General features: G+C 66.0%; 58 protein-coding genes, 2 tRNA genes and 1 pseudogene (2 of these 61 cut by a window edge). 30 read left to right on the top strand and 31 right to left on the bottom strand.

The genetic code is table 11. The annotated features are described in order from the left end of the window. The 3 genes from BSG17_RS03740 to BSG17_RS03750 all read left to right on the top strand — a co-directional run. Positions 1-1,409, top strand: the 3' portion of a protein-coding gene (locus BSG17_RS03740) for a Na(+)/H(+) antiporter subunit D (protein ID WP_089821176.1). The gene continues 355 nt to the left of window position 1, outside the view; the window shows 1,409 of its 1,764 coding nt (coding positions 356-1,764); its start codon lies beyond the left edge, outside the window; its stop codon occupies positions 1,407-1,409. A 111-nt stretch (positions 1,410-1,520) separates the two neighbouring features. After that, positions 1,521-2,090, top strand: a complete 570-nt coding sequence (hpt, locus tag BSG17_RS03745) for a hypoxanthine/guanine phosphoribosyltransferase (protein ID WP_089821178.1) — start codon at positions 1,521-1,523, stop codon at positions 2,088-2,090. 179 nt (positions 2,091-2,269) lie between these two features. Beyond that, positions 2,270-2,953 carry a type 1 glutamine amidotransferase domain-containing protein gene (locus BSG17_RS03750; RefSeq protein WP_089821180.1) on the top strand — a complete coding sequence of 228 codons (684 nt, stop codon included), beginning with the start codon at positions 2,270-2,272 and terminating at the stop codon, positions 2,951-2,953. A gap of 37 nt (positions 2,954-2,990) precedes the next feature. Here the strand turns inward: BSG17_RS03750 and folP are convergent, their stop codons facing one another. Then, positions 2,991-5,441 (bottom strand): dihydropteroate synthase, encoded by a 2,451-nt coding sequence (folP, locus tag BSG17_RS03755; protein WP_089821182.1) that lies wholly within the window; start codon positions 5,439-5,441, stop codon positions 2,991-2,993. A 52-nt stretch (positions 5,442-5,493) separates the two neighbouring features. After that, positions 5,494-6,324, bottom strand: coding sequence for a S1 family peptidase (locus BSG17_RS03760; RefSeq protein ID WP_089821184.1), 831 nt, complete (start codon positions 6,322-6,324; stop codon positions 5,494-5,496). A gap of 280 nt (positions 6,325-6,604) precedes the next feature. Between BSG17_RS03760 and BSG17_RS03765 the strand changes: the two genes are divergently transcribed. Both BSG17_RS03765 and BSG17_RS03770 read left to right on the top strand, forming a co-directional pair. Continuing rightward, on the top strand, positions 6,605-6,823 hold the full coding sequence (locus BSG17_RS03765; protein ID WP_089821186.1) for a hypothetical protein: 219 nt from the start codon (positions 6,605-6,607) through the stop codon (positions 6,821-6,823). An 83-nt stretch (positions 6,824-6,906) separates the two neighbouring features. Further along, entirely contained in the window at positions 6,907-7,242 is a 336-nt protein-coding gene (locus BSG17_RS03770; RefSeq protein WP_089821188.1) for a hypothetical protein, read from the top strand. A 303-nt stretch (positions 7,243-7,545) separates the two neighbouring features. Here the strand turns inward: BSG17_RS03770 and purH are convergent, their stop codons facing one another. Continuing rightward, positions 7,546-9,123, bottom strand: a complete 1,578-nt coding sequence (purH, locus tag BSG17_RS03775) for a bifunctional phosphoribosylaminoimidazolecarboxamide formyltransferase/IMP cyclohydrolase (RefSeq protein ID WP_089821190.1) — start codon at positions 9,121-9,123, stop codon at positions 7,546-7,548. 168 nt (positions 9,124-9,291) lie between these two features. Between purH and purB the strand changes: the two genes are divergently transcribed. The 5 genes from purB (at position 9,292) to BSG17_RS03795 (ending at position 13,567) form a co-directional block, all read left to right on the top strand. Then, positions 9,292-10,680, top strand: a complete 1,389-nt coding sequence (gene purB, locus BSG17_RS03780) for an adenylosuccinate lyase (protein ID WP_089821192.1) — start codon at positions 9,292-9,294, stop codon at positions 10,678-10,680. A 111-nt stretch (positions 10,681-10,791) separates the two neighbouring features. Further along, positions 10,792-11,943 carry a multicopper oxidase domain-containing protein gene (locus tag BSG17_RS03785; RefSeq protein ID WP_089821193.1) on the top strand — a complete coding sequence of 384 codons (1,152 nt, stop codon included), beginning with the start codon at positions 10,792-10,794 and terminating at the stop codon, positions 11,941-11,943. Continuing rightward, positions 11,940-13,010, top strand: a complete 1,071-nt coding sequence (locus BSG17_RS03790) for a halocyanin domain-containing protein (protein WP_089821195.1) — start codon at positions 11,940-11,942, stop codon at positions 13,008-13,010. The genes BSG17_RS03785 and BSG17_RS03790 overlap by 4 nt, the downstream gene beginning before the upstream one ends. A gap of 82 nt (positions 13,011-13,092) precedes the next feature. Then, the gene (locus BSG17_RS28890) at positions 13,093-13,290 is read left to right on the top strand and encodes a DUF7563 family protein (RefSeq protein WP_449271712.1); all 198 of its coding nucleotides are present in this window, start codon (positions 13,093-13,095) and stop codon (positions 13,288-13,290) included. A gap of 43 nt (positions 13,291-13,333) precedes the next feature. Then, positions 13,334-13,567 (top strand): zinc ribbon domain-containing protein, encoded by a 234-nt coding sequence (locus tag BSG17_RS03795; RefSeq protein WP_089821198.1) that lies wholly within the window; start codon positions 13,334-13,336, stop codon positions 13,565-13,567. Positions 13,568-13,583: 16 nt separating this feature from the next. Here the strand turns inward: BSG17_RS03795 and BSG17_RS03800 are convergent, their stop codons facing one another. The 7 genes from BSG17_RS03800 to BSG17_RS03830 all read right to left on the bottom strand — a co-directional run bounded on the left by BSG17_RS03800 (position 13,584) and on the right by BSG17_RS03830 (position 20,884). Beyond that, entirely contained in the window at positions 13,584-14,684 is a 1,101-nt protein-coding gene (locus tag BSG17_RS03800) for a M20 family metallopeptidase (protein WP_089821199.1), read from the bottom strand. After that, complete coding sequence (gene dapF, locus BSG17_RS03805) at positions 14,681-15,574, bottom strand: diaminopimelate epimerase (RefSeq protein WP_089821201.1); 894 nt, start codon at positions 15,572-15,574, stop codon at positions 14,681-14,683. Before dapF ends, BSG17_RS03800 begins: the two co-directional genes overlap by 4 nt. Beyond that, the gene (lysA, locus tag BSG17_RS03810; RefSeq protein ID WP_089821203.1) at positions 15,571-16,800 is read right to left on the bottom strand and encodes a diaminopimelate decarboxylase; all 1,230 of its coding nucleotides are present in this window, start codon (positions 16,798-16,800) and stop codon (positions 15,571-15,573) included. The genes dapF and lysA overlap by 4 nt, the downstream gene beginning before the upstream one ends. Positions 16,801-16,805: 5 nt before the next feature. Further along, a complete protein-coding gene (locus tag BSG17_RS03815; RefSeq protein ID WP_089821205.1) occupies positions 16,806-17,651 on the bottom strand; it encodes a 2,3,4,5-tetrahydropyridine-2,6-dicarboxylate N-succinyltransferase in 846 nt (281 codons plus the stop codon). Positions 17,652-17,668: 17 nt separating this feature from the next. Next, positions 17,669-18,433 carry a 4-hydroxy-tetrahydrodipicolinate reductase gene (gene dapB, locus BSG17_RS03820; protein WP_089821207.1) on the bottom strand — a complete coding sequence of 255 codons (765 nt, stop codon included), beginning with the start codon at positions 18,431-18,433 and terminating at the stop codon, positions 17,669-17,671. After that, complete coding sequence (dapA, locus tag BSG17_RS03825; RefSeq protein WP_089821209.1) at positions 18,430-19,341, bottom strand: 4-hydroxy-tetrahydrodipicolinate synthase; 912 nt, start codon at positions 19,339-19,341, stop codon at positions 18,430-18,432. The genes dapB and dapA overlap by 4 nt, the downstream gene beginning before the upstream one ends. Before the next feature lie 334 nt (positions 19,342-19,675). After that, on the bottom strand, positions 19,676-20,884 hold the full coding sequence (locus BSG17_RS03830; RefSeq protein WP_089821211.1) for a PKD domain-containing protein: 1,209 nt from the start codon (positions 20,882-20,884) through the stop codon (positions 19,676-19,678). 339 nt (positions 20,885-21,223) lie between these two features. Between BSG17_RS03830 and BSG17_RS03835 the strand changes: the two genes are divergently transcribed. Continuing rightward, positions 21,224-21,721 carry a LabA-like NYN domain-containing protein gene (locus tag BSG17_RS03835; protein ID WP_089821978.1) on the top strand — a complete coding sequence of 166 codons (498 nt, stop codon included), beginning with the start codon at positions 21,224-21,226 and terminating at the stop codon, positions 21,719-21,721. A 73-nt stretch (positions 21,722-21,794) separates the two neighbouring features. After that, entirely contained in the window at positions 21,795-22,268 is a 474-nt protein-coding gene (locus BSG17_RS03840; protein WP_089821213.1) for a PUA domain-containing protein, read from the top strand. A gap of 15 nt (positions 22,269-22,283) precedes the next feature. On the opposite strand, the gene BSG17_RS03845 is transcribed toward BSG17_RS03840, so the two are convergent. The 5 genes from BSG17_RS03845 to BSG17_RS03865 all read right to left on the bottom strand — a co-directional run bounded on the left by BSG17_RS03845 (position 22,284) and on the right by BSG17_RS03865 (position 26,150). Next, entirely contained in the window at positions 22,284-23,324 is a 1,041-nt protein-coding gene (locus BSG17_RS03845; protein ID WP_089821215.1) for a presenilin family intramembrane aspartyl protease PSH, read from the bottom strand. An 86-nt stretch (positions 23,325-23,410) separates the two neighbouring features. After that, entirely contained in the window at positions 23,411-24,097 is a 687-nt protein-coding gene (locus BSG17_RS03850) for a helix-turn-helix domain-containing protein (RefSeq protein ID WP_089821217.1), read from the bottom strand. 178 nt (positions 24,098-24,275) lie between these two features. Next, the gene (locus tag BSG17_RS03855) at positions 24,276-24,503 is read right to left on the bottom strand and encodes an H/ACA ribonucleoprotein complex subunit GAR1 (protein ID WP_089821220.1); all 228 of its coding nucleotides are present in this window, start codon (positions 24,501-24,503) and stop codon (positions 24,276-24,278) included. Further along, the gene (gene srp19 / locus BSG17_RS03860) at positions 24,503-24,781 is read right to left on the bottom strand and encodes a signal recognition particle subunit SRP19 (protein ID WP_089821979.1); all 279 of its coding nucleotides are present in this window, start codon (positions 24,779-24,781) and stop codon (positions 24,503-24,505) included. Before srp19 ends, BSG17_RS03855 begins: the two co-directional genes overlap by 1 nt. Before the next feature lie 199 nt (positions 24,782-24,980). Further along, positions 24,981-26,150 (bottom strand): PGF-CTERM-anchored ABC transporter substrate-binding protein, encoded by a 1,170-nt coding sequence (locus tag BSG17_RS03865; protein ID WP_089821222.1) that lies wholly within the window; start codon positions 26,148-26,150, stop codon positions 24,981-24,983. Positions 26,151-26,209: 59 nt separating this feature from the next. Here BSG17_RS03865 and btuC point away from each other — a divergent pair, with 59 nt between their 5' ends. The 6 genes from btuC (at position 26,210) to BSG17_RS03895 (ending at position 31,899) form a co-directional block, all read left to right on the top strand. Next, positions 26,210-27,316: a vitamin B12 ABC transporter permease BtuC gene (gene btuC / locus BSG17_RS03870; RefSeq protein WP_089821224.1), complete on the top strand. Its 1,107-nt coding sequence runs from the start codon at positions 26,210-26,212 to the stop codon at positions 27,314-27,316. Continuing rightward, a complete protein-coding gene (locus BSG17_RS03875) occupies positions 27,313-28,608 on the top strand; it encodes a heme ABC transporter ATP-binding protein (protein WP_089821225.1) in 1,296 nt (431 codons plus the stop codon). The genes btuC and BSG17_RS03875 overlap by 4 nt, the downstream gene beginning before the upstream one ends. A 203-nt stretch (positions 28,609-28,811) precedes the next feature. Next, positions 28,812-30,026 (top strand): FtsZ/tubulin family protein, encoded by a 1,215-nt coding sequence (locus BSG17_RS03880; RefSeq protein ID WP_170864701.1) that lies wholly within the window; start codon positions 28,812-28,814, stop codon positions 30,024-30,026. Positions 30,027-30,161: 135 nt separating this feature from the next. Continuing rightward, positions 30,162-30,695 carry a DUF7344 domain-containing protein gene (locus BSG17_RS03885; RefSeq protein ID WP_089821230.1) on the top strand — a complete coding sequence of 178 codons (534 nt, stop codon included), beginning with the start codon at positions 30,162-30,164 and terminating at the stop codon, positions 30,693-30,695. A 48-nt stretch (positions 30,696-30,743) separates the two neighbouring features. After that, on the top strand, positions 30,744-31,730 hold the full coding sequence (locus BSG17_RS03890) for a class I SAM-dependent methyltransferase (protein ID WP_089821232.1): 987 nt from the start codon (positions 30,744-30,746) through the stop codon (positions 31,728-31,730). 96 nt (positions 31,731-31,826) lie between these two features. After that, positions 31,827-31,899 (top strand) — tRNA-Thr (locus BSG17_RS03895). A 349-nt stretch (positions 31,900-32,248) separates the two neighbouring features. On the opposite strand, the gene BSG17_RS03900 is transcribed toward BSG17_RS03895, so the two are convergent. The 3 genes from BSG17_RS03900 to BSG17_RS03910 form a co-directional block, all read right to left on the bottom strand. Beyond that, positions 32,249-32,932: a helix-turn-helix domain-containing protein gene (locus tag BSG17_RS03900; RefSeq protein ID WP_089821234.1), complete on the bottom strand. Its 684-nt coding sequence runs from the start codon at positions 32,930-32,932 to the stop codon at positions 32,249-32,251. 147 nt (positions 32,933-33,079) lie between these two features. Next, positions 33,080-33,442 carry a fluoride efflux transporter CrcB gene (gene crcB / locus BSG17_RS03905; protein ID WP_089821235.1) on the bottom strand — a complete coding sequence of 121 codons (363 nt, stop codon included), beginning with the start codon at positions 33,440-33,442 and terminating at the stop codon, positions 33,080-33,082. Further along, complete coding sequence (locus tag BSG17_RS03910; RefSeq protein ID WP_089821237.1) at positions 33,442-33,834, bottom strand: fluoride efflux transporter FluC; 393 nt, start codon at positions 33,832-33,834, stop codon at positions 33,442-33,444. Before BSG17_RS03910 ends, crcB begins: the two co-directional genes overlap by 1 nt. A 381-nt stretch (positions 33,835-34,215) precedes the next feature. On the opposite strand from BSG17_RS03910, the gene BSG17_RS03920 reads away from it, so the two are divergent. Further along, the gene (locus BSG17_RS03920) at positions 34,216-34,437 is read left to right on the top strand and encodes a hypothetical protein (RefSeq protein ID WP_089821241.1); all 222 of its coding nucleotides are present in this window, start codon (positions 34,216-34,218) and stop codon (positions 34,435-34,437) included. A gap of 335 nt (positions 34,438-34,772) precedes the next feature. Here BSG17_RS03920 and BSG17_RS03925 read toward each other — a convergent pair whose 3' ends face one another. Then, complete coding sequence (locus BSG17_RS03925; RefSeq protein WP_089821243.1) at positions 34,773-35,066, bottom strand: hypothetical protein; 294 nt, start codon at positions 35,064-35,066, stop codon at positions 34,773-34,775. A gap of 167 nt (positions 35,067-35,233) precedes the next feature. Here BSG17_RS03925 and dph5 point away from each other — a divergent pair, with 167 nt between their 5' ends. Beyond that, positions 35,234-36,007 carry a diphthine synthase gene (dph5, locus tag BSG17_RS03930; protein WP_089821245.1) on the top strand — a complete coding sequence of 258 codons (774 nt, stop codon included), beginning with the start codon at positions 35,234-35,236 and terminating at the stop codon, positions 36,005-36,007. Between the two features lie 165 nt (positions 36,008-36,172). Here the strand turns inward: dph5 and artA are convergent, their stop codons facing one another. From artA to BSG17_RS03945, 3 genes are all read right to left on the bottom strand, one after another. Beyond that, on the bottom strand, positions 36,173-37,135 hold the full coding sequence (gene artA / locus BSG17_RS03935; protein ID WP_089821247.1) for an archaeosortase A: 963 nt from the start codon (positions 37,133-37,135) through the stop codon (positions 36,173-36,175). Positions 37,136-37,303: 168 nt separating this feature from the next. Next, complete coding sequence (locus BSG17_RS03940; RefSeq protein WP_089821249.1) at positions 37,304-39,388, bottom strand: BGTF surface domain-containing protein; 2,085 nt, start codon at positions 39,386-39,388, stop codon at positions 37,304-37,306. An 878-nt stretch (positions 39,389-40,266) separates the two neighbouring features. After that, positions 40,267-41,061: a VOC family protein gene (locus BSG17_RS03945; protein ID WP_089821251.1), complete on the bottom strand. Its 795-nt coding sequence runs from the start codon at positions 41,059-41,061 to the stop codon at positions 40,267-40,269. A 127-nt stretch (positions 41,062-41,188) separates the two neighbouring features. On the opposite strand from BSG17_RS03945, the gene BSG17_RS03950 reads away from it, so the two are divergent. Further along, a complete protein-coding gene (locus BSG17_RS03950; RefSeq protein ID WP_089821252.1) occupies positions 41,189-42,625 on the top strand; it encodes an MATE family efflux transporter in 1,437 nt (478 codons plus the stop codon). A 69-nt stretch (positions 42,626-42,694) separates the two neighbouring features. Here the strand turns inward: BSG17_RS03950 and BSG17_RS03955 are convergent, their stop codons facing one another. Next, positions 42,695-43,219 (bottom strand): TIGR04206 family protein, encoded by a 525-nt coding sequence (locus tag BSG17_RS03955; RefSeq protein WP_089821254.1) that lies wholly within the window; start codon positions 43,217-43,219, stop codon positions 42,695-42,697. Continuing rightward, a complete protein-coding gene (locus BSG17_RS03960; protein ID WP_089821257.1) occupies positions 43,216-44,325 on the bottom strand; it encodes an OBG GTPase family GTP-binding protein in 1,110 nt (369 codons plus the stop codon). Before BSG17_RS03960 ends, BSG17_RS03955 begins: the two co-directional genes overlap by 4 nt. Positions 44,326-44,465: 140 nt before the next feature. On the opposite strand from BSG17_RS03960, the gene BSG17_RS03965 reads away from it, so the two are divergent. From BSG17_RS03965 to BSG17_RS04000, 8 genes are all read left to right on the top strand, one after another. Beyond that, positions 44,466-44,669 (top strand): VNG_1110C family protein, encoded by a 204-nt coding sequence (locus BSG17_RS03965; protein ID WP_089821258.1) that lies wholly within the window; start codon positions 44,466-44,468, stop codon positions 44,667-44,669. Positions 44,670-44,722: 53 nt separating this feature from the next. Then, positions 44,723-45,106 carry a DUF7541 family protein gene (locus BSG17_RS03970; RefSeq protein WP_089821260.1) on the top strand — a complete coding sequence of 128 codons (384 nt, stop codon included), beginning with the start codon at positions 44,723-44,725 and terminating at the stop codon, positions 45,104-45,106. A gap of 98 nt (positions 45,107-45,204) precedes the next feature. After that, positions 45,205-45,624, top strand: a complete 420-nt coding sequence (locus BSG17_RS03975; protein WP_089821263.1) for a DUF6684 family protein — start codon at positions 45,205-45,207, stop codon at positions 45,622-45,624. 84 nt (positions 45,625-45,708) lie between these two features. Continuing rightward, a complete protein-coding gene (locus tag BSG17_RS03980) occupies positions 45,709-47,445 on the top strand; it encodes a cbb3-type cytochrome c oxidase subunit I (protein ID WP_089821981.1) in 1,737 nt (578 codons plus the stop codon). A gap of 423 nt (positions 47,446-47,868) precedes the next feature. Continuing rightward, positions 47,869-48,144, top strand: coding sequence for a DUF7520 family protein (locus BSG17_RS03985; protein ID WP_089821265.1), 276 nt, complete (start codon positions 47,869-47,871; stop codon positions 48,142-48,144). 25 nt (positions 48,145-48,169) lie between these two features. After that, positions 48,170-48,571 carry a universal stress protein gene (locus BSG17_RS03990; RefSeq protein ID WP_089821266.1) on the top strand — a complete coding sequence of 134 codons (402 nt, stop codon included), beginning with the start codon at positions 48,170-48,172 and terminating at the stop codon, positions 48,569-48,571. Between the two features lie 144 nt (positions 48,572-48,715). Then, positions 48,716-49,468: a GNAT family N-acetyltransferase gene (locus BSG17_RS03995; protein ID WP_089821268.1), complete on the top strand. Its 753-nt coding sequence runs from the start codon at positions 48,716-48,718 to the stop codon at positions 49,466-49,468. A gap of 240 nt (positions 49,469-49,708) precedes the next feature. After that, positions 49,709-50,698, top strand: coding sequence for an NAD-dependent epimerase/dehydratase family protein (locus tag BSG17_RS04000; RefSeq protein WP_089821270.1), 990 nt, complete (start codon positions 49,709-49,711; stop codon positions 50,696-50,698). A gap of 52 nt (positions 50,699-50,750) precedes the next feature. Here the strand turns inward: BSG17_RS04000 and BSG17_RS04005 are convergent, their stop codons facing one another. Both BSG17_RS04005 and BSG17_RS04010 read right to left on the bottom strand, forming a co-directional pair. Next, positions 50,751-51,440 (bottom strand): HD domain-containing protein, encoded by a 690-nt coding sequence (locus tag BSG17_RS04005; RefSeq protein WP_089821272.1) that lies wholly within the window; start codon positions 51,438-51,440, stop codon positions 50,751-50,753. 390 nt (positions 51,441-51,830) lie between these two features. Further along, a complete protein-coding gene (locus tag BSG17_RS04010) occupies positions 51,831-52,616 on the bottom strand; it encodes an FkbM family methyltransferase (protein WP_089821275.1) in 786 nt (261 codons plus the stop codon). Positions 52,617-52,723: 107 nt separating this feature from the next. On the opposite strand from BSG17_RS04010, the gene BSG17_RS04015 reads away from it, so the two are divergent. Further along, on the top strand, positions 52,724-53,032 hold the full coding sequence (locus BSG17_RS04015; RefSeq protein WP_089821277.1) for a non-histone chromosomal MC1 family protein: 309 nt from the start codon (positions 52,724-52,726) through the stop codon (positions 53,030-53,032). A gap of 43 nt (positions 53,033-53,075) precedes the next feature. Here BSG17_RS04015 and BSG17_RS27730 read toward each other — a convergent pair. The 5 genes and pseudogenes from BSG17_RS27730 to BSG17_RS04035 form a co-directional block, all read right to left on the bottom strand. Continuing rightward, positions 53,076-53,524, bottom strand: a pseudogene (locus BSG17_RS27730) (IS200/IS605 family transposon protein TnpB); the annotation flags it as partial. A gap of 39 nt (positions 53,525-53,563) precedes the next feature. Then, positions 53,564-53,636, bottom strand: a tRNA-Gln gene (locus BSG17_RS04025). 386 nt (positions 53,637-54,022) lie between these two features. Then, positions 54,023-54,187 carry a hypothetical protein gene (locus tag BSG17_RS26735; protein ID WP_170864697.1) on the bottom strand — a complete coding sequence of 55 codons (165 nt, stop codon included), beginning with the start codon at positions 54,185-54,187 and terminating at the stop codon, positions 54,023-54,025. 54 nt (positions 54,188-54,241) lie between these two features. Further along, on the bottom strand, positions 54,242-54,676 hold the full coding sequence (locus BSG17_RS04030) for a metal-dependent transcriptional regulator (RefSeq protein WP_089821280.1): 435 nt from the start codon (positions 54,674-54,676) through the stop codon (positions 54,242-54,244). A gap of 13 nt (positions 54,677-54,689) precedes the next feature. Then, positions 54,690-55,074 carry the 3' portion of a ferritin family protein gene (locus BSG17_RS04035; RefSeq protein WP_089821983.1) on the bottom strand. 113 nt of this gene lie beyond the right edge of the window, so 385 of the gene's 498 nt are visible here — the last part of the coding sequence; its start codon lies beyond the right edge, outside the window — the gene reads right to left on this strand; it ends in the stop codon at positions 54,690-54,692.

Raw genomic sequence — 55,074 nt, forward strand, 5'->3', positions numbered from 1 at the left:
CGCTCGTGTTCTTCTGGGAGCTGATGGCCGTCACGAGCACCCTCCTCGTCTGGGACTACGGCGGCAAGGCCGTCCGCGCGGGCTTCCGCTACGCCGTCTTGCACGGCATCGGCGGCAGTCTCGTCCTCGCGGCCATCGTCTGGCACTACGCCGAAGTGGGTTCGTTCCTCTTCAGCGCCTCGACGGGCATCGTCGGCGGCGGCCCCGCGGTGCTTGCGCTGGCCGCCGTCGGCATCGGCGTCAACGTCGGCTTTGTCGGCCTGCACGCGTGGCTGCCGGACACCTACCCGCGGCCACACGTCGCCGCCAGCGTCTTCCTCTGCGTCTACACGACGAAGACCGGCGTCTACGCGATGTACCGCGCGTTCCCGGAGGGTCACCTCTGGATCGCCTACATGGGCGGAGCGATGGCTGTCTTCGGTGCGACGATGGCCGTCCTCCAGAAGGACATGCGCCGACTGCTCTCGTACCACATCCAGTCGCAGGTCGGCTACATGATCGCCGGCGTCGGCATCGGATCGACGATCGCGACCGCCGGCGCGTTCGGCCACGTGTTCAACCACATCCTCTATAAGAGCCTGCTGTTCATGACGGTCGGCGTCGTCATCTACCGCACCGGCGAGGAGAGCCTGAAGTACGTCGGCGGTCTCGCCCGTGACATGCCGGTCACGACGGGGGCGTTCGTCGTCGCGGCGCTCTCCATCGCGGGCTTCCCCGGCTTCAACGGGTTCGTCAGCAAGGGGATGATCATCGCCGAGGCCCACTACAAACATCTCGACGTGCTCTGGTATCTCCTCTTGGCCGGCGGGGTCGGCACGTTCCTCTCGTTCATCAAACTCGGCTGGTACGCCTTCTACGAGGGGAGTTACGACGGGGAGGTCCGCGACGCCAACGCAATCCAGAAGATCGCGATGGTCAGCGTCGCGGTGCTCTGTATCGTCTACGGACTATTCCCCGACGCGCTGTTCGCCATCCTCCCCGGCAACGAGGGTGGGTTCGACTACACGACGTACACGGTCGGTCACGTCCAGGAGGGGCTGATCCTGGCGGTGCTGGGCGTCGTCGGCTTCGCGATCCTGAAGAAACCGCTGGACCGCATCGGCCGGGTGCCGGACGTCGACGCCGTCTACAACCCGCTTGCGTTCTACGGTACGCGTGGGCTGGTCCGCGGCGTCACCGAGACGTACGCCGCCGTCGACCGCGCGGCGGTCGCCTCCGCGGCCGGCGTCACCCGGACGCTCCGGAACCCAAAGGCGGTCGTCCGGCAGGTCGCCGGTCGAACGGAGACTGACGCGACCGACGACGACGAGTCCGCGTGGCCCGTCTCGCTGCACGCGGGTATCGGGACGAGCATCCTCCTGTTGGTCGCGGTCACGACGGTCGGCATCGCGCTGTTGGTCGTCGCGTAGACGCGTCTGTCCCGTCTCCGTGGGGTGCTTTCGGACCGTCCTGCCGTGAGACAGCAGCACGAACGGCTCCAGAATCACAACCATTTATCCCTGCCGGCAGAAATTGTCGTCATGGACCAACTGCGGCAGTCGCTGCTTGACGCTCCGATCATCGAGAAAGGAGAGTACGAGTACTTCGTCCATCCGATCAGTGACGGCGTTCCGATGCTCGAACCGGGCCTGCTCCGCGAGATCGTCATCAAGATCATTCGCAAGGCGGAGCTGGAGAACGTCGACAAGATCGTCACGCCCGCCGCGATGGGCATCCACATCTCGACGGCCGTCTCGCTGATGACAGACATCCCGCTGGTCGTCATCCGCAAGCGCCAGTACGGACTGAAGGGCGAGGTGCCGCTCTTCCAGCAGACGGGCTACTCCGAGTCGGAGATGTACATCAACGACGTCGAGGAGGGCGACCGCGTGCTCGTCCTCGACGACGTGCTCTCGACCGGTGGGACGATGAAGGCGATTCTCGGCGCGCTGAAGAACGACGTCGGCGCGGACGTCGTCGACGTCGTCGCCGTCATCAAGAAGGCCGGGCCGAACGAGCTCGACGACACCGACTACGACGTGAAGACGCTCATCAACGTCACCGTCGAGGACGGCGAGGTCGTCATCGTCGACGAGTACGGCGACGGGTAGCCGACGTACCGAACTCCCCTTTCTGTCGCGACGGCGTCTCTCCTCTCGCGAGCGACGCGTCGAGCGGTCCACGTCCGGGGGATAGTTACCGCGAGACGTGGTCCACGATCGCACACCGGTCGCGGCCGGACGTTCCGCGGCCGGACGCCTTTTTCAGCGCGAGCGCGAACTAGGCGTGTATGCCATCCGCACTGTTCATCGTCAGCGAGGAGGGGTACTGGGCCGAGGAATGTATCGAACCGCTCACCACGCTCGATTCGGCCGGTGTCGACGTCACCGTCGCCACGCCGTCCGGCAACCCGCCGGTCGTCGACGAGCGATCGCTCGATCCCGACGACATCGGCGAGGAGGAGGCCGAGCGCCTCCGCGAGATCCACGAGTCCGACGACCGCCTAAACGACCCCGAGCCGCTCGCGACGGTCGAGGCGGGTGACTACGACACCGTCGTCTTCCCCGGCGGTCACGGCGCGGAGTGGGACGTCAACCAGGACCGCCACGCGCGACAGGCGCTGCTCACCGCCGTCGGCGGCGACGAGGGGAAGGCGCTCGTCGTCTGCCACGCCGTCGGTATCCTCGGGTTCACCCGCGAGGCCGACGGCTCGCCGCTCGTCCAGGACCGTGACGTCACAGGCTTCCCGAACGAGTGGGAAGAGGGGATCGTCGACGAGCACGACAACCTCGACGGGCGCAAACTCCCCTACTGGGTCGAAGACGAGGTGAAGGCCGCAGGCGGCAACTGGGACGCCGAACTCGACGCTGACACGAGTGTCACCATCGACGGCGACCTCGTCACGGCGCGCGGTCCCGAGTCCAGTGCCGCGGCGGCGCAGACGCTGCTCGACGAACTCGGTATCGAAGCATAGATCCGGACTGAGACGTTCGGTTCCCCCCGAACTCTGGCTATTCTTGGCTGAACTGCTCCGGCGAGCGCGCCGCCTGTGCGACGCGTACTGCGGCGACGTTCTCTTCGACGTCGTGGACGCGGACGATGTCGGCACCGCGGTCGGCGGCGATCGCCGTCGCCGCGACGGTCGCATCGAGGTTGTCGCCGGCCTCCTGTCCGAGGAGTTCGAACATCGACTTGTGGGAGTGGCCGACGAGGATCGGGCAGCCGAGCGCGTCGAACTCGTCGAGTCGTCCGAGCAGTTCGAAGTTCTCGGCCTTCGACTTGGCGAAGCCGAGACCCGGGTCGACGATGACGTTCTCGCGCGGGATACCCGCTTTCTCGGCCAAGAGGACGCGTTCTGCCAACTCGTCGACGACGTCTTCGACGACGTCGTCGTACTCGACCTCTCGCTCCGGGTCGACCGGTGCGTCGAGACTGTGCATCACGATGACCGGTACATCGCGTTCCGCCGCCAGGAAGCGCATCTCCGGGTCCTCGAGTCCGGTGACGTCGTTGAGGATGTCGGCTCCCGCGTCGAGTGCGGCGCGACCGACGGCGGCCTTCCGCGTGTCGATCGAGAGGTGGACGTCGAGGTCGGCGAGCGCCTCGACGACCGGGACGACGCGGTCGATCTCCGCCTCGACGGGGACCTCTTCGGCCCCGGGTCGCGTGCTCTCGCCGCCGATGTCGATGATGTCGACGCCGGCGTCGACCATGGTCTGCGCCTGCTCGACGGCAGCGTCCCGATCGAAGAACTCCCCGCCGTCGTGGAAGCTATCGGGCGTCACGTTCAGGATGCCCATCACTGCGGTGCCGTCTTCCCACGGATAGCCGCGAGAGGGTTTCTCGACGCGGATGCCGAGCCGCCGACGGATGTCCTCGCCGAGCGCCTCCAGGCCGAACGGCTGGCCCTCGAGTTTGTCGACGAGGCGGTTGAACTGCGAGAGCGACCCCATCAACACGACGGAGGAGAGTTCGCCGTCGGTCATCAGCCCCGAGGTGGCACACTCGCCGCCGAGACTCAGCATCTCCTCTTTGAGATACTGGGCCTGTCGGCGCTCGACGCGGAGTTTCAGCGACCGGTGGACCGCCTTTCCGCGCATCCGCCAGACGCCCGGTTCGGTGACGTGGGCGCCGCGGAGCACCGTCTCGGCGTCGTCGAGGTTTCGAACCCGCTTCGGTACCTCCAGTCGGGTCCACGTCGTCCGCGCCTCGGCGACGCAGAACAGCGACCCGGTGACGAGGATGCAGTCGTCCGGTTCGGCGCGCTCGCGGACCTTCGCCAGCGACCCGGCGACCGAGACCCCCGCGTGGACGTCGTCGACGCCGGCGTTCTCGAACACGCGGGCGAGCACCTCGGGGTCCTCGGCGCGCGAGAGGTTCGGCTTGCAGGTGACGACCGAGTCGGGCGTCGGGAGCGCCCCGGCCATCTCGCGGTGGTCCTTGTCGTGCATCGCGGCGAAGACGATATGGAGGTCGTCGTACTCGTCGGCGAACTCGTCGAGCGTCGTCGCGAGTTGGGCGCAGGCGTCTGGGTTGTGTGCGCCGTCGAGGACGACCATCGGATCGCGCTCCATCATCTCGAACCGACCGGGCCAGTGGGCGTTCCGCAGGCCGCGGGCGATCGTCGGTTCGTCGACGTCGGCCACCAGTCGGGCGAGCGTGCAGGCGACGCCGGCGTTCGTCGCCTGATACGCACCGAGCAGCGGCAGTCGAGATTCGACGTGCCAGTCGGGGCCGTCGACGGTGACCGTCGACTCGGTGTGGTTCACCGGTCCGCCCGAGCGGGCCGTCACGTCCATGCCGTCGTCGGCATCGCCGACGGTGACGACGTCGCCTGCCTCGCGGCGGATCACTTCGAGCGCCTCGCCCGTCGCCGCCGTCACGAGCGGTGCGTCCGCCGGGGCGACGGCCGCCTTCTTCGTCGCGATCTCCTCGACGGTGTCGCCGAGCACGGACGTGTGCTCCAGCGAGACGTTCGTCACCGCGCTGGCGACGGGGTCGACGACGCTCGTCGCGTCGAGTCTCCCCCCCATCCCGACTTCGAGCACGCCGACGTCGACGTCGCTGCGTCCGAACTGCCAGATACCCATCGCCGTCACGACCTCGAAGAACGTCAGCGGCTCGCCCTCGGCCGCCCGCTCGACGAGGTACGGCTTCGCCTCGTCGACGAACGCACAGAGCGCCTTCTCTGGGATCTTTCGTCCGTCGACACGGATCCGTTCGCGGACGTCGTCGAAGTGAGGCGAGGTGTAGAGTCCGATGCCGAGACCGGCCTCGCGGAGGATCGACTCGACCATCTTCGCCGTACTCCCCTTCCCGTTCGACCCCGCGACCTGAACGAACCGGACGTCCTCGTGGGGGTCGCCGAGGTGCGCGAGCAGCTCCCGAACCGACTCCGTGCCGGGTTTTACCTGAAACCGGCGGAGGTCGAACAGGAAGTTCGCTGCCTCGTGGTAGTCCATACCCGCACCTCAGTCGGCGGCCGCTTTAGATTGTCGAAGGCTCGGGGTCGACTCAGGCTGTCCACTCGTCGACGAGTTCCTCGACCGTCTCCACCGGCACGTGCAGCGCCGACGAGTTCGACGCGAACGACTCCCGGACCCGGTCGTCGCTCGGTTCCGGTGTCGACCCAGGGAACCGCCCCTGCCCCATCGTGCTCGCGTAGGTGAGTCCGACGACGTCGCCGTCGAGGGTGACGAGCGGCGACCCGCTGTTGCCCTGTGCGCTCGGGACGGACGAGCGGAGCGTGTCGCCCGACCCGAGGACGCCCGTTCGTCCGCCGAACCGGCCGAGCGAGATGATCCAGTTGCCGACGCTCCCCGGGTGACCGACCTGCACGAGCGGTTGGTCACGGTCGAGACGCTCCGCGGCCCCCGTCGAGAGCGTCGCCGGCACCTCGTCGTCGGTCCGGAGCAACGCGACGTCGGGGTCGCGAGAGGCCTCGACCAGTTCGAGGGCGAGGGTGTCGCCGTCGACGGTGTAACACGTCACCTCGCCGCCCTGCGAGACGACGTGGCCGTTGGTCACGACGTGTTCGTCGTCCAGTATCCACCCCGTTCCGACCGAGAATCGGTTTCCGGCCCGGAGCTCGAGGTAGACGACCGCCTCGCGCGTCGCGAGTCCGACCTCGCGGGCACGCTCTCTGGTCTCTTCGTCGAACGCGGAGTCCTCCGGCCGCGTCACCGACGACGGCCGGGGGTTCGTCTCCGCCGCACTCGGACGGATGGCTGGAGGGAGCTGTTCGCGGGGCGGGAGATACCGGTCGGGGATCGACGTGTACGTCGCCAGTGCGGTCCCCCCGGCGAACCCGGTGAGCATGCCGAGGAACCCGCGTCGTGTCGCCATATCCGCTCTCAGGACTCGACAGGTATGTACGTGGCGGCCGTCGGCCGGTGTGTCAGTCGCTGTCGGGACGCTCCTCGTGACAGACAGCTCGACCCGACGACGTTGCCGGCGGCGTGTGACCGTCGCTCCGCGCGGTCAAATGGTGTGAGTTTCCATATGTGACCGTCGCCGCCGACGGTGACGAAACCCGGCGTCGATGCCGACTTTCTCGCCCCCACAAGAACCTGCTGTGTATACAGGCAGGCGAGGGTTCCGTGGTCGGCCCGTCGTTAGAGACACGATGTTCGGTGCATTCTCCATCGGTAAGAAGGCAGCAAAGTACGGGTACAAGAAGTTCGGCGTTCCGGGCGCGGTAGTCGCCGGCGCAGGCGGTGCAGCCGGATACGCCGCGTTCAAGAAGAAGACGAAATCCGCGGTGAAAGAGGAGATCGACGACGACGACGACGAGAACGCCGGTGGCGGCCGACCCGGTGACGAACACCTCAGCAAGTCGCCCTGAGTGTGTCGACGCCGGGCCGAGAGGGTTCGTGACGTACGACGGCAACAACGCCTTTCAGTCGTCCGCGCGTCCGTCGGGACGTAATGTCGGACTACACGCTGCACGTGCCGTCGATCCGCGGTGTGACGACAAACTCGCCTGATCTGCCCTACAACGAAGAGGACTTCCCGATGGACGACATCGCGGACCTCGACGACTACTTCCTGCTGTCGACCTCCGGCATCCCGCCGGAGGACTTCGACGATCTGCTCATCCCGGTCGCCCACGTCGACCAACGACTGAGTCTCCCGCTCCTGCGACGTGCGATCGACGAACTCGAGACGATCGACGACATCGACCCGGAGAAAAAAGCCGAGACGATCGAGATGATCCACGACCTCGCGGAGTGCTTCCCGAACGATAACCTCGGCGACGACTGAGCGAGCGTTCGTTCCCTCTTTTTCATCGAGTTCAAAAGAAAAACACGTCTCCGACTCTCTGGGTAGAAATTCCCCAATATATCCACACAGATATCTGTATATATTCCCAGAAATCTGTTTGGGAAGATCTGGAGAACAGTGATCTCCTCTCGTTCTCGCCAGCAACTCCGAGGAAGCAGCGTGTCGGACGTCGGCGTTCTCAGTCGCGTCGGGTCCGCTCGGTCACGGTGAAGACCGTTCGCGACGGACGTCCACACTCCGATCGGAGGCTGTGACTCGCTGTTCCAGACTCTCTCATTCCGTTCAGTCGTGACGGAAACACCGACGCCCGGTGAACGCCATCGCGATATCGTGTTCGTCGGCGGCTTCGATGACGTCCTCGTCGTTGACCGACCCGCCGGGCTGGACGACGGCGGTGATGCCGGCTTCCGCGGCCTCTTCGATCCCATCGGGGAACGGGAAGAAGGCGTCCGAGGCCATCACGGCACCCTCGGCGTCTTTCCCTTCGGCGTGTTCGTCTGCCTTCATGGCGGCGAGTCGGACTGCGTCGACACGAGAGACCTGTCCCATCCCGACGCCCACGGTCTCGGTCCCCTTCGCGAAGAGGATGCCGTTGGACTTCACGTGCTTCAGCACCTTCCACGAGAACAGCATCGTCTCCAGCTCCTCCTCGCTGGGTTCACGCTCGGTGACGACCTCCAGCTCGTCGACCGTCGGCGACCACGTGTCGCGCTCCTGCACCAGTCGACCGCCGACGATCGGTTTCTCGGTGAACCGCTCGCTGATCTCGCCGAGGTCGCCGACGTCGAGCACGCGGAGGTTGTTCTTCTCGGTGAGGACGTCGAGTGCAGCGTCCGTGTAGTCGGGTGCGACGACGACCTCCTTGAACGAGTCGACGATCTGTTCGGCGGTGGCGGCGTCACACTCGCGGTTGAGCGCGACGATGCCACCGAAGGCGCTCATCGGGTCCGTCGAGAGTGCGGCCTCGTAGGCGTCGGCGAGGGTGTCGGCCGTCGCACAGCCGGCGGGGTTGGTGTGTTTGATGACGGCCGCGGCGGGTTCGTCGAACTCTTTTATCAGGTTGAGCGCGCCGTCGGCGTCGTTGTAGTTGTTGTACGAGAGCGCCTTCGCCCCTTCGTTTAACTGGTCTGCGTGGACGACGCTCGCCTCGTCGCAGGCGGCGTCGACGTAGACGGCCGCGTCCTGATGCGGGTTCTCGCCGTAGCGGAGCGACGCTTCGAGGTCGTTGGAGATGAGACGTCGCTCGGGGAACTCGCCGCCCTCGTCGCCGTCGACGTGGACCGTCTCGTCCTCGACGGTCACGCGGTCCTCGGCGAACCAGCGAACTGCGCGGGGGTACGCCGTGAACTCCGCCTCGTGGAGCACGCGCTCTTTGAGACTCGCCTCGTTGTCGTCCTCGTAGACCGGGACGGCCTCCTGCGTGACGATGGGGCCGCCGTCGACCTCCTCGTCGACGACGTGGACGGTACAGCCGGTCATCCGGACGCCGGCGTCGAGCACCTGCTCGTGGGCGTCCATCCCGGAGAACGACGGGAGCAGCGAGGGGTGGACGTTGAGCGTCGTCGGCGCGTCGTCGATGAACGCCTCGGTGAGCACGCGCATGTAGCCGTCGAGACAGACGATGTCGAAGTCGTAGCCGTCGAGTCGGTCGAGCACGCGCCGTTCGTGGTCCTCGCGGGACTCGTCGTCGCCGCGTGTCACCACTTCCGTCGGGATGCCGCGCTCGGAGGCTCCTTCGAGTACGGGTGCGCCCTCCTCGTTCGTGAGCACGACGCTCAGTTTCGCCCCGCCGGGGGCCTGGTCGGCGATATGCAGTAGGTTGCGTCCACGGTTGCTCGCGAGACCGGCGATCTTGAGCATGTATGAGTGACCCGGCCGTGAGAGAAAAACAGTTGCGGTTGCGACAGACTAGATGTGCAATTTCGTGTGTATATAACCGGCTCCGACCCGGATACCTGGCTCGATGTATGCACATTACTGCTACCATCCATCGACACGCTTTTGCGCTCACCACCGACACCACAGGGTATGACCGACCTGCCGCGGAGCGACCCCCTCGCCGCCGTCTCGCCGCTCGACGGCCGATACGCCCGCCGAACAGCACCGCTGAGTCCCTACGCCAGCGAGTCGGCGCTCATGCGCGCTCGCGTCCGCGTCGAAGTCGAGTATCTCCTCGCGCTCGCGGACCTCGATGCGACGCCGCTCGCACTTGACGGCGGCGAACGCGCCGACCTGCGCGCGCTGTACGAGGAGTTCGACGCCGACGACGCCCGCCTCGTCAAGCAGATCGAGGTGGAGGGGACCGAGGAGTTCACCGCGACCAACCACGACGTGAAGGCCGTCGAGTACTTCATCCGTACGGCGACCGACGAGTCGGTCTACCCGTGGATCCACTTCGGGCTGACCAGCGAGGACGTGAACAACCTCGCTCAGCGCCTGCTCGTGAAACCCGCCGTCGAGGAGGTGCTCGTTCCGGCCCTCGGCGACGTGCGCGACGAACTCACCGAGCTGGCGCAGGACAACCGCGACCTGCCGATGCTCGCACGCACGCACGGCCAACCCGCGACGCCGACGACGTTCGGTAAGGAGATGGCCGTCTACGCCGCCCGTCTGGGGAAGGCGATAGCCCGCATCTCCGAGGCGGCCGACGGCCTCGCCGGCAAACTCGCGGGTGCTTCGGGCACCTACGCCGCACACGTCGCCGCCTACCCCGACGTCGACTGGCAGACGTTCTCCGAAGAGTTCGTCGCCTCGCTCGGACTCCAACACACGGCGCTGACGACGCAGGTCAACCCGTGTGACGACCTCGCGGAACTCTTCGACGCGCTCCGCGGCGTCAACAACGTGCTGGTCGATCTCGACCGTGACATGTGGCTCTACATCTCCGATCGCTATCTCGGCCAGCGGACGGTCGACGGCGAGACGGGGAGTTCGACGATGCCGCACAAGGTCAACCCCATCGACTTCGAGAACAGCGAGGGGAACCTCTCGAAGGCGAACTCCGACCTGACGTTCCTCGCCGACTACGTCACCACGTCGCGTCTCCAGCGGGACCTCTCGGACTCGACGGTCAAGCGCAACGTCGGCGCGGCGTTCGCCCACTGTCTCGTCGGGTACGGGAAGACGACGAAGGGACTCGGCAAGGTCGTCCCGAACGAGCAGGTGATGCGCGAGGAACTCGAGTCCACACCGGAGATAATCGGCGAGGCCGTCCAGACCATCCTCCGACGCGAGGGCGACACCGACGCCTACGAGCGCGTCAAGGAGTTGACTCGCGGCCAGCGCGTCACGCTCGAGGACTTCCACGACCTCTTCGCCGACCTCGACGTCGACGAGGGCGTCCGCGAGGAACTGCTCGCGCTGACGCCGAGCGGCTACACGGGCGTTGCCGACGAACTAGTCGACGAACTAGAGTGACGACCGGTCTTTCGATCCGGCCGGAGGCGTGCTAACACGCGGCAGCTGGCGTTTCTCACCCTCTGAGAACGGGGATCTGGTTATATCGAAAACTGGACCATCCGCTGTAGTATGAACGCCGACAGAATCGGTGCACCCGGAACCGGCATCTCACGACGCGACTTTTTGAAGGCGACCGGGGCGGGCGGCGCCGTCGCAGTCGCGGGCTGTGCCCAGGCTCCGATGGCACAGCAGGTTTCGTCCTCCGCTGGCGGGCCGCTTTCGACCACCCAGGCCGACCTCCCGCTCACCGGCCGCCCGGAGGTCGTCGACCTCGACGAGCGCGGCGGCGAGGTGACGCTCCGCTCCGTCACCGCCCGCCACGACGTCCACCCCGGCGAGAGCATGAACGGTCCAGTCGTCCTCCCGCAGGTCTGGGCGTTTCAGGCCGACGACGGAACCCCCTCCGTCCCCGGCCCCATCCTCCGCTGTACCGAGGGAACCGAGCTGAAGATCACGCTCGACAACTCCGACAACGTTCACCCGCACACGCTGCACTTCCACGGCGTCCGCAAGTCGTGGATGAACGACGGCGTACCGACGACGACGGGCATCACGGTCATGCCGGGCGAGACACACACCTACACCATCCCCGCGAACGTCGCGGGGACGCATCTCTACCACTGCCACTTCAACACCCCGTTCCACATGGACATGGGGATGTACGGCATCCTCCGCGTCGACCCCGAGGGGTACGAGGAGGCCGACAAGGAGTACTTCATGACAGTCAAGGAGTGGGACTCCCGCCTCTCGCGGCAGTACGGCGGCGAGAACGTGAAGTACTCGCTCACCGACCGGATGGGCGACGTGTTCACCATCAACGGCCGGTCGGCCCCCTACACGCTCCACCCCGAGATGGGGTCGCCCGTCATCGTCGACGCGGGCGACACTGTCCGCATCCACTTCGTCAACGCGGGGTTCATGAGCCACCCGATGCACGTCCACAACCACCGGTTCAAGGTCGTCGAGAAGGACGGCAGCCCGATGCCCGAACCGCTCCAGTACCTCCAGGACGTCGTCAACGTCGCCCCCGCCGAACGCTACACTATCGAGTACGTCGCCGACGCCGACCCCGGCATCTACCCGATCCACTGCCACAAGGTTGACCACGTCCGCAACGGCAACTCCTACCCCGGCGGGATGCTCACCGCGACGGTCTACACCGAGGCGATGGACACCGAGATCTTCCGACAGGTGATGGACAAGGCGGGGTACGAGCTATGAGCGGCGTCAGTCGACGGAACTTCCTCCGTGCGGGTGCGGCCGTCGGCCTCGCCGCCGCAGCGACCCCGGCGGTCGGAACGGTCGCTGCCCAGGAGAGTCCAACGCAGACGTTCGACGGCTGGCTCGACGGCGTCGACAACTACGACGGCGTCGTCGACGCCCGCGGCGAGTCGACCGTCACCGTCGACGTCGGTACCCAGGCCAACGGCGGCGCGTTCGGGTTCGGTCCGGCCGCCGTCCAGGTCGACCCGGGGACGACGGTCCGCTGGGTGTGGACCGGCGAGGGCGGCGTCCACAACGTCGCCGCCGACGACGGGTCGTTCGCCAGCGAGTTCCTGAGCGACGAGGATGAGACGTTCGAGTACGTCGCCGACGCCGAGGGCGTCGTCAGGTACGCCTGCGAACCGCACGCCGCGATGGGGATGAAAGGCGTCGTGGTCGTCGGCGAGGTGCCCGGCGTCGAAGCCAGCGCCGCCGCCGAGAGCACCGGGCCTGACCCGGCGGCGGTCTACGGCGACTGGTTCGACGACGTCGACAACTTCGCCGGCACCGTCGACCGCCGCGGCGAGGAGGTCGTCACGGTCGAGGTCGGTGCAGCGGGCAACGGCGGCGCGTTCGGCTTCGAACCGGCCGCCGTCCAGGTCGATCCGGGGACGACGGTCCGCTGGCTGTGGTCCGGCGAGGGCGGGTTCCACAACGTCGTCGCGAGCGACGGTGCGTTCGAAAGCGAGATGAGCGGTGACGACGGCCACGTCTTCGAGCACGTCGTCGAGGGTCGCGGCGTCGCCACGTACGCCTGTGAACCCCACGTGGCGATGGGGATGAAGGGTGCGCTCCTCGTCGGCGACGCGGCGACCGCCGGCGGCCCGGCGTCGCTACAGTTGACCGGTACCCACCTCCTCGGTGGCGGACTGGTGGCGGCGGCGTTCTCGCCGATCGCGCTGTGGGTCTTCATGCTGCTCCACGGGACGAACGACGGCGCGGTGGGAAGCGGACGGACCTACTACCCGGACACGACTGCTCGCGGGTGGGACGACACTCCTTCCGACGAGTCGCGGTCGGTCTGACCCTGTTGCGTCGGCTCCGCACGCCCCCTGGTGGGTTTGTTTTGCTTGCGACCTAATCCGGTTAACAGACCGCTGATGTCTACTGCTCTCGACGACACCGCTTGTCTCGTCTGGTCGTCGAACCGCGTCGACGTCCTCTCGGACGTGTCACGCGTGTGGCGCCAGCATCACACGCCAGTTCGCATGCGCGTTCGGCGACATCGGCGACCGGATCTTCGGTTGTATGCAGCGTCGAAGCATGGCCGAACTCCAACGGGAGGACGGTAGCGTCCCGGTCTGACGAGCGATAGACTTTTTGACGTGTCGCGTCTCTCAGTGAGCGTATGAGCCCTCCAACCGACACCGACGCCCACGACTTCGGTGACGAGCGTGGCTGTCCGAAGTGCGGTCACACCGACACCGAGATCGACTCCATCGCGACGACCGGCGGCGGTCTCTCGAAGATGTTCGACATTCAGAACCGGAAGTTCACGGTCGTCTCGTGTACCAACTGCGGCTACTCGGAACTGTACCGCGGGCAGTCGACGAACGACGTCGTCGACGTCTTCCTCGGCTGACCTCCGTCGTCCGCTTTCACGCTTTTTCGGGTGCTAACAACTCACGGAGCGTCGTCTCTACCGCCGCAGCGGCCGTCCGGACCTCCTCGATCCGCACGTACTCGCGTTCGGAGTGTGCCACCGCGCCCTCGTCGTCGGCGAGGTCGCCCGGCCCGAAGACGACCGTCGGCGCGGGCGCGAAGTACGACGCCTCGGTCGCGGCGGTGAACGGACGCACCGCGCCACCGGACCCGCCGCTCGCGTCGTTCGCGGCCGCGGCGAGCGTCTCTACGAGCGGGTGGTCGGGGTCGGTCGCGAACGCCTCGAGGAACGGCGTCGGCCGCTCGGTCAGTTCGAAGGCGACGTCGACGTCGTCCGGCACCGCCGCGCGGAGTCGTGCCGCGAGCGACTCGCGGAACCCCTCGGCCGTCTCCGGCGGGATGGTCCGGCGGTCGACGACGAGTCGACAGTCGGCGGGGATCTGGTTCGTCGCCGACCCGCCGTCGACGGTCGTCGGCGTCAGCGTCGCCGCCCCGAGCGAAGGGTGAACCTCGCGGTCGTCGTCGAACGTCCGGAGGACGCCCAACACCTGTTCGAGTGCGAAGACGGCGTTCGCGCCGGAGTCGGGTTCGGCGGCGTGGGCGCTGACGCCGGAGAGCGTGACCGTCCCCTGGAACCGCCCTTTGGCGGCGTTGCAGACGTCGAGCCCGGTCGGTTCGCCGACGACGTAACAGTCGCCGTCGAGGTCGAGCGCAGCCGCCCCGGTCGACAGCACCTCCTCGTCCGGCGTGACCGCGAGCGTCAGCGTCCCCGACTCGCCGGGATCGACGGCGAGGAAGCCCGAGAGCAGTGCGGCGAGCGGCCCCTTCGCGTCACAGGAGCCACGGCCGCGGACGACGCCCGCCTCGTCGTCGCGTTCGTAGGGGACGTGCGGCGTGACGGTGTCGACGTGCGTGTTGAGGACGACGTGCGGCGACCCCGTTCCCTTGCTGGCGACGGTGTTGCCCGCGTCGTCGACGGTCGCCTCGACGCCGTGATTCGCCAGCGTCTCGACGAGGAACTCACGCATCGCCGAGACGTCGTCGTGTGACTCGATGCGGACGGCGGCGTCGAGAAAGTCGACGGGGTCGAAGCTCACGACTGGGCTGGCGGTTCGCGGGCGAGCTCACCTGCGTACTCGTGGGTGACCCCTCCGCGCAGCGTCGCCGGAGCGTCGTCCGGTACCGAGATCTCGAGGTCGCCACCCGGCGGGCTGACGGTGACCGACTCGGCGTCGTCGACGAGGCCGAGCCGCTTCGCCGCGGCGACGACGGCGACCGCGCCGGTTCCGCAGGACTGCGTCTCGCCCTCGATACCGCGTTCGTAGGTCCGCTGGTCGAACCCGTCGCCGCTCTCCTTCTCGGCGGCGAACGTCACGTTCGCCCCCTCGGGGAAGACGTCGGCGTAGCGGAGCGTCGGGCCGACCGACTCGAGGTCGACGTCGTCGGCATCGTCGACGAAGATGACGACGTGTGGGACGCCCGTGTTGACGGCCGTGACGGGGTGCCCCTCTAACTCCTCTTCGACGAGCGGGTCGTCACGAGCGAGCGGGACGTCGCGTGGGTCGAACGCCGGGACGCCCATCTCGATGGTGACGCTGCCGTCGTCGTTGACGGTCGCGTGACGGGTGCCCGCCTGCGTGTCGACCATCACTTCGTCGCTCCCGGTCCGTTCGGCGGCCCACGCGGCGGCACAGCGCGCGCCGTTGCCGCACATCGCGGCCGTCGAGCCGTCCGGCTGGACGAGCGTCATGATGACGCGCGGCGGCGAGTACTGCTCTTCGAGGGCGAGAAAGAGCACGCCGTCCGCGCCGACGTGGCCGTCGTCACCGACGTCGAGGTCGACGCCGACGCCGGTCTCGCGGTCGCAGTAGGCCGTCGCGAAGGAGTAGCGGTTCGGGATGAAGTCGGCGGCGTCGATGATGATGAAGTCGTTACTGGTTCCGTGGTACTTCTCGTAAGATACGGTTCGATTTGCTTGTAGACTCATGCTTCGTCCTCTAGCTTGGTCAGGTCGCGTACCCGCTCGCGTCGGCGGACGAGTCGCGAGTCGCCCGATTCCAGTGCGACTTCCGCCGGCCGCGGCCGCGAGTTGTAGGTGCTTGCCATCTCGTAGCCGTAGGCGCCGGCGTTGCCGATAGCGAGCAGGTCGCCGCGTTCGGGACGCGGCAGTGGTCGGTCTTCACACAGTACGTCTGCACTCTCACAGATAGGGCCGGTGACGGTGACAGATGTTGCCACCCGGTCGCTGCCGGTCAGGTTCGAGAGTGCGTGGTAGGAGTCGTACATCGCCGGGCGCAGCAGGGTGGTCATTCCGGCGTCGACGCCGACGACGGTGGTGTCTGACGCCTCTTTGACGGTGTTCACCCGCGTCAACAGCACGCCCGCGTCGGCGACGACGTAACGGCCGGGTTCGACGGCGAGCGTCGCGTCGACGTCGCCGATCGCGTCGCGTGTCGCCTCCGCGACGGCCTCCAGGTCGAGCGGCGGTTCGTCCTCGTGGTACGGGACGCCGAACCCGCCGCCGACGTCGACGAACTCCAACTCGCCGACCTCGCGAGCCAGCTCGCCCATCCGTCGGACGAGTTCGCGGTGGTTCTCCAGGTCGTCGCCGGAGATCCCGCTACCGGCGTGGGCGTGGATACCGACGACGTCGAACTCCTCGCGTGCGGACGCCAGGAGCTCCGCTACCCGGTTGTAGGGGACGCCGAACTTGGCGTTCGCGCCGGTCTGGACCTTCTCGTGGTGGCCCGCCCCGACGCCCGGGTTCACCCGGACACAGAGTCGACCGTCGAAACCGCGTTCGCGCAGGCGGTCGACGGTGTCTGCGGCCCCGACGGTGACGGTCAGATCGGGGTGTTCGTCCCGCCACGCATCGACCACGTAGTCGAGGTCCTCGGCTGGCGGGTTGACGGCGGTGTACTGCACCTCGTGGCCCTCGTAGCCGGCGTCGAACGCGCGCATCACCTCGCCCGCGGAGGCGCACTCGGCGGCGAGTCCCGCCTCGCGGACGGTCTCGAGCACCGCACGGCCGGTGTGAGCCTTCACGGCGTAGCGGACCTCCCCGTCGGGAAACGCCGCTCGGAGGCGCTCGCAGTTCTCGCGGACTCGATCGAGATCGATCGCGTACAGCGGCGTCCCGTGGTCGTCGGCGAGCGAGTCAAGTCGCTCTCCGTCCCAGTCGGCCAGCCGTCGGATGTCGGGGTTGTCGGTCATTCAGATCAGTCGCGGAGCGCTTCCTCGCGGCGGGTCGCGTCGATAGTGTCTTCTTCGACGTCGAGGGCGACGACGGCGGGTTTGTACGCACCGCCGGCGAACAGGTCGTGGTCGCCGAGCGAGGACTCGACGAACCGAGTGAACGCGCGGCGCTCGGCGGGGAGTTCGCCGTAGAGCACCTCCTCCTCGACGAGGTCGTAGACGGGGATGCGCGGCGTGAGCAGCGTGTTTTCGCCGACGATGGAGTTCTCGCCGACGACGAACCCGGACGTCACCCGGCAGCCGGCACCGAGCGAGACGCCGTCCTCGACGATGACCGGCGCGTCCTCGACGGGTTCGAGCACGCCGCCGATGAGCGTGTTCGCGCCCAACTTCACGCCCTCGCCGATCTGCGCACACGAGCCGACGGTGTCACAGGAGTCGACGAGCGTCCCGTCGCCGACGTACGCGCCGACGTTGACGAACGAGGGGCTCATCATGATGCAGTCCTCGCCGAGGTAGGCGCCGCGGCGGATGGTCGTCCCGTCCGGCGTGTTGCGCGTCCCCCGGTCGGCGAGATCATCGGTGTCGCGCAGCGGTAACACGTCGTGGTAGCGGACGTCGCCGTACTCGCGCGGTTCGGTGTGTCGCAGGCCGAAGTTCAACAGGATCCCCTGCTTGACCCACTCGTTGACCGACCACGCGTCGGGGCCGGTGCCGCCGTCGTTCTCGGCGGCGCGGATCTCTCCCGCCTCGAGGGCGGCGAGGAACTCCTCGAGCACGTCGAGGTCGGCCGTCTCGGCGCTGTCGGCGTCGACGTCGTCGGTCCGGTACTGCTGCCACAGGTCGTCGATATCAGATTGCAAACTCATGTGTCGGTAGTGATCGGTTAGCTGTTGATTACGTCGAAGAAGTCGTAGCGGCCGGCGTCGCGGCCAGTCGTCCACATTGCTGCGTCGAGTGCGCCTTCGGCGAAGACGCCTCGCGACTCCGCGCGGTGCGTGAGTTCGAGGAGCTCGTGGTTGCCCGCGACGAGCACCTCGTGCTCGCCGGTGACGTCGCCCGCACGGCGGGCGTGAACGCCGATCTCACCCTCCTCACGCGGTTGCTCGCCCTCCCGGCCGTGCGTCCGGTGGGTGAGCTCCGAGCGGACGTCCTCGACGTCGTCGAGGATGCTGTTTGCGGTCCCGGAGGGGGCGTCGCGCTTCCCGTTGTGGTGGGTCTCGGTCACCTCGATGTCGTACCCTGGGAGCGCGCCGACCGCCTCGCGGACGGCCTGTCGGAGCGCCGCCACGCCCCGGGCGAAGTTCGCGGCCTTGAGCAGCGGGATCTCCTCGGCCGCGTCGTCGAGTGCGGCCTCGCCTTCGGGGTCGAACCCGGTGGTGCCGACGACGGCGGCGACGCCCGCCTCCGCGCAGGCGGCGACGTACTCGACGCTCGACTCGGGGCCGGTGAAGTCGACGACGACGTCGGGGTCGCGGTCGGCCAGGAGCGTCGGGAAGTCGGCCGCGTCGTCGACCGCGACGCCGGCGACGGGGTCACAGTCACTGCGGTTGACCGCGAGGACGACCTCGACGTCGTCGCGCCCGTCGGCCGCCTCGACGACCTCGCGGCCCATGCGCCCGCCGGCGCCGGTGACCGCGAGGCGGATCATCGGTCGGCCTCCAGTCCGACTTGCTCGCCGTCGAGCGCCGCGAGCAGTTCGCGGAGTCGGTCACGGTGCTGTTCGGAGAGTCGCGACAGCGGCGGCCGCATGCGTGCGGTGCCGTGGCCGCGCATCTCCATCGCTTCCTTCACCGGGATTGGGTTGGTCTCGACGAACAGCTGTCGGGTCAGCGGGCCGAGTTCGTGGTGGAGTTCGCGAGCGCGCTCGAAGTCGCCGTCGAGCGCCGCGTGGACGAGCGCAGTGGTGCGCTCCGGTTCGACGTTGGCGACGACGCTGATGGTTCCCGCCCCGCCGACCGAGAGGACGGGGAGCGTCATCCCGTCGTCGCCCGAGAGCACGTCGAACGCCTCGTCTCGCGTGCGCTCGACGACCTCGGAGATCCGGTTGAGGTCGCCGCTGGCGGCCTTGTAGCCCGCGACGTTCTCGTGGTTCGCGAGTTCGACGACGGTGTCGACGTCGACGTTCCGGCCCGTCCGCGAGGGGACGTTGTAGACGATCTGCGGGACGTCGACCGCGTCGGCGATGGTGCGGTAGTGCTCGAGCATCCCGGCCGGTTCGGGCTTGTTGTAGTACGGTGAGATGAGCAGGAGGCCGTCCGCGCCGGCGTCGGCGGAGCGCCGTGAGAGTTCGAGCGCCTCGTGCGTCGAGTTCGATCCGGACCCGGCGATGATCGGGACCTCGTCGACCTCGTCGACGACGGTCTCGACCACCTCGACGTGTTCGTCGTGGGTGAGCGTCGCGCTCTCGCCGGTCGAGCCGACCGGGACGAGCCCGTCGACGCCGGCGTCGACGAGTCGTCGTGCGTCCGTCCGCAGCTGTTCGAAGTCGATGTCGCCTTCGGGGGTGAACGGCGTCGTCATCGCCGGATAGACCCCATTGAAGTGTGTGCCTGTCATGTGTGCTGTGTCTGTCGTGAAGCGTCGGTTGTCGTCCGTACCTCGGTCGGGGGTTCACCCGAGACAGGATCGCCACTCCTGCAACGAGCGAGATTACGGACGTTTTTTCAGAAAAGCGAACGCCGCCGCTGTCGTGTCAGGCGTGCCCGTGGCAACAGCGGCGTGTGTCACGTTTAGCTTACTGTCGTTCTGAATCATATAGCTTACGTCGATAGCGAGTTCTGCCAGGAGAGCAGCGAACGGAGCGGGAACAGAAGCGAGGAGGGCGGGGTGGGATGTCAGACTGGATGGGGTGAGAGCGGGCTGGGACGACGGATTCTCGCAGACGACGTGACTACTCGCCCTCCGTCGAGACGGTGAGTCCCGTCGTCTGTGTCGCGCCCTCGTCGTCGGTGACGCGGAGCGTGACCGGGTAGTCACCACAGGCGTTCAGCGTCAGTTCGGCGGTGTCGCCCGTCTGCTCGAACCGGCCGTCGCCGTCGAGGTCCCACTCGTAGGTGGCGATCTCGCCGTCTGTGTCCGTCGAAGCCGACGCCGTGAACGTCACCGTGTCGCCGCGAGCGAGGTCGAGTGTCTCGGCCTTCGACGGCGTCGTCTCGATGACAGGTGTCGGTTTCTCGTTCGGTGGCTCCTCGGAGGAGTCGTCCTCGCCCTCGTCGTCGGTCGGCACGTCTTCGTTCTCGTCTTCTGGTGGCTGCTGGTCGTCCTCCGCCGGCGGCTGCTCGCGATCGTCGTCGTCTTCAGGTGCGCCGGCGTCACCGTCGAACAGTTCCTCTTCGGCGAGTTTGCGGACGACTGCCTCGTGCCACTCGACCCGCGTCTCGAGTGCTGGCCCGCTCGAGAGCGTCTCGACGAGGAACCCGAGGCTGTCGAGGTCGCGAGCGACCTTGTGTGCGAGGAGTCCGTTGGGTTTCACCTCCGGAGCCGAGAAGTAGCCGATCTCGAAGTCGTTCGTGTCGTTCTCGACGTAGTTCTCGTTCACGTGTCGGACGGCCTCGCCAGCCTTGGCTGCTGCCTCCACGTCCAGAGAGCGGAAGACCGCCTGGCCGACACCGTCGCTCGCATCGCCGTCGTAGAGTCTGAATGACTCCTGCAGATCGACGAAGACGTCCGGGTCGTACTCGGTGATGACGTTCCAGATGGTCTGTGCCAGTTCGTACGTCGGGTCACGACCGGTCGGAAACTCGCGGTTCAGGTCGACGCCGTCGGCGGCGGTTCGCGTCCCGCGCTCGATGGCGCGAGCGTTCGCTCGCGGAATCACGACGAGCTGTCCCGACTCGATCTCCCACTCGGCGATGTTGGTGGCGGCCCGGTAGCCTCCCTCCTCGTCGCCGTGCAGTCCACCGACCACCACCACGGTCGGGCCGTCGGCGTCGGCCGTCGTGACGTGGACGGCCGTCTCCGCGGCCGTCCCCTCCAAGATCGAGAACGACCCGTTCGTGACGGAGCCCGAGTCGCCGGCGACGGTCGACGCGCCGAGTCCTGCAAACGCTACACCCGTCGTGGCGAGGAACGCTCGCCGCGTCGGTTCGTGTTCAACCATTTCGACCTTCAATTCTCGAATGTCGGTGTTTGCTATACGTCCCGTAATATCGCCGTTTCGACCCGTTTGAAACAGTGGCACGGTTCGAAACAGATGGAGTTATACGTGTGACAGCGGTATCGAAACGGCACACGACCTCGTCTGGCAACTGCTCTGAAGTTCATTTTCCACGACTGTTCGGTGGTGAATCTTCGTCGAGAGTGACGGACGCAGTGGTTGTCGCGAGTGGCGGTCGTCAGAGGCGCTGGTCGTTCGGGAGCCGCGGTCGTCGGCGTCGACGACGCTCCGATCGCGTGGCCGGACGAAGCTTCTATGCCGCTCCGGGCGGTTTTTCCGGTAATGGCCGATATCCATCCGAGCCAGCGCGTCGCCGTGCTGGCAGACGCGCAGAACCTCTATCACACCTCCCAGAGTCTCTACTCGCGGAACATCGACTACTCGTCGCTACTGGAGAAGGCGGTACAGGGACGCGAGCTGACGCGGGCGATCGCCTACGTCATCCGGGCGGACTCGCCGGACGAGGAACGGTTCTTCGACGCGCTCGTCGACATCGGGTTCGAGACGAAGATCAAGGACATCAAGACGTTCGGCGACGGGTCGAAGAAGGCAGACTGGGACCTCGGCATCGCGCTCGACGCGGTGACGCTCGCGAACCACGTCGACACGGTCGTCCTCTGTTCGGGCGACGGCGACTTCGCGCGGCTCTGCTCGCATCTCCGTCACGAGGGCGTCCGCGTCGAGGTGCTCGCGTTCGGCAACTCGACGGCCGACGAACTCGTCGAGGCCGCGGACTCCTTCGTCGACATGTCCGAGCGCGAGGAGACGTTCCTGCTGTAGTCGTCGTCACCCCGTCGGCGCACTCCAGACGCCATCCGAAGCCGCTTTCCCGGCGCGTCGGCAACGGCTCTCTATGAGTGACGCGGAGGAGCTGGCGGACCTGCGGATCGTTGCGGACTACCAGTTCGGTGCGGGCGCCGGCGACGCGCTGTTCCCGACAGACGAGGAGCTTCGGGTCTCGCGATCGACGAGCGGTCGCCCTCGACAGATCCACGCCGGCGACGGGCGACTCGTCTCCTACGGCACCGACGGCCGATTCACGCTCGGCGTCGCCGGCGGCCGTCGACTCGTCGAAGCCCGAGAGACACCCGCAAACCGCGTCGTCGTCGGCGACGAGAGCGAACCGTTTGTCCGCGACGGGAAGAACGTGTTCGCGAAGTTCGTCGACGGCGTCGACCCGGCGATCCGCCCCGGTGACGAGGTGGCGGTCGTCCACGTCGACGGCGACCTGCTCGGCGTCGGCCGCGCGGAACTCTCTGCGGACGCCATCCTCGACTTCCAGTCGGGGATGGCCGTGAAGATTCGCGACGGTGCTGGCGAGAAGTAGGGACGTACCGACTCCTCAGAGGTACGGGCCGAGTCCGAGCGCCTCTATCAGCGAGACGCCCGAGAGCACCGCTCCGAGCAGGTAGCCGCCGATGGCTCCGCCGTTCAACAGCGGTAGTCCGGCGTGGGCACGACCTTTCATCACCAGCCACAGCAGAACGCCGAGACCGAGGAACGTTCCCACCATCGCGAGCAGCGCGGCGAGGTTCAGCGCCGGGAGAACCGCGAGGCCGAGGTTGCCGGCGTCGAGGAAGAACGCCGCGCTGGCGACCATCACGGTCGGCATCACCGCGTCGCCGAGGCCGATGAAGAAGGCGTCGCGGTCGACGGCGTCGGGCGAGACCGCCTCGCCGCGGGACTCGTCGGTCGCCGTCTCCGTACTCGACGTCTCGACTGCCTCGTCTTTCGACTCCGTCGACGCGTCCTTCCCGCTGCCGTCGGTGGCGGTGTCGCTGTCGGAGCCGGTCGTCTCGGCCACACGGTCGTCGAGAAGCGAGTACGACAGCGTCAGCGGGATAACGAGCACGACCGGGATGTTGAGGTCCATCACGCCCTCCGCGAGATCGAGCATGTGTTCGGTGCCGTAGACGCTGATGGCGTCGTAGACGGCCAAGAGTGCGAGGAGGACAACCGCAGGCAGGAGCCCGAAGCTGATACCGAACAGCCCTGCCGCGCCCGCGCCCATCAGCACGCCCGCCGTGTCGATGACGTACCACTCGGGGTAGACGAGCAGCGCCAGCGACACGAGCGCCGCGAGGCCGACGGCGACGATCGGCGGGGCGACGACGCTGAAGACGTACCACGCGAGCATCCCGCTCGTCAGGACGATGATGCCGCGGACGACCTGATCGAGGTTGTACTTGAACGCCGCCAGCATCAGCGCCGTCATCACGAGAATGGCACCGATGTAGAGCAGGCTGTTCGTCGGGTCGGAGGGGTCCTCGATGGTCTGGTAGCCGGCGGCGTCGAACGTCGGGACGAGCGCCAGCGCGCCCAGTTGGACGAGGAGGAAGATGAGCGCCGCGAGCGCGGCACCCCAGTACGCGCGGGAGTTCATGCTCGCCTCTCGGCGGTGGTGATGCTTTGCAGTTGTGGATGTCGCGTCGTGAGTCTCACAGCTTGGCCCACCGATCGCGTCGGCGACTACTCGTCGTTCGGGCGCTTCCCGCTGTCGGTCAGCCCATCGTCCCGCACCAGCCCCGTCCCCTCGATGACCGTCGCTAACCCGCGCCGCAGCCGTTCGGAGACCGACTGCGAGCTGATGCCGAGCTTCTCGGCGACGTCGGTACAGGTGGTCTGTCGGGGAACCTGGAAGTAGCCGTCGCGGAAACAGTGGCGGATTGCCTCCAGTTGGGCCTCGGTGAGCCCGTACGGCGTCCCCGTCTCCGTCGGTTCGGCGTTGTAGATCTTCTCGACCCGGAACGACCGGTGGCGCTCGTGCGACCACTCCCGGATCCGTCTGAGCGAGTCTCGGTCGGGAAACCAGATGCGGTACCAGACGCCGTCGTCGCTGACGATCGCATCCGAGAGCGTGGCATCCTCGTCGGTGATGACCGACGTGATGCTCTGGTCGATCCCCTGCGTCGTGTAGCTGACGCGGAACAGTCGTCCGTCGTCCGCGCCGTCGAGTCGCCGGACCGTCGCGATCGTCGGGTCGACGCCGAGTCCGTCCTCGAAGCTGTCGAGCGCCGGCCCCTCGGCTCGGAAGATGAGCTTCATCGCGCCGTCGGGCGGCATCCGGTCGTCGATGACCGTCACGGTCGTCGACGGGGCTTCTTCGAGCGCCCGGCGGAAGATGGGCGTCTCGGACGTAAACTCGACGATTGGCATCGGTATACGTACTCACTCTAGCGGGGCTAAAAAGACCTGATGGCTCCCGAGGAAGACAGTTCCGTCGACGACAACGTGACGCAGAGACGACGGTGATGGACCGAGAGAGATGTCGTCCGTAGCGCGCTCGTCTACAGATGAGCAAGGCGAGTGCCTCGGGGCTCGACCCCGAGGCGGTTCACCGGGTGTACAGTTTCTGGCCGACGAGTTCGGCCAGTCGGACGCCGCGGTCGGTCGCGACGGCGACGTAGGGGCGGTCGACCGGGCCGAAGACGTCGACGACGCGGCCGACCCGGGAGAGTGATTCGTCGACGACGGCCGTCCCGATGTCGGGGTGATCCTCGTCCTCGCAGTGGACGATCGCGAGGTTCTGTGCCGTCCGTGAGACGCTGCCGACGCGCTGCATCAGTCCCGGAGGATGCCGACGTAGGCGGCGACGGCGGCCACGAGGTCGTTCTTACTCGAGTCCTCGGCACCCTGGACCAGCACCCGGCCGCGCTGTTCGAACTCGCGGGAGTACGACTTGTCCCGTTCGACGACGGCGTCGTACCCCACCTGCTGGACGGCCTTCGCGATCTCCTCGACGGTCGGCTCTTCGACGGCGTCTTTCAGCGGGACCCGTCGCCCCTCCGACCGCGTCTTCCCGGCGTCGATGTACGCGGGGTAGATGACGTTCTCGACCATACCGGAAGGCCGCAGTCCGGCCGTAATACGGTTGTGGTCCTCGGGTGTCGTCCACTCGGACGACGCCATCACCGACGCGGAGTGTTCCGAGAACCCGCCCTCGAAAGCTCGCCCTCCAATCTCACCCGTGGTGGGTTGGTCGAGTCGCAACCACGGTGGAACGGAGAGCTATCGTCGCAGAAAGCGAGGAAAGTCGTCGCTACCGGCGGCGACGGGCGAGCAGCGTCGTCGCGGCGAGGGCGACGAGCGCTGCGACGACATCGAAGCCGGGACTGTCGGCGCTGGTCTCGGTGGTCTGCGTCGCGTCGGCCGTCTCGCCACCGTCGGCGGCGACCGTCTCGTTCTCTGCCGTCCCGTCGCTCGCCGTGGCGCTGTCGTTCGACTGCGCCGACACCTCGGACTTCGTCACGAACTGCTCCTCGCCGTAGGCGTCGGGGTGGAAGCCGGCGGTCATGTTGCTGACCGTGTAGGCGACGCTCCGGGGAGCGGGCTGGTTGAGGTAGTTCACTTCGAGCGTCACCGTGCTGTCGTTCTCGGCTGCGGGCGTGCTGGCGTAGGGTTCGGAGTCGAGGATCGCGGCGCCCTCGGGCGACGTGATCAGGACGACCTCCGGCGCGAGTTCGATCACCTTCTCGTCGCTCAGCTGCGGGTAGCCGCTCAGCCCCTCCTCGGCGACGACGTTGGTGCCGCCGGAGGCCGTGATCATCGCGTCGATGAACGTCTCCTCGCCGGCGACGTAGCCGCCGCCGAGCGGGTAGATGACTCGCGGGTTGTCCGCACTCTCGGTGGCCGACTGAGCGGCCTCGACGTTCTGGTTCATCCACGCGTTCGCCGTCGCCGCCCCCTCACAGTTGCCGGTGAGCTGGCCGATGACCGTCGTCTTCGCCTCGATGTTCTCGATGGACGTCGCCGCCTCGAAACGGTAGACGGTCAACCCGGCGTCGCGGAGTTTCGTCACCGTCTCGTTGCCGATAGTGTTCGGCGCGAGCACGAGATCCGGCTCCGTGCCGACGACCTTCTCGACGTCGACGCCGAACCCGGCCGCAGAGACGTTCGTCCGCGAGTCCGCACCGTCGAGATAGCTGGCGAACTGCGAGACGCCGACGACCTGCTCGCTGCCGCCGATCTCCCACATCGTCTGGGCGGCGCTCGGCGCGAGCGTCGTCACGCGCTCGGGGCGCTCCTCGACGGTCACTTCGGTCCCCGTCGCGTCGGTCGCGCTGAAGGGGAAGCTACACTGCGTCTGCGTCTGTGCCACTGCTCCCGTCCCGCTCCCGGCCGCCGCAACCGGAGTCACACCGGTACCGACGACGGTGAGCGTCACGAGAAACACGAGAACTGTCGAACGGATCGAGCGAGTGGTTCGCATCGTCCGACTGGACTCACTAACCCAATAAGTATTTGCCTAATGAAAGTGGGGTTTACTTCATGCAGACGACGACGAAGACCGCCGCCTGGTCCGCCGGACTGGTCGCCCTCCTGGTGCTCGTCGTCCTCGTCAGCGCCGGCGTCGGCCCCGTCTCGATCCCGGCGTCGACGGTCGCGAAGACGATGCTGAACGCCGTCGCCGTCCCGACGTCGGTCGGGTTCTCGCCGACCGGCGTTCCCGTCGCCGGGACGACGCTGCCGCTCCCGTCGCCGGAGGTCGGCACCGTCCACCCCTTCGGGTTCGACGTGAAAGACAGCCACACGACTATCGTGACGAAGATCCGACTCCCGCGTATCGCGCTCGGTGCCGTCGTCGGCTTCGCGCTGGCCGCCGCGGGGGTCGTGATGCAGGGGTTCTTCCGCAACCCGATGGCCGACCCCTCCATCATCGGCGTCTCCTCGGGAGCGGCCGCCGGCGCGGTGCTCTCGATCGTCGCTCCGTTCACGCTCCCGCTCGGCCTCGAACTGCAGGGCGCGGCGTTCCTCGGCGCGGTGCTCACGGCGTTCGGCGTCTACCTCATCGCCACCGAGAACGGCAAGACCCCCGTCGCGACGCTGTTGCTCGCGGGGGTCGCCGTCCAGACGCTGCTCGGCGCGGTCACCTCGTTCATGCTGCTGCACAGCGGCGAGAGCCTCCGTCAGGTGGTCTACTGGCTGATGGGCCACCTCGACAACACGTCGTGGAACGAGGTGCTCGTCGCCGCCGCCGTCACCTCGTCGCTGTTCGTCGTCCTGCTCGTCTACGCGCGGGACCTGAACGTCCTCCTCCTGGGTGAGGAGGACGCCCACAGCCTCGGCATCGAGGTCGCCCGAACGAAGAAACTGCTGCTCGCGGTGGTGAGCGTCGTCACCGCCGCGGCCGTCTCCGTCTCCGGCGTCATCGGGTTCGTCGGTCTCATCGTCCCGCACATGCTCCGTCTCGTCGTCGGTCCGGACCACCGCATCCTCCTCCCGACGTCGGCGCTGGCGGGGGCGTCGTTCCTCGTCGCCACCGACACCATCGCCCGGTCGGGGACGGCCGAACTCCCCGTCGGCATCGTCACGGCCACACTCGGTGCACCGTTCTTCCTCTATCTGCTGCGTCGACAGGAGGTTCACCGGTTATGAGCGGCGAGACTCCGGTCGACGCCCCGCTGCTCTCCGTCGACGACGTCGCCGTCTCGCTCGGCGGCGTCCGCGTCCTCGACGGCGTGAACGCGTCGGCCGACTCGGGGACCTTCGTCGGCCTCGTCGGACCGAACGGCGCGGGGAAGACGACGCTGCTCCGCACGCTGAACGCCGCACTCACTCCCGACCGGGGGACCGTCCGGATCGACGGCGCGGACGTCTCGGGCCTGTCGGCGAAGGAAGTGGGCCGACTCGTGGCGACGGTGCCGCAGGACACCAGTCTCTCGTTCGACTTCAGCGTCCGCCAGACCGTCGAGATGGGGCGGACGCCGTATCTCTCGCGGTTCGGTGGGATGCGACCCCGAGACCAGGAGACGGTCGAGCGAGCGATGGCCCGGACGACGGTCGAGCAGTTCGCCGACCGCTCCATCACCGAGATCTCCGGCGGCGAGCGCCAGCGCGTGTTGCTCGCACGGGCGCTCGCGCAGGACACGCCGCTGTTGCTGCTCGACGAACCGACGGCCAGTCTCGACATCAACCACCAGGTGCGGACGCTCGAACTCGTGCGGGACCTCGTCGACGACGGGAAGACGGTCGTCGCCGCAATCCACGATCTCAACCTCGCGGCGCACTACTGCGACGACCTCCTGTTGCTGGGCGAGGGCCGCATCCTCGCCTCGGGCGCACCCGAGTCGGTGCTGACGGAGGCGACGCTCGAACGCGCCTTCGGGGCGAACGCCGTGGTCTCCAGACACCCCGTGACGGGGTCGGTGTACGTCACCGCGCTCCCCGACCGACCGACCGGCGGCGACGCGGAGGGACGTATCCACGTCGTCGGCGGCGGGGGGAGCGCGGCGCGTTACCTCTATCTTCTCTCGGCGGCGGGCTACGAGGTCTCCGTGGGCGCACTCAACGAGGGGGACTCCGACACCGAGACGGCGCGGCAGCTCGGGCTCGACGCGGTGACGGTCGACCCGTTCGCGCCGGTCGACCCGGCGACTCGCGAGACGGTGAGAGAGCGCATCGAACGGGCGGACGTCACGCTCGTCGCCGACGTCGAAGTCGGCGAAGGTAACCTCGCGAATCTGGAGGCCGTTCGGGCGGCCGACGAGGTGGTGCTCGTCGAGACGCGACCGTTCGCCGAGCGGAACTACGCCGGCGAGACGGCCACGCGCATCTACGAGGGGATCCGCTCGCGGGCGACGGTCGCCACGCCAGACGAGGTGGTGGGTGCGGTCACCGACGCCGTCGCCCGCGTCCGTTCTCGGTCGCCGAGCGGTCCGGCCCGATAGTCGACGCGTAACTCGGGGTAGTCGTCGCCAACAGCGCCGTGTCGACCGTCTCCTCACTCGTACGCTCGGTTCGGACGTCGCTACCGGTTCCGCTTTCGGCTCTCCCCGGCACGCGCTGTAACACGCCGATAAACGAGTGGTTCGCCGGGTAGGTGGCGAGTACTCATCGCCGTCTCTCGCTTTCTCTCTATCGGGGATCCCGATTGCAACTCGCGCTCATCGGCGTCGGGCGGGTTGGCGGTGCCGTCGTCGACAGTCTCGCGGCGTACGACCGACTGTTCGACGGCGGCGTCGTCGCCGGCACCGTCGCGGTCGACACGGCACCTGCGGACCTGGCAAGCCTCCGCGCCGTCTCCCGTCCGGCTCGAGTCGTCGTCGGAGCGGCCTACCCCTGTCGCGACGGCGTCGACGGCGACAACGAGCTCGGGGCGAGCATCGTCGCCGAGGACATCGACCGGGTGCTCGCCGGCGTCGACTACCTCCCCTCTCACCACGTCGACGCCTTCCTGGTCGTCGCGGCACTCGGCGGCGGGATCGGCGGCGGTGGCGCACCGGTGCTCGCCCGCGAGCTCCGCCGGCTCTTCGAACGACCGGTGTACGGACTCGGTGTCCTCCCGGGCGTCGACGCGGACGACGCGACCGCACGACGGAGCGTCCGCTCGCTGGTCACGTTCGTCCGCGAGGTCGACAACCTCCTGCTCGTCACGGGCGACGACCAACAGGGGCAGATCGACGTGACCGAACTCGCTCGACGGGTCGTGGCGGTCTTCGGGACCGACCGGAGCGCACACGCGGTGTTCGGCGGTCGTCCGCCGGGACCGTCACGGACGCCCGACGGCACAGACGAGCGATCGGACGCGAACACGGCGCACGACGAACGCGACGGCGACGTCCCCCCCGGGTCGGACGACGGCGACGCCGTCACGCTGGAGACCGTCCTCGAGGCAGGGACGCTCTCGACGCTCGGGTACGCCGTGGCACCACCGAGACAGCCTCGCCTCGTCGATCGGATTCGGCAGCTTTTGAGGCAACCGACGGCAGGCGAGGCGAACGACGACTTCGTCCGAACCGTCCGGGCGGCCGCCACCGGCGGGACGGGAGGTGACGTCTCCCGAGCAGCGGGGGCGTGGGTCGTCGTCGCCGGACCGCGGCGGACGCTCTCGCGGTCGGAACGCGGCGTCGACCGCGGTCGCGAGTGGCTCCGCAGCGCGACCGGTGCGGACGCGGTCGGCGGTCGGACGGTGATCACGGAGGACGGCCCACTGACGGCGACGGTGGTGCTCTCGGGCGTTCGAGTCGTCCGGCAGTTGACGAGACTCTGGGAGCAGGCGGTCGCGACCGGGAGTCGCGACGGACGCGACCGGCGCTCGAGCGAGCCGCCGAACTGGCAGGACCGAACGTTCGACCCGCTTTTCTGAGTGATTATCGGCGCGCGAGCCCGAAACCGGAAGACGCCGCTCCGACGGTACACGCGGCCTAACGGGCTGGTAATCGCCACGTACCAGTCTTCAGCATCCCCATACATACTGTACCATAGACAGAATGTATGATGTATGAGCACGTCACCCGCGGTGAACGTTCACACAGAACAGAACAGCGAACTCTCTCGAGACGTGAAGTTCACCGTTCTCTCGAACGCGCGCCGTAGGGACGTCCTACGGCTCCTCCGTTCGTACGACGAACCGGTCGGTATCCGCGACCTCGCCGAACGGATCGCCGCCTGGGAGAACGACACGACGCCCGAAGCGGTCACCTACAAACAACGCAAGCGGGTGTACACGTCACTGCACCAGACGCATCTGCCGGCGCTCGAAGACGCGGGGCTCATCGAGGCCGCTCGCACGTGGGAGGGGATCACGCTCACGCCGCGAGCACGGGAACTGGACGCTTACCTCGACGGCGAGCGCTCGACGTCAGAGTGGTCGAACTACTACTTCGGCTTCGCGAGCGTCGGACTCGCGGTGACCGGCGTCGCGTGGGTCGGTCTCTACCCCTTCTCGCTCCTTCCGGGATTGGCGTACGCGACGATTCTCTCTCTCGTCTTGTTCGTCACGGCGCTCGTCCACGCCCGGACCGTCCGGCGCTGAGCGGGCGAAAACGTCACCCTTACTCGGGGTCGTGGCGTGGCTGAGTGTATGAACGTGCCCTGTGTGCGCGTTCCGCGCGAGGAGGGGGAGGCGACTCGGCGGCTGCTCGCCGACGCCGACCTCCTCGATCACGGCTACGACATCGTGGTCGACGCGGACGTGCTCTACATCCCGGTCGTCGACGCCGAGCGGGTTCCCGACGGCTACGACGTCGTCGACCACGACGCACCTGCGCGCGAGGAGCGTCGACTCCCCGCGGACGTCCTCGGTTTCGAGCCCAGTTACGAACGGCTCGGCGACATCGTCATCGTCGACGAGGACGACCCCGAGCGCGCTCGGGCTATCGCCGAGGCACTCGTCACGTCGGACATCCGCGCCGAGACGGTAGTCAACCGCGCATCGAAGATCAAAGGCGAACTCCGCGTCCGCGACTGGGACGTGCTCGTCGGCGACGACACCGAGACGGTCCACCGCGAGTACGGCTTCGAGTTCCTCCTCGACATCTCGACGGTCTACTTCTCGCCGCGTCTCGCCACCGAACGCCACCGCGTCGTCGAACAGGTCCAGGCCGAAGAGCGCGTCTTCGACATGTTCGCCGGCGTCGGCCCATTCGCTATCCCGTGTGCCGCCCGCGGCGCGGAGGTCGTCGGTGTCGATCTGAACGAGGCGGCGGTCGACTATCTGCGGGCGAACGCCGAGCGCAACGGCGTCGCGGACCGCGTGACGGCGATCCACGGCGACGTCCGCGACGTCGCCGCCGACTACATCGACTGGGCCGACCGCGTCGTGATGAACCTCCCCCATAGCGCCGACGAGTTCCTCGACACCGCCGTCGCCGTCGCCAGCGACGACTGCGTGCTCCACCTCTACGACATCCAACACGAGGACGACCCGTTCGGCCCCGGACTGGCCGCCGTCCGCGCCGCGGCCGAACCCGAGTACGACGTGGAGGTGCTCGAAGAGCGGGTCGTCCGTTCCTACGCGCCACACGAGTACAACGTCTGTCTCGACGCCCGGTTGACGCGTCGCGAGTGACATGGCGCACCGACGCACGGTGGCGTGATTCCGGAACCCTTATTGAGGTATTGCCGGTAGGTAGGAGTGCGTTGGAACGGCCGACGCGATGTACGCGCCGGTGTAGCTCAGCTGGCAGAGCGATTCCTTCGTAAGGAATAGGCCGAGGGTTCAAATCCCTCCACCGGCTCTTCTGACGCGACAATGACGAGGAGCGGCGCGGCGGTCCACGCCGCCAGCGCCGCGAGGGAGTCACCCCGAGAGATCGGAGAGCGACGGCGAGTCGGCTCCCCTCACCCCCTTTCGGTCGGACTGACACCGTGAGCGCAGCGAGTCGTTACCCGACTCCGAAGGTGGTGTTCCGAAGTCTCCCACTAGAGGAGCGCTCCGGAACGCGATCCACCCGTCGACTCGGGATAGGCAGTGAGCGTGCCTACACCCGGGCGTGGCATCCCGGCATCCACCCACGCTATCTGTGATAGCGCAGGCGTCTTGAAGGAGGACATCGGACTCAATATTCCGACTGGGTGTTATCACACCTATTTATTAGGGCCGTCGGGGCACATCTGCTCTTCGTCACTCACGACGAGCGTGTTCTCTATCAGACTCGCGTAGGATCGTCGAAACTGCTTCGAGAGGCTCTGTTGTGTCGTCTCGAGGTCGTCTGCGAGGTCCGTCATGTTGACCTCTCGGGGCACGTCGTAGTAGCCGCATTTATACGCTTCGACGAGCGTCTCTCGCTGGGTGGGCGTGAGGCCGTACTGTCCGCCACCCTTCGGTTGTGAGGGGCGATACAGGCGGTCGAGGACGAAGGGGATCTCTTCTCTCTGGCAGTAGCTGTGGAACTCCGACACCGACTCGTCGTCGTCGAACCGGATCCGGAGCGTCCACGTGTCGTCCTGACCGCTCGCTTCGAGGATCGCACCCCCCTGTTCGATGTACGCGTACGCCACTCCCTCCGCGTGTTTCGTCCACACCCCTCGGTACGACGTGCCTCGTTCGAACTCGTCCAACTGGACGACTTCGTCGAGCGTCGGATCGTCTCGAAGTAGCGCATCGAACCGCTCTTTGTCGCCGTGGTGCACCCAGAAGAACGGGACGAGTCTGTCGTGTGAGTGCGCCACGACGCGCTGGAGCTCGACGACCATCTCGGGAACCTCTGTCAGCGTCTGGCCGAGCAGGAACGAGTCCGAGGGGACCGTGAACTCACCGATGACGCTCATGGGTCCCGTTTGGTCATCGTACGCAAAGTGTCTTGTTTCAGTAACGGACAACGTTCCGGGCGTTCACATCTTCGGACCCGGTCGGACCAACCGTCGTGACTTCGAGTCGACGAGAGCGACAGTGAGATCGAATCCGACTGACCCGCGTCAGCCGAGGAGTCGGACGAGCCCCCACGCGAGGCCGAGTGCGACGCCCGCACCGAGGAGGTTGGCTCCGGCGTTCACCACCGCCCGCGCCGGCTCGCCCGTCTCCCAGAGCCGGACCGTCTCGACCGAGAACGACGAGAACGTGGTGAACGAGCCACAGACGCCCGTTCCGAAGAACAAGAGAAGCGTCTCGTCGACGCCGAGGAACGTGACGACCCCGAGGAGGAAACTACCGAGGACGTTCACGGCGAACGTCCCCGCGGGGTACGCCTCAACGTCGACCAGTCGGCTCACGTAGTGTCTGAGCAGCGCGCCGAGCGCGCCGCCCGTGCCGACGACGTGCGCGGGGTCGAGTTGGATCACTACGACCACCTCCGGTCGAGCGCCCGAGCGAGCGACCGCCCCAGCAGCACGCCTGCGAACCCGAGCGCGTAGTTCGCGACGACGTTCGCGACCAGCCACGGCGGCGACGACTGGGCCGACTGCAGCGCGAACGTGCTGTAGGTGGTGAACGACGAGAGGAAGCCGGTGGCGACGACGGCGCGCGTCTCGTCGGCGAGGACGCCCGAGTAGAGCGTCGCGTAGAAGATACAGCCGAGCGCAAAGCTCCCGAGTGCGTTCACCGCCACCGTCGCGTACAGTCCGGGGAGGAGGAGATCGACGAAGTACCGGAGGTTCGACCCGGCGAACCCGCCAATCGCGATCAGGGCGAGCGACTCTACTCGAACGAACGGATGTGTTCTCGTCTCAGACATGGTCTGCGTCCAGCAGGAGTCGTCGGCCGCCGAGTCGGCAGTCGAGTGGATAGACTCCGTTGTCCGGTCGGTCGAGAGGACAACAGCGGCCGGTAAAATCCCTCTGGAGTGCGCCGTCGACGCGGATTCGTTCGCCCGTGGTGTTCTTATACCCACGTTACCACTACACACGCGATGAAATCCTGTTCGGAGTGCGGAACCGAGGTTCGACGCACGGAACCTGCCGAGTCGGAGTTCGGACTACCCGCGTTCGACGGCCGGAAGTATCCCGACGACTGTCCGAAGTGCGGCTCTCGGTTCGCCTGACGGAACCCGTTGCCGCGAGACGGAGGGATTCAGAAGCGTTTTACACGTCAGTCGCCTCCGCCCAGCGCACGAAGTATGAAACAGTGTTCACGGTCGGGGTGTGCGTGGCAGACGTTTGCCCCGTCGCCACGACTCGCCAGAGAGCAGTATCTTTCTCATCTCGTCGAGGCCCACACGCGCGAGGTCGACGCCGACGTCCCGGAGGGGATGGTGCAGGTCCACGTCGGCGACGAGTGGGTGACTGTCTCGCCCGACGAGGCGACCGATCTCCATCGGTATCGGAGCAGTCACCGATAATACCACAGTCGATCCCAGCGTCAGTATCGTCGGCGTCGCTGTTGCTGTCGCCGTCGTCGTTGGCCGTCGCTCGTCGGTCGTTCGGGGGTCGGCGGTCGCGCGACGCAATCAGTTGGCACCCCGATGCGTCGCGGGACCGCGCTTCCGGCAGGGTGGAATGGGGATGACAGACAGCCCGTCGGAAGCGTCTCCAACAACACCTCCTTAGTTGAATACCGTTTGTCCCGTGTCAGATATTGCGTGCCACGGGTCGTTTTATTTGGCTGCTCGTCTTCGTTCTGCTAGTCTCGAACGAGCATCGGCCGTCGCCGGTCCCGGTCGGCTCCGCTCGTCGACTACACTCGCTGGATCGCCTGTTCGATGCGGTCGACGCGTCCGGCCAGTCGTTCGACGTCCTGTCGGTTCCGAACGAGCGTCTGTGCGGGGTGCATCACCTTGTGTCGGAGGTCGACGAGACCGCGGAGCTGCTGTTGGAACTGGTTGCTGGAGTCGAACGACGACTGGGCGACGAGGCGATCGGAGTTCCGGTACGCCTGCTTCATCTCGTTGAGATACATCCGGTCGACGACGTGGATCTCGAGGCCGTCGTCGCGGGCGGACTCCCAGTAGTCGACCGTGTCGTCGCTCACCACGTTGAGAAAGTCGTCGGCTCGTGGACCTGACGAATGTGCCGGGCGAGCCGACTGTCCAGTTCGGCGACGAGCGTGTAGAGCATGTTCTTGACCTCCCGGCGGTTCAGATCGGCGAGCGTCTCTCGAACGCGCTTCTTATACAGTCGCCCCGACGACTCCCGGGTATGCTCACGTTCATCGGACTCGGGCTCTACGACGAACGCTCGATCACCGTCGAAGGCCGCGACGCACTCCGGGCGGCGGACCGCGCCTTCGCGGAGTTCTACACCAGCAAACTCATCGGGACGACCGTCGAGGAGCTCTCCGAGCACCACGGCGTCGACATCGAGGTCCGCGACCGCGCCGGCACCGAACAGGACCCGACGCCCATCCTCGACGCCGCCGAGGAGGAGGACGTCGTCTTTCTCACCGCCGGCGACACGATGATCTCGACGACGCACGTCGACCTGCGACTCCGAGCGGTCGAACGCGGCATCGAGACGCGCGTCGTCCACGGCGTCACCGCCCAGTCGGCAGCCTCCGGACTGACGGGACTGCAGAACTACCGCTTCGGGAAGGCGGTCACGCTCCCGTTCCCCTACGCCCACGGCGGTGACGACGTTCCGCAGAGCGTCATCGACAGCGTCGAGGCGAACCTCGAACGCGGCCTCCACACGCTGGTCTATCTCGACATCAAGGCTCATCGCGAGGAGTACATGACCGCCTCGACCGCGGCCGAGATGCTCGCCGACGGCTGGGAGGACCAACTCGCGGTCGTCGTCGCTCGCGCCGGGAGCCCCGACCCCTTCGTCGCCGCCGACCGACTCTCCGCGCTCGCCGACCGCGAGTTCGGCGACCCGCTCCACATGCTCGTGATTCCGGGCGACCTCCACCACGTCGAGGCGGAGGCGCTGGAGACGCTCGGCGGCTGTCCCGCCGAGCTGCTCGACCCACTATAGAACGGTTCTCGAGACGCAAAAGTGCAGAAGTACGCAGCACTGTCGAACGGGACGAGAACGGAACTGACTGCGACTGCTTCTATCGGTCGGTAGCTCGTCGACTCGTGCGCTGTCGACAGCGACGGCGACGCAGATGCCGACGCCGACACCGATGTGTTGACCAGCCTATCGCTCGAACCGTTCGACGCGCTCGCCGCCGTCGGCCCGCGGCACGCGGAGGTCGAGCGCGTCCTGGAGGTCGTACTCCTTCTTCGTCGCCATGTAGAGGACGTCCTCGATCACCGTCAGCAGTTCGGGGAGTTCGCGGACGACGACGTAGGTCAACCCGACGAGGACGAACACGGCCAGCACCTGACTGATGATGCGGTCGGAGATGAACCACGACACCATGTAGGGGTCCGAGGAGCCGAACATGAACAGCACCTCGTCGACGAAGAACTGCAGCGACTGGTTGCCGAAGGTGATGCCGATGAACGTCGTCCGGGCGAGGTTCAGCGCGTAGATGACTGGCACGGCGATGGCCAGCGCGCGGAGTTTGCGCTCCAGCGGTGCCTTCACTGCGCCGATGAGCCCCGCGAAGATGGCGATGCTGCCGAGGCCGGTACACGCCAGCACGATCTCGAAGTGGAGGCGGTGGCCCTCGGGCGTCTGAAACAGGAACGCGCTGGGGTAGCCGCTCTCGGTGCCCATCACCACCTCGGGGTGGTAGCCGAACAGCCCCATCAGGAACCCCGTCTGGTCGGCGACGGCCTGGATGAGGAACTGCCGCGGCGCAGGGATGGTGAGCCCGCCGATCACGATCGCCGGGATGGTCTCGAACGGCAGGTAGATCAACCCCATCACGGCGACGGCTCGCGAGAGCACCAAGAGCGTCTCGCGGCCGCGGTAGAGCAGCCATCCGGCGTAGACGCTGGCCGGGACGGCCACGATGGTCAGAAAGCCCTCGATGTAGCTCTTGTGCTCGAAGATGAAGTGGGGGATCAGCTGTAACCAAAAGAGGGCGAACAGCACCCACGCGCCGGCGGTCGTGACGCGTGCGACCCGCTCGTCGTACCGATCGAGCAGGACGCCCGCACCGAACAGCAGGATGACCGCCCACGCGAGGGCGTCGGAGAGAGGACCGGGCATAAGAGATGTAACGATTTGATAGAATAAATCCCTTGTCGTTGGTAGTACGACGCATGCGCAACCGTAGATCGTCGTGAGCTTCAGAAGAACCGATAGCCGTCGCTGGCCGGCGTAGCGTCGCAAAGAAAAATTACTGCAAAAGACCGGCGTGAGCCGGTGGTTCAGTCGTTAGTCGCGACGGACTGCGAGGAGCGCAGCGCCGGCGAGCGCGATCAGGGCGACAGCGACACCGAAGCCGGGCGAGGTGGTCTCGGTGGTCGTCGTGTCGTCAGTGCTCGGCGTTTCGTCGGTGCTGGGCGTCTCGTCGGTGCCAGGCGTCTCGTCGGTGCCAGGCGTCTCGTCGGTGCCAGGCGTCTCGTCGGTGCCGGGCGTCTCGTCCGTACCAGTCGTCGTCTCGTTGGTGGTCGTCTCGTCGCCACCTTCGACGATGGTCGCGTCGTACTCGTAGTCTTCCGCGTCACCGCTCAGGCCGGGGCTGGCCGAGACGGAGGCGGTGAAGTTCGTGCCTGCTTCGAGCTCGGACGTGTCGAACTGAGCCTCGAACGTACCGTCGTCAGAGACGTTGACCGTCTGACGGTTGACGAACGGGTTGTCAGCGCCGGACTCGGACTGGATGCGGACCGAGATCTCCGAGCCAGGTGCGATGGAGGTCTCGCCCGTGATGGACGCGTTCTCCTCTGCCGTCACTTCGACGACGTCGTCGTCGTTCGTGTCGAGGGAAGCGTCGCGCTCGACGACTTCGAATTCGGTGGATGCGGTCTCGTCGTCCTCAGCGAGGTCGCCCTCGTTCACGGTGAGCGTCGCGTTCCACTCGCCTTCGAGTTCTTCACTGGTCTGGAAGATGATGAACAGGTTGTTGGTCTCGTCCGAGGGGACAACCTGAATTCCCTCAGTGTTCAGGAGATCAATCTCGTCAGCTTCCTGATTCTGTCCGGGGTTGACTTCAGTCAGCGTGACTTCGACGTCATCCGTACCGGCTTCGAGTGCTCCGTAGATACCGGAGGTCTCCGTGAACTGGATGACTGCGTAGTCGGAGCTCGCGATCGAGCTGTCCTGCGTGATGACGCCGTCCTCAACTGCAGCGAGGACCTCCTCGTCATCCATGTCGCTGTCGATGTCGTCGGCGTTAGCCGCTGCGGTCCACGACTGGGCGCTACCGGTGTTGCGTTCGACAATGGAGAGCGAACCGATGTCGTCCGGGTTCTCGAGTTCACCCTCGCCGCCAGTTGCCACGTAGAAGTCGTAGCTACCGGTGTCGAGCGGACCCTCGATGCCAGACGGCTCGGACGTGACGTCGATACTGTCTTCCGTGTCGTCTGCGTCAGCGATGCTCAGACCGGCGTTGTCGTTGTTCGTGTTGTACGTGTCGACGGTGACGTTGACGACGCCGTCGTCGTTACCGTCGGTGATCTGCGCGACAGCCTCGTAGCCGTCGTCGTCCTCGTTTCCGACTTGGACGTAGGCCGACTCAGCGTTCTGGAGGTTGACCTGAATTTCACCTGCGTCACCCTGCTCAACTGCAACGCTGCTGTCCGAGAAGGAAGCAGACTCATCACCAGCGTCGGAGACGGTGATCGAGTCGGATGCAGTCGCCGTGGTGTCCGTGACGGAGAAGTTCAGTTCGTAGTCGCCATCATTGACGTCCGTGAAGTCGACGTTGTTGGTCGTACCCTTGTTGAGCGTGACCGTGATGATGTCGTCTTCCTCGTCGACGTTCGTGATTTCGTAGTTCTGGAAGATGTCCTGCAGGTCGTCCGAGTCGAGACCGTCTGCGGAGACTTCAGCCTTGAAGTCGCCTGCACGGTTCGACGAGATGACGTCGAGTTCCGTCTCGGCATCACTCGTGTCACCGTTCGTAACGGTGCTGTCGTCAAAGTCGACATCGAAGTTCTGCTCAACGAGTGTGAAGCTCGGGCCACCTTCGATCTGGTACGTTTCACCAGCTTCGAGGTCACCCGTGTCGATGACTGCGTCGCCATCGGCGTCGGCACTCACTTGCGTAGCGAGAACCGTAGTCTCTCCTTCATCGTTGGTTGCATATACGTCAATTGAATCGCCTTCGGAGTAGCCGCCGAATGCGACGACCTGACCTGCGTAGAAGGCGCTCTGGTCCTCATAGCGCACGTCAGCGTCGCCGTCGTCGACGTTAGCCGCAGCGCCGACTCCAGCGAACGCGATGGTGCCTGCGAAAACAGACGTAACCATCAGGGCTGCCAGGAGCAGGCCGCGAATCTTTTTGTTAGTGTTTGTCATGGTTTTGGTTGGTTGTCGGGTCGGCGGATGCACCTTTCTCCCACCCTAGAGACCGAGGACGCCCAGCGACGCCACGTCGGCGCGCCGGACTTGGGCTGGGGTACTCGCTACGTCCACCATGGGTAGGGGTACATTGGAAAGGTAAGTCTCTCGTTATAAATGCTTTGTGGTAAATAGAGTGTTATGCCATCCCCTCTCACGCCCATATTCGGGCGGTAGAGGCCCTCTCGCCAAATTCGATACGTAAATACTTTGTGCAAAAAGAGGTTCGCTGTCGGACCTGTGTCAGACGGTGGTACGACAGACTCTCTGATATCTCTGTCTGAAGCTACTGTTCATTTCGTTCGGGATAACGGACTGTTTTCGCATACTGACTGCGAGCGAGGGTGGATCGAGGCGGTCGGCGTGAGTACTGACTGGGCGGTTCTAGACGAAGTTCTGACAACTCCTCGAAAGCCCCCGTACTCTCGACTCGAGCGACTCGCTGTGCTCCTCGTCACTTTCATTCGCTCGTTCCTGCGGTGCTTGCGTCGTCCTTCGTCGAGAGTACGGCCCCTTTCAGTGCCACCCGGAGAGATTGGTCAGTCGGTCGGCGCGCGTGGCTTCGCGGCGTCTCGTCCGCACACCAGAACGCTTCCCGTTCTGGGAACGCAATCTGCTGGGGAGGGTGTGGCTGCTGCGGGTGGGACTGAAAGGGGCGAGTCGCTGGACGAAGGCAACCGACGTAAGCACGCGCAGCGAGGTTCCCGAGTCCAGCGACTCGGGGCTTTCGCGGTGTTCTCGGTTGTTGCGGTTGCCCGACGCTACCGAGTGGTAGAGACGACGGCTCTCAGAGCTGCCTTCGATAAAAACCTAGAATCACCTGCGACGACGTCGACTCAGTTCGGGAACAGCGACCCGTCGAAGTCCCGCTCCAGCACCTCGATCTCGTGGCCGTCCTGGTCCTTCGTGAACGCGTAGTTGTTGTCGCACTCCTCGGGCGTGCGGTACTGTTCAACTTCACGCTCCTCCAGCGTCTCCCAGTAGTCGTTCAGGTCGTCGGCGCGCACGGCCAGGTGCCCCCAGGCGTCGCCCATGTCGTACGTGCGCCCGTCGTAGTTGTACGTCAGTTCCACGGCCATCGCCTCGTCTGCCGCCCCCTCGGGCTTCATGAAGTAGTTCGCGAAGGAGTCGGACTCCCAGCGACCCGTGTGTTCGTACTCGAACTTGCGGGTCCAGAACCCCAGCGCCTCGTCGGCGCCCTCGACGCGGATCATCGTGTGGTCGAGGCTCCACTTCGCGCCTTGCTCGGGGTCGCGCTTGACGATCTCGACCTCGTGGCCATCGGGGTCTTTCACGAACGCGTAGTTGTAGTCACACGACTCGGGGTCGCGGTAGTCCTCGACGCCGGCGTCCATCAGCTCCTGGTAGGACTCCTCGAGTTCACCTTCGGGTACGCGCACGGCGATGTGTCCCCAGGCGTCGCCCATCTCGTAGCTGTTGTCGCCGTGGTTGTAGGTGAGTTCGAGCATCGCACCCTCCTCGTGCATCTCCTCGGGACCGAGGTAGACGTTGGTGAACGTGTCTGCCTCCCAGCGGTCTTTCTCTTCGTAGTTCAGGTGGGTCGTGTACCAGTCGAGGGACTCTTCGAGGTCCTCGACGCGCATCATCACGTGGTCGAGCGTACCGGACATACCCCAACTCTCGGTTGCTGCGTCAAAAAGCGTGCCGGAGGCGGCACTGGTGGGGGGCGTTCACACCCGCCGCAGCGGCGGTGTGACGACGCGCGTAAGTAGGTGCCGACCGAAAATTTCCGACACCGTGTCCTCGCTGCCGAACCCGTTTCGACTGCTGATCGTCTCCATCGGTCTCGCGCTCTCCCGACTCGGCCTCCTCGACCGCGCCCGTGCGATTCGGACGGCCGACCTCGCGTGGCCCCGTATCGTCACTGGTATCGCCCGCATGTCGAAGAACGCCGTCGACGTGGCGATGGTCGGGGTTGCCGCCGGCACCGCGGCCATCACCGGCGTCGGCATCGCTGGCCCCTATTGGGGGCTCGCCTTCTCTCTCGGCGGCGGGATCGCCGCCGGCACCATCGCGCTCGTCTCCCAGCGTTTCGGCGCGGACGACGGCGAGGGCATCGACCTCGCGGTCCGGGCCAGCACCGCGCTGGTCGTCGTCGCGACCGTCCCCGTCACGCTCGTCTTCTCGCTTTTCGCGACCGACCTCGTCTCGCTCATCAACGGCGACCCGCAGGTCGTCGAGTACGGCGCGACCTACCTCCGCATCGTCGGCTTCGGCGTCCCCTTCGCGGGGTTGAACCTCGTCGGCAGTCGCGTGCTCGTCGGCAGCGACGACGCCTACATCGCGATGGTGCTCCGCGGGAGCGGGGCCGTCATCAACGTCGGCGTCAACGCCGTGCTCATCTTCGGCCTCGGGATGGGTGTCGCCGGGGCCGCACTCGGCACCGTCCTCTCGAACGTCGTCGTCGCCGGCGCGTTCGCCCTCGGGTTGACGCGCGGCCACCTCCCCGGAATCGGCGCGTTCCCGGTCCGCATCGACCCCGTCGGCGCGTACTTCGACCTCGACACGTTGCGCGACCTCGTCTCCATCGGCCTCCCCGTGATGGGGCGGAACCTCGTCTGGACCGTCGCAGAGTTCCCGATGCTCGCCATCCTCTCCAGCATGGGCCAGCCGGTCGTCGCGGCGTTCGTCGTCGCCCGCCGCATCTGGGGCATCATGAACACGCCCGGCTGGGGGTTCGGGCTCGCCTCCTCCAGCCTCGTTGGACAGGCGCTCGGTACGGGCGACGAGGACACAGCCGAGACCTACGGCCGCGAAGTGATCCGCTTCGCCGTGGCGACCTACCTCGTCTCGGCCGTCCTCGTCGGCCTGTTCGCCGAACCTATCGTGTCGCTTTTCAACCCCTCGGCGGAGGCCTACCCGATCACGGTCTCGCTCGTCTACGTCGCCTGCGTCGCCGTCGTCCTGCAGGGCGTCTCCGGCGGCGCGGCGGGGCCGCTCGACGCCAGCGGCGACACCCGCTGGGCGTTCGGCAGCCAGTTCCTCGGGATGGCCGGGTCGATACTGCTGGCCGCTCTCGGCGCGGCGGTGCCGGCGGTCGGCCTCACCGGACTCTACCTCGCGTTCCTGGCGGAGACGACGATACCGGCAGTACTCAACTACTACCGGTTCGACACGGGGACGTGGAAGAAGGTCAGTCGGAGCTACCGTCCCAGCGCTCCGGCCGACGACTGACGGCTTCGGTCGCTCGCTGGGACTGGGTCCGACTCGGCAGCCGTGTCGATGAACGCTCGTCCCGACGGCTCACGACTCACCGTCGCCATCGCCGGACTCTGGACGTACCGGCCACCTGTAGACGTACCACGCGACGCCCCACAGCAGCAGCGCCCCGAGCGGCCACGCGACCCGTCCCGGCTGCGTCGAGAACCCGCGGGCGAGTTCGAGTTGCGTGACACCGGCTAAGACGAGCGCGACGGCGGTGAGTCGGGCGTCCTCGCGGCCCGTCGCCGCACCGACGGCGACGCTACCGACGGCGACGAGATAGCAGGCCACGCCAAGCGGCCACGCGAGGATGTAGTCGGGCAACCCCTGCGTGAACAGCAGAAAGTCCGCGAGCGTCGTCACGTGCAGCGGGTCGACGGTGAGTAGCCCCCACGGGAAGACGAACGTCGCGCCGCCGCCGACGAACGTCTGGACCGACCACGGGACGACGGCGAGAACGAGAACGGCGAGCAGTCGGCGCCGTGTCCCGGACGAACGTTGAGAAGTCGAGTCCGGTGCGGCGGGCGAGTCGGACGAGTCGGGTGGGGCGCGAGAGGACGCGCTCACCGCTGGGCGACGATGCGGAGGACGTCCTCGTCGGCGAGTTCGTGGTCCTTTCCGACCTGTTGGTCGTCGTGTTTCGCGCTCGACCCGGAGACGCGGGCGAAGCGGAAGCGGTCCTCGAACTTCTTGCCGAGTTTCTTGCAGGCGGTGCCGACGGTGTCGCCCTCCATGAGCACGAGCGGCTCCTCGTAGTCGACGCCGCGACCCGGCTTGTCCATGTAGATGCGGATGAGACCGAGCGCGTCCCAGATCTTCTCTTTCAGCGCGTCCAGTCCCTTCTCTTCGACGGCGCTGATGAACACGACCTCCTCGGGGTCGAGACCGATCTCGCGGAGTTCCTCTTCGACCGTCGGAAGGTAGTCGGGGTCGATGAGGTCCGCCTTGTTGGCGGTGACGATCGAGGGGAGATAGATGCGGTTGTCCATGATGCCGTCGATGAGTTCGTCGACGGTGATGTCGCCGCGGACGGTCACCTCTGCGTTGACGTACCCGTGTTCACGGAGGATTCCTTTGATGGTTTCTTCCTCGAGTTGCACGTCGTCGGTCTTGGTCACGCGGATACCGCCACGGCCCTTCTTCGTGATGAAGATGCTCGGGGGCTCGGTGTCGAGCCGAATCTTGTTGTGGTAGAGTTCCTCGCGAAGCCGTTCGTACTTCTCGATTTCGAAGACAGAGAGCATGAAGACGACGAGATCTGCGGTCCGAACGACAGAGAGCACCTCCTTCCCACCACCGCGGCCACCTGCCGCGCCTTCGATGAGCCCCGGCACGTCGAGCACCTGAATGTTCGCCCCGCGATACTGCAGCATCCCGGGGTTGACGTCCAGCGTCGTGAACTCGTACTCGCCGGTCTCGCTGTCGGCGTTGGTGATGGCGTTGATGAGCGTCGACTTGCCGACGCTCGGGAACCCGACGAGTGCAACCGTTGCGTCGCCGGTCTTTTCGACGGCGTAGCCGACGCCGCCGCCGGCGGAGGACTGGTTCTCCAGTTTCTCTTTCTTCTCCGCGAGCTTCGCCTTCAGGCGCCCGATGTGTGCCTCCGTGGACTTGTTGTAGGGCGTGTTGGCAATCTCCTCGCGGAGCTCGTCTATCTCCTCCTCGAGACCCATTACCTACAGTTCCGCCGCGTCACTCGAAAAACCCTTTCCTTCGTCTCTCCCGCATTCGCGTACGCACGCTACGCACGTGGTAGGTAAGTACGTCACTTCGACACGATTATCCGTCGACCAACTGTGTGGAAAAATAGCCCATGCCCGATCCCGCCCGCCTCCGCGACAGCACGGAGATCGTCCTCCCCTGTGGTTCGCTCGACGGGCTTCGAGACGAACTCGAAGCCGAGTTCACGGTGTCGGTGTTCTCCCGGAGCGAAGCGCAGTGTCGCATCGTCGGGAGTCCCGTCGAGATCAAAGCCGTCAACGACTATCTGGCGCGCCACGGCGTCAGCCTCCCGTAGCCGAGACGCCGCCCTTCCGAAGCGCTTTGTAGGCTCCGGTCTCTACGGGGCGTATGGACGAGAACCCCGGATTGAGCGACCAATACCGGATGGCGAGCCCGTGGCCACTGTTCATCGCACTCGGAATCCCGATCGCAGAGATTGGAATCCTCTTCGACCTCGCCGCCCTCTCGGTCGGCGGCCTGCTGTTGCTCTGTGGGAGTATCGCTGGGATGGCCAAGGAGGCGGGGTACGCGAAGACGCCGTGGCGAGCGCTCGCCGTCTGTTCGGTGCTGCTGTTCGCGTTCGGCGGCCTGTTGTTGTACGCCGACACGGTGTCGACGGCCGAAGGGATTCGGTTCGTCGCCCGCGGCTACGCGGTCATCGCCGCCGGCGGACTGCTGCTGCTCGGGAGCGTCGTCGGGACGACGTTCGTCCAGAAGTCCAGCCCGGCCTGACCTGCCGTCGCATCCGCTCGCGGCACGTTCGTCGGTCGAGCTCGCAGGAACGAGCGTGAACCAACAATCTATTTGATGGGCGTCTGTAACAGCCAACCATGGCAGCCAAAATCTTCGACAAGGAGACCATCCTCGACCTGACGGTGAACATCATCCCGCTGGGGATCATCGTGTTCTTCATGCTCCTCTTCGCTGTCTTCAACCCCTTCGGGTTCGACTTCCTCGCGTCGACCATCTCGTACGGTCTGCTCATCGTCCCGCTGCTCGCACTGGGTGTGCTGACCTACCTCTCGGGGAAGGCCATCGCCGGCGACGAGAAGCGCTCGGAAGTGTTCCTCGCCGGACAGGCGACCGTTCCCGGATCGCAGACGCTCGAAGAGTACGAGGAGCAGGCCGAACTCTCCGACGAGGAACGAGCACAGCTCGCCGAACAGGAGTCGACTACCGAACAGGAGTCGACTACCGAACAGGAGTCGGCCGCTACCGAACAGGAATCTACCGCCGAGAACGACGACTGACGGCTGTCACCCGAATCTTTCTTTACCTTCCACTCCTCAGTGGCTCCCATGGAGATTAACGGACAGTTAGCACTGACGGTGCTCATGGGGGTTTTCCTCGTGGCCGTCGCCGCCTGGCTCACCCGGGTGGAGAACTGGCGCTCCTACACACCGCTCGCCAGTGGTGGAGGCGCGTACGGACAGGAGAGTGGGCACGCACACGAGAAACCGGGCGGACTCATCCGATGGCTGACGACCGTCGACCACAAGGACATCGGGATGCTGTACGGACTGTACGGCGTCATCGCGTTCGTCGTCGGGGGGCTCATGGTCGTCGTCATGCGACTGGAACTCGCCGACCCCGGGATGACGCTCATCTCGAACTCGTTTTACAATTCGCTGCTGACGAGCCACGGTATCACGATGTTGTTCCTCTTCGGGACGCCGATCCTCGCGGCGTTCTCGAACTACTTCATCCCGCTCGTCATCGGCGCAGACGACATGGCGTTCCCGCGGATCAACGCCATCGCCTTCTGGCTGCTGCCGCCCGCCGCGCTCCTCATCTGGGCCGGGTTCCTCATCCCGACGAGCGACATCATCCCAGCGCAGACTGCTTGGACGATGTACACGCCGCTGTCGGCCGGCGTCGGACAAGGTAACCAGGCCAACGCCGGCGTCGACCTGATGCTCCTCGGGCTGCATCTGTCCGGCGTCTCGGCGACGATGGGGTCGATCAACTTCATCGCGACTATCTTCACCGAACGCGCCGAGGAGGTCACCTGGGCCAACCTCGACATCTTCTCGTGGACGGTGTTGACCCAGTCGGGGCTCATCCTCTTCGCGTTCCCGCTTCTGGGCAGCGCGATGGTCATGCTGCTGCTCGACCGCAACCTCGGAACCCCCTTCTACACGGGCGAGGGAGGTAACATCCTCTGGCAACATCTGTTCTGGTTCTTCGGCCACCCCGAGGTGTACATCCTCGTGCTGCCGCCGATGGGGATCGTCAGCTACGTGCTGCCGCGGTTCTCCGGACGGCGGCTGTTCGGGTTCAAGTTCGTCGTCTACTCGACGCTCGCCATCGGTGTGCTCTCGTTCGGCGTCTGGGCACACCACATGTTCGCGACCGGCATTGACCCGCGACTCCGCGCGTCGTTCATGGCGGTGTCGCTAGCGATCGCGATTCCCTCCGCGGTGAAGACGTTCAACTGGATCACGACGATGTGGAACGGCCGCATCCGGCTCACCACACCGATGCTGTTCTGTATCGGCTTCGTCTCGAACTTCATCATCGGCGGCGTCACCGGCGTCTTCCTCGCGTCGATCCCGATCGACCTCATCCTCCACGACACCTACTACGTCGTCGGTCACTTCCACTACGTCGTCATGGGTGCTATCGCCTTCGCCGGGTTCGCCGGCCTCTACTACTGGTACCCCCTCTATACGGGGCGGATGTACCAGCGGAAACTCGGCAAGTGGCACTTCTGGCTCTGGATGATCGGGACGAACGTCACGTTCTTCGCGATGATCCTGCTGGGCTACGGCGGCATGCCGCGTCGCTACGCGACCTACCTGCCGGAGTTCATCACGCTCCACCAGGTCGCGACGGTCGGCGCACTGCTGTTGCTCGTCGGCGGGTTCATCTGGACGTACAACTTCGTCATCTCGTGGCTCGAAGGCCCGGTCATCAAGGACGGCGACCCGTGGAACCTGAAAGAAGACGGTCTCTACACGGCCGAGTGGGACTGGTTCGACCGCAAGCTGCAGACGAAGATCACCGACGGTGGCGAAGAACAAGAAGTCGCCACCGACGGCGGTCAGGAAACGGACGACACCGACGCGTAAGCGATCTGGAACGCGCTCCGCTTCGTAACGTCTGGGTTTGTCTTCTCCTCTCTGTCTTCGCACGCCCGAGCGACGGTGCTATCGTTCCGGAGGAGAGATTACTGAGCGATTCCGACGACGGAAGTCTGCCTATTGTGAACGACGGAGGACTGCGAGCGCTCTCGCTGTCGACGAGTCACTGAAGAAAAGCGGAGGCGAGCGCGGTCGTGCGTCCTGTTCAGACCGCGAGAATGACGCCCGTCGCGAACATCAGCAGTGCGACGCCCGCGAGCACGATGCCGAGGAGATCCTTGTCGGTCATACCTGCACTCGGGGCTGCGTCGACAAAGACCCGTCGATACTCGTAGTCCGCGGTTCTCCCGTCGGCTCGACTCCCGAGGCGTTCCCGAAAGGGCTAATCGGAATCAGCCCCGCGTTTCGAACGTGCCACAACGAGGCTTCCGCGGCCGACGGTTCGTCTTGGGGCTCTATCTCGCACTCGTCAGCGTCGGCGGTGCCGCAGGCTACCTGACGGCGACGTTTGTCGACAACCTCAAACCACCGGCGTATCTGTTCCTCGTCGAGTTCCCACCGACCCAACTCGGCTTCGCCGCCTACGGCGCACTCACTCTCGCGACCGTGCTCGGCGTTCCGCTGTTGCTCGTCGTCTACGTCTCGCAGTCCATCGACGACCCCGACTCCGTCTCCCCGAAAAACTAAGCCGTCCGACTGGCTGTCTGAGAGTATGTATCACGTGGTGCTCGGTGTCGACGACGACGAAGCGCACGCCCGCCAGTGCGCCCGAGACATCGTCGATCTCCCGGGAGAGAGCACAGAGAAACGAGTGACGATCATCCACAGTTTCAGCGACAACCCGAGCGGCGCGTCGGCGACGCAGATCGCCTCGGTCCGCGAGGCGAGCGACCTCTTCGAGGCCGCCGACGTCGAGTACGACGTCGAAGAGTCCAGCGGCGACCCGGCGGAGGCCATCATCGACGTCGCCAACGACGTCGACGCCGACCTCGTCGTCGTCGGCGGACGCAAGCGCTCGCCAGCCGGGAAGGCGCTGTTCGGCAGCGTCACACAGACGGTGATCCTCAACGCCGGGCGACCGGTAATGGTGACCGGCGTGACGAAGGAAGCCTGAGAGCGCCGGCGCTCCGGGATACGGCCGCGGACGCGTCACGCGACGTGAGCCGACCGTCTCGTCGCCCCCGTCGAACGCGTCCACCGTGTCTCAGAACCGCTCCTCGCCGAGGGTATTTTATGCGACGCAGTCGCACGGAGTGGTATGGAGATACGCGAGGCGACGACCGACGATATCGACAGTATCCGACAGGTGGCACGCGACTCACTGATGGAGTCGTACAGTCACGCGCTCGACGAGTCCGTCATCGACGAGTCGGTCGAGGAGTGGTACGGCGAAGAGCTCAGCGGTGAGTTCGACCGTGAAGACGCAGTGTACCTCGTTGCCGACGACGACGGAGCAGTCGTCGCCTTCTCACAGAGCTATCTGCGAGGACAGGAGGGGACGACCGGCGAGATCAACTGGCTACACGTCTCGCCGGCCGCCCGCGGTGAGGGTCTCGGAGCGCGACTCCTCACCCGGACCGAGGAGATACTTGTCGACCGCGGTGCGACCCGACTCACGGGGAAAGTGCTCACCGTCAACAAAGGTGGGGCGGAGTTCTACGAGGGACACGGCTACGAAGAGGGCGACACCCGGAAGGTCGACCTCGGAGCGGAGTCGTTCAACGAGCGGACCTATCTGAAGTTCCCCGGCGCCGAGGGCGAACCGCGGGCACCGCTGGACCCCCGGCAGATCGACGACACCACGGTCTACGTCGCCTTCGACGAGAGCGATCGCGGATCGGTCGCGCCGCTCTACGTCGCCTACCTCGACGAGAACCGCGCGGAGCGCTACGGCTACTTCTGCGGCCACTGTGAGAGCTTCGAAGTGTCGATGGACGCAATGGGTCGCGTCGTCTGCAACGACTGCGGCAACAAGCGGCGACCGTCGCGGTGGGACGCGTCGTACCTGTAGATCGGCGACCTCCTCTCACGCGGTCCGACTCGTGCGGTTTCGCTGGACCCGACGCTCGTCGGCCGTTCTCCGGGCGCTAAACTGTTTTCCCCCACATTCGTCTCGGCACAATCGACGCTGCAGTCTACCGACGGCGATCGGACCGAATTCGACGACGGTGAAGACTGACCGATACGGAGCCACGCTCTCGAACCGATACGAGACTGCCACACTTTTTTCCACGCGGTCACATCCTCCGGTATGACTCACGCACTCGTCATCGGCGGAACGCGTTTCATCGGCCGCCACACTGTCGACGAACTCCTCGCACACGACTACGACGTCACCATCTTCAACCGCGGCACTCACGACAACCCCTTCGCCGACGACGAGCGGGTCGAGCACATCGAGGGCGACCGTACCGACGACACCGACCTCCAGACCGCCTCGCTCGCCGCCCGCCCCGACGTCGTGATCGACTGCGTCGCGTACAAACCGGCCGAGGTCGAGCGCGCCGTCGAGGTGTTCTCCGACGTCGACGCCTACGTCTACGTCTCCAGCGGCGACGCCTACGGTCGCGAGGAGATTCCCAAACGCGAGGGAGAGACGCCGCTGCGACCGTGTAGCTCCGAGCAGGCCGACGACGAGTCGAGTGAGACCTACGGCAACCGGAAGGCGGAGGGCGACCGCGTCGTCGCCGCGGCAGCCGAGAACGGCGTCGACGCGATGAGCGTTCGCCCGTGTATCGTCTACGGTCCACACGACTACACCGAGCGGCTGGACTACTGGCTGGACCGCGTCGACAACTACGACCGAGTCGTCGTCCCGGGCGACGGCCAGAACCTCTGGCACCGCGCCTACGTCGAGGACGTCGCCAGCGCGCTCCGCGTCGTCGCCGAGGAGGGGAGTCCGGGGGAGGCCTACAACGTCGGCGACCGTCGCCTCGTCACGCTCGAAGAGCTGCTGACCCTCGCTGCCGACGCGATGGACACCAACGTCGAGGTGGTCCACGCGGGCGAGCGCGAACTCGCCGCCGGAGGCCTCGAGCCGTCGTCGTTCGTCCTCTATCGGGAGTATCCGCACGTGCTCGACACGAACGAACTCGCGAGTCTCGGCTGGGAGTCGACGCCGCTCGCGGAGGCGATGGCACGGACGGTCGCGGAACACCGACGGAGCGACCGCGATGGCGTGGAGCACGACCCCGGACGCGACGCCGAAGAGCGGGTGCTCGGCGTGCTAGAGACGTTCTGAGAGAACTCGGAGACGATCTACCCGACGACCGATCCGAGCGAATCGATCTCCCTCAGACGTCGTCTCCGTATCGGTTCATCTCGGTGACCTCCTCTTCGAGCCACTCGCGGAACCACTTGACGCGCTTGAGTCGCTGGTGGGCGATGCTCTCGGCGGTGTCGCTGACGATTCGCGTGGAGTGGTCTTTCCCCCGTTCGAGGACCCGCTGGACCATCTCGGCGGCGTCCATGTGGGTTCGAGCCTCGTAGCCCATCCGGAGGAGCATCAGCGCCGTCCCGTTGGCACCGACCTTGTCGAGGATGTCGGCCTCGATGAGACACTGCGTCTCCAGAGAGACGTCCGAGAGCGGTCCCTGATAGGAGTGGTCGGTGATCGACTGACACACCTGATCGATGAACGACTCCGGGAACCCGCCGCGCGCCGACAGATATTCGCGGGCGACGCGAGCCCCTTCCTCGGCGTGGACGTCCTGGTCGGCGTCGAGTTTGGCGATGTCGTGGAACAGCGCGGCCACTCTGACGACGTCGACGTCCGCACCTTCGCGCTTCGCGATGTGATTCGCGAGGTCGACCACATTGAGGATGTGGTTGAACCGGTAGTCGGCGCTGTGCCAGGGGTACCACCGCATCCTGCCGCCGTCCTCTTCGTTCTCGACGCTCGCAGCGAGATAATCGTAGACAAACCGCTTCATCTCCGCGAACTCGTCGTCGGAGACGGAGGACTCCTTGATCTCAACGCCCACGGAGACACCCCCGGAGGCAACGTTCCTTACTCATTGTTATCGAAGAAGAGGGTCGTTCCGGTCTTAGGCGTTACGACAGGTTTTTGTTCTCTGGACGAATCTTGGTTCGAAGCTCCGACCGGCCGTCGGCTCGTGGGGTCGACGAGCGAGCAGAGCGCTCTCGGCGGAGCCGCGTCGTTCCGAGCAGACAGTCTCACTAGACGTGACGGGTATCTACGGCTACGACCGATGCGCTGTTTCTGACGAGGTCGACACCGCTACGTTCGAGACCATCAACGTCCGAGATCACAGCCGAGCGCGTGGCCGACGACCGGATCGTCCTCGAGCGAACCTGTTTCTACAGTTGACGTGACGCCAGAGGCGTCTCGAACCACTCGACTCCGAGGCGGTTCACGTTTCCGAGCGGTTCGCATCGTGCTCACACACCCACGCGTCGTCCCGGACTCGGAGCCGATAGCCGAGCGAACGGAGGAACGCCGCCGCGGCGTCGGCGTCGCGGTCGGCGTCTGCGACGGCGTGTGGCTCGAAGTAGACGACCGGTCGGTGACGGCGTAACGTCGTCTCGGCCCCGCTGAGGACGTCGTAACCGAACCCTTCGACGTCGACCTTCAGATGATCCGGCGGCGGGACGTCGCCGTCGCCGACGAGGTCGTCCAGTCGGACGACGGGGACTCTCATCTCGTCGCGGACGCGTGCCTCCCAGGCACTGGCGTTGTCGGCGTCGAACGACCCCAACTCGTCGTACGTCGACCGATAGAACGGCCGGACGCCGGAGTCGTCGCCCGCGCCGACGGCCCGAACGTCGATTCGGTCTCCGAACTCGTTGCGTGCGACGTTCGTCCGCAACTGCTCGCAGACGGCCGGGTTCGGTTCGAAGGCGACCACCCGCGCGGCGGGTTCGGCCGCAGCGACGGCGAGTGCGTAGACGCCGGTGTTCGCCCCCACGTCGAACACCGTCTCGTCGGGGCCACAGCGGGCGAGTAACTGCCGTAGGAGGACGTCTCGGCCGTGTTTGTTGACGAGTTCGTAGCTCCGGAAGCGCGCGCCGTCGACGCGTTTCGTCGGAGCGAACAGTTCGTAGCGGTGATTCGCGGCGACCGCCGCGTAGTACGCCGAGAAGACGGGATACCGACCGGCCCGAAAGATCGCTCTCGCGACGCGACGCGGAGGCTCCATACCGACCACTCGACCAGCAGCCTCTTCGTCGTTTCGGGGGTCGAACCCCGATTCCGTGGGGTGGTTATTTAGTGATTGGCCGAGTGACGATAGTCGAGGGCAGACCAATGGTACGTCAAGACGGCAAACGAAACTTCGTGCTCCGGGAAGAGAACGGTACCGAGGACAGCGTCTTCAGCGGGAGTACCCCGCGGCAGGCGGCACTGAAAGCGGCGCGTCGACTCCCACCGGCCCCGAGCGAGGAGGAGGTCGACGGTCGTGCGGAACTTCGCCTCCGGGAGAAAGGCACCGACAAGGTCCACATCTACAACGGGTGGGCGTGGAAGGAAGAGAAACCGAGTGACGGCCCCGACTGGATGCCGGAAGTCGTCACGCGAGCGAACGTCTCGAAAGAGGGAATCGAACACCTCGACTGAGACGTCGCTTTTTTGGCAGTCTCGCGACGCTCCAGAGCGGTCGGCGTTCGTAGTAGCCGAGGCCGTACTTCTCCTTGAGATCGTGGCCGACCGAGATCGCCAAGCGCGACCGCTCGCCCCACTCGATCGTGTACATATCGTTGCGGACGAGTGTCTGAAGCTCGCGTTCATCGCTGTCCTTCCAATACCCGAGTGGTGACGGGTCTTCGCCGTCTTCGAGGAGCTTGAAGAAGCTACGCCACGCTTCGTCGCTTTTGCGGATGATCTGTTAGGCGTAGCGCTGCCGAGGACGCCCTTGTACTTCACCCTGTATTCGTCGGCGTCAACACTCCAGACGTCTTCGTCGTCGAAGAAGGCTTGGCGGCGGTGGTTGGTGAGTTCGTTCCACAGCGCGGCGGACGCATCCAGCACCTCGTAGAGACTCGGCTCGTCCCTCTCTCGGAGGGGGCTGAACCACGAGGACTCGCTTCGCTCGCCCCCTGGGCGTCGAATCCGCCGTCCGCTATTCGTTCTCACTAGATTCGGGTAGAATAGTCCCGAGCGGATTCGAACCGCTGTCCTGGGCTCCAAAGGCCCAGATGATTGGCCACTACACCACGGGACTCTGCACCTACTGCTCCGTCGGTTACCGTAGAAAAACTTCGGGTTTCGATTCGTCTCGGCGACGTCGCTGGAGCGTCTGTCGGCGGTGTCGTTCCCGCGGGAAAAAGTCGACTCTTCGCCCGCCCGGTCAGGGGTGAATCGCCCGCACGTCCACCTGATCCATCGGCGACCGACACGCCGGGCAGTACAGCGCTGCTGAACGACCCTCTCGCTTCGCTGTCAACCCCCGGACGACGGGCCAGCTGAGTTTTGCCCCGCACGACTCACACGTGAGGCACGAGTTGGTCTCCCCCATTGCCATGCTATCAACTACCACGTCATCCACAATATATTTTTTCCGACCGTGGAGCGTCGAGACACAACCGAGAGAACTGACCGACCTCGCCGCTACTCGCGGACGGGTTCGACGGAGTACCCCCCACAGTCGGGGCACACGTGATACTGGAGTTCGAACTCGGTACCGCAGCCGTGACAGCGGTACGCCGGCAGTTCGTCGTGGGAGAGCCCTATGAATCGTCTGAGACGGCTGAATCGCTGTGTCGTCCCACTCATAGACGATGCCTCACAGTCCACTCATATAATCATGCGGGGATTCGATCGAGCGCGTCAGTCCGCGGGTTTCTCGCTCTCCAGTTCCAGATACTGACAGGCGTCGGTTTCGGGGTCGAAACAGTCGGGACACTCGGAGTTCCGGTCGATGATCGTGTCGAGTCGCTCGGCGACCGTGTCGTCGATGACGCTCTCGAGTTCGCGCGCCTCCGCACGGAACTCCTCGACGTCCAGCACGTTCGCGAGGAATCGTTCGATGATGCAGTACGTCTGGAGCGCATCTCGCGCACGGACGATCCCCTCGTCGCTCAGGGTGACACCCTTGTACTTCTCGTGCTCGGCGAGTCCACGCTCTTCGAGTTTACCGATCATTTCGTTGGCACTCGCCGGACTCACGTCGAGCATATCCGCGAGCGCGCCTGTCGATGCCGGTCCGTCCTCCATCTGCTGGAGGAGGTAGATCGCCTTGACGTACTGGTCTGCCGTGTTCATTGGTTCACCTCGCTCATTCCCGCGTCTCCATGATCTTCGTCACTTCTTCGACGCCCTGCGCCTCCTCCTCGCGAATCTCACGGAGGACAGTGAGTAGCTGCTCGCGGTCGACGGAGAACTCCGCGTCGCTCGACTCGATTCCGTCGATGAGGTCGTCGTAGAACTTGTAGGCCGTCTCCTCGTTGCACAGCTGATCGTAGAGGACGCCGTCGAAGTCCTCCGGCTTGGTCTTTCCGTACTTTGCCTCGACCAGCGTCTCGATGTCCTCGAACGGGATGCTCTCGGCGTCGAGGTCGTCGATGACCCGCTCCAGTCGCTTGCGGTGGTCGGCGGACTCCTCGGCGGCGTGTTCGAGCAGTCCTTCTAACTCCTCGTCGAGGTGGCGGTCCTCCTCGGCG

Source organism: Halogranum amylolyticum (genome assembly GCF_900110465.1).
GTDB lineage: Archaea > Halobacteriota > Halobacteria > Halobacteriales > Haloferacaceae > Halogranum > Halogranum amylolyticum.

What these genes read in the sequence shown, in the direction of transcription:
- hpt (WP_089821178.1), top strand. Translation starts at nt 1,521, where the DNA reads ATGGACCAACTGCGGCAGTCGCTGCTTGACGCTCCGATCATCGAGAAA.
- BSG17_RS03750 (WP_089821180.1), top strand. Translation starts at nt 2,270, where the DNA reads ATGCCATCCGCACTGTTCATCGTCAGCGAGGAGGGGTACTGGGCCGAG.
- folP (WP_089821182.1), bottom strand. Translation starts at nt 5,441, where the DNA reads ATGGACTACCACGAGGCAGCGAACTTCCTGTTCGACCTCCGCCGGTTT.
- BSG17_RS03760 (WP_089821184.1), bottom strand. Translation starts at nt 6,324, where the DNA reads ATGGCGACACGACGCGGGTTCCTCGGCATGCTCACCGGGTTCGCCGGG.
- BSG17_RS03765 (WP_089821186.1), top strand. Translation starts at nt 6,605, where the DNA reads ATGTTCGGTGCATTCTCCATCGGTAAGAAGGCAGCAAAGTACGGGTAC.
- BSG17_RS03770 (WP_089821188.1), top strand. Translation starts at nt 6,907, where the DNA reads ATGTCGGACTACACGCTGCACGTGCCGTCGATCCGCGGTGTGACGACA.
- purH (WP_089821190.1), bottom strand. Translation starts at nt 9,123, where the DNA reads ATGCTCAAGATCGCCGGTCTCGCGAGCAACCGTGGACGCAACCTACTG.
- purB (WP_089821192.1), top strand. Translation starts at nt 9,292, where the DNA reads ATGACCGACCTGCCGCGGAGCGACCCCCTCGCCGCCGTCTCGCCGCTC.
- BSG17_RS03785 (WP_089821193.1), top strand. Translation starts at nt 10,792, where the DNA reads ATGAACGCCGACAGAATCGGTGCACCCGGAACCGGCATCTCACGACGC.
- BSG17_RS03790 (WP_089821195.1), top strand. Translation starts at nt 11,940, where the DNA reads ATGAGCGGCGTCAGTCGACGGAACTTCCTCCGTGCGGGTGCGGCCGTC.
- BSG17_RS03795 (WP_089821198.1), top strand. Translation starts at nt 13,334, where the DNA reads ATGAGCCCTCCAACCGACACCGACGCCCACGACTTCGGTGACGAGCGT.
- dapF (WP_089821201.1), bottom strand. Translation starts at nt 15,574, where the DNA reads ATGAGTCTACAAGCAAATCGAACCGTATCTTACGAGAAGTACCACGGA.
- lysA (WP_089821203.1), bottom strand. Translation starts at nt 16,800, where the DNA reads ATGACCGACAACCCCGACATCCGACGGCTGGCCGACTGGGACGGAGAG.
- BSG17_RS03815 (WP_089821205.1), bottom strand. Translation starts at nt 17,651, where the DNA reads ATGAGTTTGCAATCTGATATCGACGACCTGTGGCAGCAGTACCGGACC.
- dapB (WP_089821207.1), bottom strand. Translation starts at nt 18,433, where the DNA reads ATGATCCGCCTCGCGGTCACCGGCGCCGGCGGGCGCATGGGCCGCGAG.
- dapA (WP_089821209.1), bottom strand. Translation starts at nt 19,341, where the DNA reads ATGACAGGCACACACTTCAATGGGGTCTATCCGGCGATGACGACGCCG.
- BSG17_RS03830 (WP_089821211.1), bottom strand. Translation starts at nt 20,884, where the DNA reads ATGGTTGAACACGAACCGACGCGGCGAGCGTTCCTCGCCACGACGGGT.
- BSG17_RS03835 (WP_089821978.1), top strand. Translation starts at nt 21,224, where the DNA reads ATGGCCGATATCCATCCGAGCCAGCGCGTCGCCGTGCTGGCAGACGCG.
- BSG17_RS03840 (WP_089821213.1), top strand. Translation starts at nt 21,795, where the DNA reads ATGAGTGACGCGGAGGAGCTGGCGGACCTGCGGATCGTTGCGGACTAC.
- BSG17_RS03845 (WP_089821215.1), bottom strand. Translation starts at nt 23,324, where the DNA reads ATGAACTCCCGCGCGTACTGGGGTGCCGCGCTCGCGGCGCTCATCTTC.
- BSG17_RS03850 (WP_089821217.1), bottom strand. Translation starts at nt 24,097, where the DNA reads ATGCCAATCGTCGAGTTTACGTCCGAGACGCCCATCTTCCGCCGGGCG.
- BSG17_RS03855 (WP_089821220.1), bottom strand. Translation starts at nt 24,503, where the DNA reads ATGCAGCGCGTCGGCAGCGTCTCACGGACGGCACAGAACCTCGCGATC.
- srp19 (WP_089821979.1), bottom strand. Translation starts at nt 24,781, where the DNA reads ATGGTCGAGAACGTCATCTACCCCGCGTACATCGACGCCGGGAAGACG.
- BSG17_RS03865 (WP_089821222.1), bottom strand. Translation starts at nt 26,150, where the DNA reads ATGCGAACCACTCGCTCGATCCGTTCGACAGTTCTCGTGTTTCTCGTG.
- btuC (WP_089821224.1), top strand. Translation starts at nt 26,210, where the DNA reads ATGCAGACGACGACGAAGACCGCCGCCTGGTCCGCCGGACTGGTCGCC.
- BSG17_RS03875 (WP_089821225.1), top strand. Translation starts at nt 27,313, where the DNA reads ATGAGCGGCGAGACTCCGGTCGACGCCCCGCTGCTCTCCGTCGACGAC.
- BSG17_RS03885 (WP_089821230.1), top strand. Translation starts at nt 30,162, where the DNA reads ATGAGCACGTCACCCGCGGTGAACGTTCACACAGAACAGAACAGCGAA.
- BSG17_RS03890 (WP_089821232.1), top strand. Translation starts at nt 30,744, where the DNA reads ATGAACGTGCCCTGTGTGCGCGTTCCGCGCGAGGAGGGGGAGGCGACT.
- BSG17_RS03900 (WP_089821234.1), bottom strand. Translation starts at nt 32,932, where the DNA reads ATGAGCGTCATCGGTGAGTTCACGGTCCCCTCGGACTCGTTCCTGCTC.
- BSG17_RS03910 (WP_089821237.1), bottom strand. Translation starts at nt 33,834, where the DNA reads ATGTCTGAGACGAGAACACATCCGTTCGTTCGAGTAGAGTCGCTCGCC.
- BSG17_RS03920 (WP_089821241.1), top strand. Translation starts at nt 34,216, where the DNA reads ATGAAACAGTGTTCACGGTCGGGGTGTGCGTGGCAGACGTTTGCCCCG.
- dph5 (WP_089821245.1), top strand. Translation starts at nt 35,234, where the DNA reads ATGCTCACGTTCATCGGACTCGGGCTCTACGACGAACGCTCGATCACC.
- artA (WP_089821247.1), bottom strand. Translation starts at nt 37,135, where the DNA reads ATGCCCGGTCCTCTCTCCGACGCCCTCGCGTGGGCGGTCATCCTGCTG.
- BSG17_RS03940 (WP_089821249.1), bottom strand. Translation starts at nt 39,388, where the DNA reads ATGACAAACACTAACAAAAAGATTCGCGGCCTGCTCCTGGCAGCCCTG.
- BSG17_RS03945 (WP_089821251.1), bottom strand. Translation starts at nt 41,061, where the DNA reads ATGTCCGGTACGCTCGACCACGTGATGATGCGCGTCGAGGACCTCGAA.
- BSG17_RS03960 (WP_089821257.1), bottom strand. Translation starts at nt 44,325, where the DNA reads ATGGGTCTCGAGGAGGAGATAGACGAGCTCCGCGAGGAGATTGCCAAC.
- BSG17_RS03965 (WP_089821258.1), top strand. Translation starts at nt 44,466, where the DNA reads ATGCCCGATCCCGCCCGCCTCCGCGACAGCACGGAGATCGTCCTCCCC.
- BSG17_RS03970 (WP_089821260.1), top strand. Translation starts at nt 44,723, where the DNA reads ATGGACGAGAACCCCGGATTGAGCGACCAATACCGGATGGCGAGCCCG.
- BSG17_RS03975 (WP_089821263.1), top strand. Translation starts at nt 45,205, where the DNA reads ATGGCAGCCAAAATCTTCGACAAGGAGACCATCCTCGACCTGACGGTG.
- BSG17_RS03980 (WP_089821981.1), top strand. Translation starts at nt 45,709, where the DNA reads ATGGGGGTTTTCCTCGTGGCCGTCGCCGCCTGGCTCACCCGGGTGGAG.
- BSG17_RS03990 (WP_089821266.1), top strand. Translation starts at nt 48,170, where the DNA reads ATGTATCACGTGGTGCTCGGTGTCGACGACGACGAAGCGCACGCCCGC.
- BSG17_RS03995 (WP_089821268.1), top strand. Translation starts at nt 48,716, where the DNA reads ATGGAGATACGCGAGGCGACGACCGACGATATCGACAGTATCCGACAG.
- BSG17_RS04000 (WP_089821270.1), top strand. Translation starts at nt 49,709, where the DNA reads ATGACTCACGCACTCGTCATCGGCGGAACGCGTTTCATCGGCCGCCAC.
- BSG17_RS04010 (WP_089821275.1), bottom strand. Translation starts at nt 52,616, where the DNA reads ATGGAGCCTCCGCGTCGCGTCGCGAGAGCGATCTTTCGGGCCGGTCGG.
- BSG17_RS04015 (WP_089821277.1), top strand. Translation starts at nt 52,724, where the DNA reads ATGGTACGTCAAGACGGCAAACGAAACTTCGTGCTCCGGGAAGAGAAC.
- BSG17_RS26735 (WP_170864697.1), bottom strand. Translation starts at nt 54,187, where the DNA reads ATGAGTGGGACGACACAGCGATTCAGCCGTCTCAGACGATTCATAGGG.
- BSG17_RS04030 (WP_089821280.1), bottom strand. Translation starts at nt 54,676, where the DNA reads ATGAACACGGCAGACCAGTACGTCAAGGCGATCTACCTCCTCCAGCAG.